The sequence below is a fragment of the Cellulomonas uda genome (genome assembly GCF_006538705.1).
Lineage (GTDB): Bacteria > Actinomycetota > Actinomycetes > Actinomycetales > Cellulomonadaceae > Cellulomonas > Cellulomonas uda.
In genome coordinates this window covers 1-57,671 of sequence record NZ_BJLP01000010.1, presented here as the reverse complement: position 1 = coordinate 57,671, position 57,671 = coordinate 1, and the positions used below count along the sequence as shown (strand labels likewise).

The following is a 57,671-nucleotide window of genomic DNA, read 5'->3' as shown; positions in this document are numbered from 1 at the left end:
GCGCGCGGTGCCCTCGAACACGTCCGAGTCGAAGCCCGCGGACTTGACCACCGCGCCGTCCGGCGCGAGCGAGCCCGACAGGATCGTGATGCCGCCCGTGCGATGGATCGGGTCGTCGAGCGCACGCAGGATCTTGCCGTCGGGGTCGGGCGGGTCGAGGTCGGCGAGGTTCTCGGCGACCGTGCGGCCCGTGACCGTCAGGCAGTCGCCGTGCAGCAGGCCCGCGTCCAGCAGCGCCTTCATGACCACCGGCACACCGCCCACGCGGTCGACGTCGTTCATGACGTACCGGCCGAACGGCTTGAGGTCGCCCAGGTGCGGGACGCGACGCGCGATGCGCGAGAAGTCGTCGAGGGTGAGGTCGACCTCGGCCTCGTGCGCGATCGCGAGCAGGTGCAGCACCGCGTTGGTCGAGCCGCCGAACGCCATGACGACCGCGATGGCGTTCTCGAACGCGTCCTTCGTCATGATCTGGCGCGCGGTGATCCCGCGGCGCAGCAGCTCGACGACCGCCTCCCCCGACCGCTGCGCGAACTGGTCGCGGCGCCGGTCCGCCGACGGCGGCGCGGCCGAGCCCGGCAGCGACATGCCCATCGCCTCGGCGACCGACGCCATCGTGTTGGCGGTGTACATCCCGCCGCACGCGCCCTCGCCCGGGCAGATCGCACGCTCGATGCGGTCGAGGTCCTCGCGGCTCATGAGACCGCGCGCGCACGCGCCGACGGCCTCGAACGCGTCGATGATCGTCACGTCCTTCTCGGTGCCGTCCGAGAGCTTGACCCAGCCCGGCATGATCGAGCCCGCGTACAGGAACACCGACGCGAGGTCGAGCCGCGCCGCGGCCATGAGCATGCCGGGCAGCGACTTGTCGCACCCCGCCAGGAGCACCGAGCCGTCGAGCCGCTCGGCCATCATCACCGTCTCGACCGAGTCGGCGATCACGTCGCGGCTCACGAGCGAGAAGTGCATGCCCTCGTGGCCCATCGAGATGCCGTCCGAGACCGAGATGGTGCCGAACTCGAGCGGGTAGCCGCCGCCGGCGTGCACGCCCGCCTTGACCGCCTTGGCGAGCCGGTCGAGCGAGAGGTTGCACGGCGTGATCTCGTTCCACGAGCTCGCGACGCCGATCTGCGGCTTCGCGAAGTCCTCGTCGCCCATGCCGACGGCGCGCAGCATGCCGCGCGCCGCCGTCGCCTCGATCCCGTCGGTGACCTGCCGCGACCGCGGCTTGACGTCGGGTGCATCCAGATCGGTCATGCGCCCACCGTAGGAGCGGAGCCCGCAGCGCGCTATGGGCAGGGCGCGCTACGGGCGGGGCGCGCTACGGGCGGGCGCGCTACGGGCGGGCGCCGAGCGCCGCGACCGCGACGTCCGGGTTGTCGCTGAACAGCCCGTCGACGCCAGCCCCGACGAACGCGCGCACCTCGGCCGCGAGGTCGCCCGTGCTCGCGGGGTCGTCGCCGCGACGCAGGTCCGTCGGCAGGAACGTGTTCTCGCGGCGGAACGTCCACGCGTGCACGGTCAGGTGCTCGCGGTGCGCGTCACGGACCACCGACGTGGGCCGCGCGAGCCTGCCGTCCGGCGTGCGCGGGATCACGCGGTCCTTGCACAGCCCGACGCCGTCGGCGTAGCGGGCGACCTCCCGCAGCCCGGTGCGCGTCACGAGGTCGGCGTACGTGCGCGGGTCGCCGGCCGCGACCAGGTCGTACGGCGCGCCCGAGCAGTCGACGAGCTGCACCAGCGGGACCTGCGTCCGGCGCGCGAGCCAGCGCAGGTTGCCCGTCTCGAAGCTCTGCACGACGACGGGCGCGTCGGGCCGGTCCAGCCCGGCCGCCCGCAGCGCGCTCAGCAGCCGACCCTCGAGCGGCAGGCCGATCGACGCGAAGTACGTCGGGTGCTTGGTCTCGGGGTACACCCCGACCTGCCGGCCCGCGCACGAGACCGACCGCCGCGCGAGGTCGAGCACCTCGTCGAGCGTCGGCACCTCGTAGCGCCCGTCGAACGCGGCGCTGCCGGGACGGAGCTGCGGAAGCCGCTCGACCGCGCGCAGCGAGCGCAGCTCGGCGAGCGTCAGATCCTCCGTGAACCACCCCGTGACCGAGCGGCCGTCGATCACCTTGGTGGTGCGGCGGTCGGCCAGCTCGGGCCGGTGGGCGACGTCCGTCGTCCCGCTGATCTCGTTCTCGTGCCGCGCGACGAGCACGCCGTCCTTCGTCGCGACGACGTCGGGCTCGATGTAGTCGGCGCACTGCCGGATGGCGAGCTCGTAGGACGCGAGCGTGTGCTCCGGGCGGTAGCCGCTCGCGCCGCGGTGACCGATGACCGTGACCGGGTGGCTGCGCACGCGCTCCCGCCGCAGCTCGACGATCGCGAGCTCGGTGTCGTCGGGCGTGCCGGGCCGGCGGGCGGCGTTGCCCGGGTAGTTGTTGTCGTTCGCGATCAGCAGCCGCCCGTCGCGCAGCTGCACGACCGTCTCGAACGACTGCACCGGCAGCGACCACGGGTCACCCGTGCCGTACCCGCCGTCCGCGTCGAGCCCGTGCGGGTTCGCGACGTCGAGCGCGTCGAGCACCAGCTCCTTCGCCAGGAACCCGTCCCGCTCTGCGCGGCGCAGGTCCACGCGGTAGACGCGCTTCGTCACGGCTGCCGCACCCTCGAAGTCGTCGCGCTCGACGACGAGCAGCTCGTGCGCGCTCGTCGCGAACGCGTCGCCCACGACGTTCGCGTCACGGTCGGTCTCGTACGACCAGGTGCGGCCTGTGTACCGACCGCGCTGCGTGTCGAACTGCGCGACCGTGCGCCGCCGCTGCAGCGGGTCGTCGACGAACGCGCCCTCGGTGATCGGGTAGAGGTAGCGACCGTCCGGCGAGCCGGCCATCGCCTCGAACCCGCGGCTCGCGGGCAGACGCGGCGTCTCGCCCGGCTCGAGGTCGGGGCTCTGGGGCGAGCGCACGCCCGGCATGGGCACGGGCGCGCTCAGGAGCCGGCCGGTGCGGTCGACGTGCAGCAGGAACGGCCCGAACTCCTCACCGATCCAGAACGAGCCGTCCCGGGCCTGCACGAGCGACTCGATGTCGAAGTCCGCGCCCGTCAGGTACCGCTGCGCGGTGTCGCCGTTGACGATCGGGAAGCCGATCCGGCGGTCGGGGTCACGCAGCTGAACGAACCCGTCGACCCGCACGTCGCCCGCACCTGCGCGCGCCGTCTCCCACCGCGGCGTGATGCGGTAGATCCGCAGCAGGAAGTCCGCCGAGTTCGCCTTGCTGCCGAACCCGTTGTCGGGCTGCGCCCAGAACGACCCGTCGCCGGCGTCCACCACGGCGGAGAAGCCGGGGATCACCTGTCCCGCGAACGGTCCGCGACGACCGTTGGCGGGCGTCGCCTGGGCACCCGAGGGCGGCCCGGGCTCGAGGTGGTCGGCCGACAGCGTGGCGTGCGCCACGAGCGTGGGCTCGGTGGTCCAGGTGACCGCCGACCGCGGGTCCCGGTCACCGAGGGCCGGCTCGTCGTGGTCGCCGCCCGTCGCGTGCGCGGGCGCGCTCACCAGGATCGACACGAGGGCCGTCGTGAGGACGGCGACGGTCGCGGCTCGGCGGCCCGCACGTCCGGGGGTCCGCATGCGTGAGGAGGTCATGACCCGAGCGAACCGGACGAAACCGACGCCTCGCGGACGCGCGGGCGAGCGGCCCGTGACGAGCACGTGAAGCCCGGCCGACCGGGCACCGGCCCCTTCCGTCGCGCGGCGGAGCGTGCAACTATAAGGCTCTGCTTATGAAAGGGGTTCGCCATGACCATCTCGGTCGATCCGATCGCCACCGCGGGGCTCGTCACGCGCGAGGTACGCACCGGTGAGCGTGCCGGTGCGCCGACGCGCGTCGCGGTCGCCCGCCGGACGTACGCCACCGACCCGGCCGACCTGTGGGACGCGCTCACCGACCCGCAGCGCATCCCCCGGTGGTTCCTGCCCGTCAGCGGTGACCTGCGCGTCGGCGGGCGCTACTCGCTCACGGGGAACGCGTCGGGCGTGGTCGAGCGGTGCGACGCGCCGCGGCTGCTCGCGCTCACGTGGGAGATGGGGCCGCAGGTCTCGTGGGTCGAGGTCGAGCTCACGCCGGTCGACGACGGCACCGGCGACCGGACGCGTCTCGAGCTCCGCCACGAGGCGCCCGTCGACCCCGAGTTCTGGACGCAGTACGGCCCGGGTGCGGTCGGTGTCGGGTGGGACCTCGCGCTGCTCGGTCTGGGCCTGCACCTGGACACGGGCGAGCCCGTCGACCCCGACGACGGCGCCGGGTACGCACTGACGGCCGACGGCAGGGCGTTCGTGCGAACGTCCGCCCAGGGATGGACCGCGGCCGCGGTCGCGGCGGGCGAGGACGCCCGGGACATGCAGGCGGCCGGGGAGCGGACCGTCACCTTCTACACCGTCGACCCCTCGCAGCCGTCCACGGAGGAGACACCGACCGGGGAGACGCCGACCGAGTGAACGCCCGCCCGCTCCCGGCCGAGGCGGCGCTCGACGCGCTCGGCCACCCGCTGCGCCGGGTGCTCCTGCGCCTCGTCGCGGCGCAGGAGCAGTCGGTCGGCGAGCTCGTGCGCCGCGTGCAGCCCGTGCGGCCCGTGTCGCAGCCCGCCGTGTCGCAGCACCTCGGTGTGCTCCGCGAGGCCGGCCTGCTGACCGTGCGGACCGAGGGCACGCGACGGATCTACGGGCTCGACCACGAGGGGCTCGCCGACGTGCGCGCGTGGCTCGACGAGCTCGTCGACCCGCTCGCACCGCTCGCCCAGCCGCTCGACGCGCTCGCGACCGAGGTCGCCCGGGGTCGACGTGCCCGGCGTGCGTCGCAGCCGGAGCGGGTCAGCCGCGGCGCAGGCGCGTGACGTCGCGGACGGCGCCGCGGTCGGCGGAGGTCGCCATCGCGGCGTACGCCTGGAGCGCCGGGGACACGTAGCGGTCGCGGTCCTTCGGCTGCCACGGGGTCTCCGAGGCCTCCATCTTGGCGCGGCGCTCCGCGAGCACCTCGTCGGGCACGTTGACGCGGATGAGGCGCGACTCGACGTCGATCTCGATCTCGTCGCCGTCCTCGACCAGGCCGATCGTGCCGCCGGCCGCGGCCTCGGGCGAGACGTGACCGACCGAGATGCCCGACGAGCCGCCCGAGAACCGGCCGTCCGTGATGAGCGCGCAGACCTTGCCCAGGCCGCGGCCCTTGATGAACGACGTCGGGTACAGCATCTCCTGCATGCCCGGGCCGCCCGCAGGGCCCTCGTACCGCACGACCACCACGTGGCCGGGCTGGACCTGCTTGGTGAGGATCTTCTCGACCGCCTCGTCCTGCGACTCGCACACCAGCGCGGTCCCGACGAAGTGGAAGACGTCGGGGTCGATGCCCGCGGTCTTGATGATCGCGCCGTCGTCGGCGAGGTTGCCGCGCAGCACCGCGAGCCCGCCCTCGACCGTGTACGCGTGGGCGACGTCGCGGATGCAGCCGTTCGCCTGGTCCGTGTCGAGCGACGCCCACACGTTCGTCGTCGAGAAGGCCTGCGTGGTCCGCACGCCGCCGGGGGCCGCGAGGAACAGCTCGCGCGCACGGTCCGTGGCCTTGCCGCCGCGGATGTCCCAGTCGTCGAGCCAGGCGCGCAGCGTCGGGGTGTGCACGCTCGTCACGTCGTGGTCCAGCAGGCCGCCGCGGTCGAGCTCGCCCAGCAGCGCGGGGATGCCGCCGGCGCGGTGCACGTCCTCCATGTGGAAGCTCGGGTGGTTCGGCGCGACCTTCGCCAGACACGGCACACGGCGCGAGATCGCGTCGATGTCCGCGAGCGTGAAGTCGACCTCCGCCTCCTGCGCGGCGGCGAGGATGTGCAGGACGGTGTTCGTCGAGCCGCCCATCGCGACGTCGAGCGCCATCGCGTTGCCGAACGCCGCCTTCGTCGCGATGCCGCGCGGCGCCGCGGTGTCGTCCTCGTCCTCGTAGTAGCGGCGGGCCAGGTCGACGATCGTGCGTCCGGCCTCCAGGAACAGGTCCCGACGAGCCGCGTGCGTCGCGAGGGTCGAGCCGTTGCCCGGCAGCGACAGGCCCAGGGCCTCGGTGAGGCAGTTCATCGAGTTCGCCGTGAACATGCCCGAGCACGACCCGCAGGTCGGGCAGGCGTTCTCCTCGACGGCGTCGAGCGCCTTGTCCGAGACGTTGTCGTCGGCCGAGTAGTTGATCGCGTTGATGAGGTTGAGCGGCGTGGCCGCCACACCGTCCGCCACGACGGCCTTGCCGGCCTCCATGGGCCCGCCGGACACGAAGATCACCGGGATGTTCAGCCGCAGCGCCGCGTTGAGCATGCCGGGCGTGATCTTGTCGCAGTTGGAGATGCACACGAGCGCGTCCGCGCAGTGCGCGTTGACCATGTACTCGACCGAGTCGGCGATCAGGTCGCGGCTGGGCAGCGAGTACAGCATCCCCGCGTGGCCCATCGCGATGCCGTCGTCCACGGCGATGGTGTTGAACTCCTTGGCCACGCCGCCGGCCTCGCGGATCGCGCCCGCGACCAGGTCGCCCATGTCCTTGAGGTGCACGTGCCCGGGGACGAACTGCGTGTACGAGTTCGCGATCGCGACGATCGGCTTGCCGAAGTCCTCGGAGCCCATGCCGGTCGCGCGCCACAGCGCGCGGGCACCGGCCATGTTGCGACCGTGGGTCGAGGTCCGAGAGCGCAGCGGACGGCTCATCGTGTTCACTCCTTCGTCACGCACCTCGGGTCAGCACCGGTCGATCGCGGCGGGGGCAGGTGCGCTGCCCGAGAGCCTACGTCCGTCCCACGGCGCGGATGCGCCCGCGTCCACGACTCGGCCCGCGCCCCCGGACGTGCGGAGGCCCCGCGCCCCCGCACCGCCCGTGGAGGAGTGGCGGTGCGGGGCGCGGGGCCGTGGAGGCTCGCGTCCCGGGAGGTCAGGGCGCGAGGACCTCCGTGGCCGTCCAGCGGTCGTCGTCGTCGACCGTGTGGACGGGCCCGACCAGGCGGACGCTGGTGGAGGCGGCACGTTCCGCACTCGTGCCGACCCACAGCTCCAGGTCGCCCGGCTCGACGATGCGGGCCAGGTCGCGGCCGCTGAACGCGACGCGCGTCGTCGGGACGTCGAACCGCACGACGACCGACTCCCCCGCCGGGACCGCCACACGGCGGAACCCGACGAGCTGCGCGACCGGACGCGTCACGCTCGCGACGACGTCGTGCGCGTACAGCTGCACGACCTCGTCACCGTCCCGGTCGCCCGTGTTGGTCACGCGGACCGCGACGCGTACGCGCCCGTCCGTCGCGACCTCGGCCGACTCGGCCGTGAGCTCGTCGTACGCGAACGTGGTGTACGACAGGCCGAAGCCGAACGGCCGCACAGGACGCGACGGCAGGTTGGTGACGTCGCCGTCGCCGCCCAGCGCCGGGTGCAGGTACGTGTACGGCTGCGACCCTGCCGCGCGCGGCAGGCTCACGGGGAGCCGACCGGACGGATTGACGCGGCCCGACAGGACGCCCGCGACCGCGGGACCGCCCTCCTCACCCGGGAAGAACGCCTGGACCACGGCGGCGCACCGCTCGACTGCCCAGCCGATCGCGTACGGCCGGCCCGTGAGCAGCACGAGCACGACGGGCGTGCCCGTGCCGAGGACGGCCTCGACGAGCTCGCGCTGCACACCCGGCAGCTCGAGGTCGTCCCGGTCGCAGCCCTCGCCGACGGTCCCGCGGCCGAACAGGCCCGCGCGGTCGCCGACGACGACCACCGCGACGTCCGCGCCGGACGCGGCCTCGACCGCGGCGGCGAAGCCCGACCGGTCGTCGGTGTCGACGTCGCAGCCCCGCTCGGCGACGACGTCGACGCCGACCAGCTCGGAGCGCAGCGACGCCAGGACGGTCGGGACCTCGATGCCCGTCTCCACCTCGGGGTGGTGCTCGAGCACGTGGTTGACGAACGAGTAGCACCCGAACATCGCCTCGTGCTGGTCGGCGTTGGGACCGACGACCGCGACGCGCGCCGGCGTCGGACGCGATCCGCCCAGCAGTGGCAGCACGCCGTCGTTCGCGACGAGCACGACCGACTCCTGCGCGAGCCGCGCGGCGACCTGCCGGTGCGCGGGCGAGTCGAGCTCGACACCCGCGGGGGGCTCGCCCTCGAACGTCGCGTCGAGCAGGCCGAGCTCCGCCTTCTGGAGCAGCGCCCGCGTCACGGCCCGGTCGACGAGCGCCTCGTCGACCTTCCCGGCGCGGATCGCCTCGGCCAGCGGCTCGAGGTACGCGTCACCCGTGGGCAGCTCGATGTCGACGCCCGCGGCGAGCGCGAGGCCCGCGGCCTCGCCCAGGCCGTCCGCCACGTGGTGGAGGATGTCGAGGAACGCGACGCCGAAGTAGTCCGCGACGACGACCCCGTCGAACCCCCACCGCCCGCGGAGCAGGTCGGTGAGCAGCGTCGGGTCGGCGGCCGTCGGGACACCGTCGATCTCGGTGTACGCGTGCATGACCGACCGCACGCCGCCGTCCCGGACCGCCATCTCGAACGGCACGAGCAGCACGTCGGCGATCTCCCGCGGACCCGCGTGCACGGGCCCGAAGTTGCGGCCCGACTGCGACGCCGAGTAGCCGACGAAGTGCTTGAGCGTCGCGTGCACGCCCGCGGCCTGCAGGCCACGCACGTACGACGTGCCGATCTCGCCGACGAGGTACGGGTCCTCCGCGATGCACTCCTCGACCCGGCCCCAGCGGGGGTCGCGGATCACGTCGAGCACCGGGGCGAGGCCCTGGTGCACGCCGAGCGCGCGCATCGAGCCGCCGATCAGGTCGGCCATGCGGCCCACCAGCTCGGGGTCGAACGAGGCGCCCCACGCGAGGGGCGTCGGGAACGTCGCCGCCTGCCAGGCCGACAGGCCCGTCAGGCACTCCTCGTGGACGAGCGCCGGGATCCCGACGTTCGCGACGAGCGCGCGCTGCCGGCGCCAGAGCCAGGCGGCACGCTCGGTCGGGTCGACCGGGCGCGTGCCGTAGACGCGCGTCAGGTGGCCGAGCCCGTGGCGCACGGCGTCGTCGAGACCGCCGTCACGCGTGAACTCGCCCTGGAGGGGTGCGACGACCTCGCCGTCGCCCTTCTCCCAGAACCCGACGATCTGCGCGAGCTTCTGCTCGAGCGTGAGCCGCTCGAGGATCCGTGCCACACGCTCCGCGTCCGAGACGAACGTCTCGGGCGCCGGGGGCGGGCCGGTCGTGGGCACAGGGGTAGCCATGGTGCTCTCCGTCATCGTGGCTCAGCCCTTGACCGCGCCCTGGAGGCCGCTGACGATCCGCTTCTGCATCGCGAGGAAGAAGATCAGCGCCGGGATCATCGCGACCGACGTGAACGCGAACACGCCCGCGATGTCGGTCGAGTGCTCCGCCGAGTAGTCGGCGACGCCCAGCGGCAGGGTCTTGTTGTCGGACTGCAGCAGCAGCAGCGGCAGCATGTACGCGTTCCACGAGCCGACGAACGCCAGCACGCCGGTCGTGATGAGGCCCGGCCCCGACAGCGGCAGCAGCACCCGCCAGAAGAACCCCAGCCGGCTCGCGCCGTCGAGCTGCGCGGCCTCCTCGAGCTCGTTCGGGATCGCCTGCAGGAACGGACGCAGGATCACGACCGTGAGCGGCAGCGCGTACGCCGCCTGCGGCAGGGCGATGCCCCACCACGTGTTCGACAGGCCGAGGTCGCGGATGAGGATGAACAGCGGGATGACACCGACCGTCGCGGGGAACAGCAGACCGGCGACGAACACCGTGAACAGGCCCTCACGGCCGCGGAACTGGTAGCGCGCGAGCGGGTACGCCGCCATGACGCCGCAGACCACGACGAGCGAGGTGGTGATCACCGCGATCGCCACGGAGTTGCCCGTGTACGTCCAGAACTGCGGGTTCTTGAAGACCCCGATGTAGTTGTCGAGGATCCACGGGTTCGGCATGCCCGACGGGTTGAGGATCAGGTCGCCGTTCTTGCGGAAGCCCGAGATCACGCCGTACAGCACGGGGCCGAGCGACAGGGCGATCACGATCAGCGCGATGAAGTAGATCAGCGGGCTTCCGCCGCGCATCGCGTTGGTCGACCGTCGACGGGACTTCTGGGCAGCGGCCGCGGCGGCACCCTTGGGTGCGGCGAGTGCGGTGCTCATCGGGAGACCTTCTTCCGACGGACGACCGTGACGGTGTTGTCGCGGTTCATGACGAAGCGCTGGTACGTCAGCGCCAGGACGAGCGCGACCACGAAGAGGATCACGGAGGCAGCGGCGGCGATGCCGTAGTTGGACCGCTGCGTGCCCTGCTGGATGAGGAACGTGGCCATCGTGCTGGTCGCGTTGGCGGGGCCGCCCCTGGTGAGGACCCAGACCATGTCGAACAGCTGCAGCGACCCGATCATCGACAGGAACGCCCACGTGCGCAGCGTCGGGCCGAGCATGGGCACCGTGATGCGGCGCTGGATCTGCCACCAGGAGGCGCCGTCGAGCTGCGCGGCCTCGTAGAGCTCCTCGGGCACGCCCTGCAGGCCCGCGAGGAAGAGGATGACCGCCATGCCGAGGTACTTCCAGGTCAGGACGACCACGAGCGCGGGAAGCGCGGTCTCGAGGGTCCCGAGGAAGCCTTGCTGCGGTCCGCTCAACCCGATCTTGTCGAGGATGGTGTCGAGGAGGCCCTCGTTCGGGACGAACATCTGGTACCAGATGACACCCGCGATGACCTCGGAGATCACGTACGGCACGAAGATCAGGGTCCGGATGGTGCCCTGGAACCGCATCTTGCGGTTGAGCAGCAGCGCGATCGCGAGGCCCAGCGGCAGCTGGATGGCGATCGAGGCCACCACGATGATCATGTTGTGCTGGAACGCCTCGATGAACTCGGGGTTGTCCAGGACTCGCCGGTAGTTGTCGAGACCGACGAACTTCTCGAAGTCGCCGAACCCCTTCCACTTGAAGAAGGAGATCTGCACCGCCCGAGCGATCGGGACGGCCACGAACAGCGTGAGGAGTGCGAGGGCGGGCGCCACGAAGAGCGTGATCTCGAGGCCCTTGCGGATGGATGCACCATTCCCGCGGCGTCCGCCCGGCCGGCCGGCCACCGGCCGCGCCGAAGCGCGACCGGTGACCGGAACCGTCGGGGTGGACGTCGCAGGCGAGGCGGGGGCGCCCAGGCGGGCGGTCGCTTCGTCTGCCACGTCGATCACTTCTCCAGGTCAGCCGCCGCCTGCGTGGCGTCGACGATGTCCTGCGGGCTGGCCTTACCGGCGAACAGGTCGACGATCTTGGCGTTCATGGCGTCGCCGATCGCCGGACCGAAGGCCGTGTCGAAGTACAGCTGGATGAACGGCGACGCGTCGCGGACCTCGAGGAGGCTCGCCAGCGCGGCGTCGGACACGTACTTCGATGCGCTCGCGTTGGTCGGAAGACCCATGTCGAGCTCCGCGAAGCCCTTCTGGACCTCGTCGGACAGCAGGTACGACGCGAAGTCGACCGCGACGTCGGGCGCGTCCTGCGACACGGCCCAGGCGTCACCGCCACCGAGCTGCGCGGCGGGGTCGCCCTCGCCACCCGTCACGGCCGGGAACGCGAACCACGCGAGGTTCTCGCCGATGCCGGCCTCACCGATCTCGTCGGTGATGCCCTGCATCACGCCGGGCTCCCAGTGACCCTGGAGCTCGATCGCGACCTTGCCCGTGGCGAGCAGGCCGGACGCGGACGTCGCGCCCTTCTGCGCGACCGTCGACAGGAAGCCGTCGTTGAACGGCTGCGCGTCGAGCAGCTCCTTGAGCGACTCGCCCGCACGCACGAAGCACGGGTCGGAGAAGTCGAGCGAGGAGACGGCCGAGGTCAGGACGTCCTGCTTGCACTGGCGCAGCGCGAAGTAGTACCAGTAGTGCGCCGCCGGCCAGCCGTCGCCCGCACCGACCGAGATCGGCGCGATGTTCTTCGCCTTGAGCTTGTCGATGGCGTCGTACATCTCGTCCCACGTCGTCGGCGGGGCCTCGATGCCCGCCTCGGCGAAGAGTGCCTTGTTGTACCAGAAGCCCACGACGCCGATCGAGAACGGCAGCGCGTACGTCTTGCCGTCGACCTGGAAGCCCGCGACGGTGCCGCCGAGCTTGGCGATCGTGTCCGCAGCCGGCTCGGACAGGTCCTTGGTCAGGCCCGCCTCGACGTGGTCGGCGAGCTCGCCGCCACCACGCTCCATGTAGATGTCGGGCATGTCGCCCGACTGCATGGCGGCCGCCAGCTTGTCGACCATGTCCTCGTGCTGCATGGCGTTCACCTTGATGGTGACGCCCTCGTGCGAGGCCTCGAAGTCCTTCGCGACCTTGTCGTAGTAGACCTTGCCGTCACCCGTGTTCGAGTTGTGCCACCACTCGAGCGTGACGGCCTCGCCCTTGGCGCCACCACCGGAGGTGGTGCCGTCACCGGACGGGGTGTCGCCCCCGCTGCTGCAAGCGGCAAGGAGAGCGATCGTCGTCGCGAGCGCGATACCGGCGCCCGCACGGCGCATGCGTGCCATGTCTGGTCCCTTCAGTCTTCGTTGACCCACCTGGACGACGACGAGAGTGCCAAAGTTTCGAGGCGGGTGTCAATCGTTATCGAAACCGATATCGACACCGTTATGAAACCGATGCCATATAGTCACCGCGTGGAGCACTCCGGTCGGGTCAAGATGTCCGACGTCGCCCGCCGAGCGGGCGTGTCGGTGGCGACCGTGTCGAAGGTCGTCAACGGTCGCTACGGGGTCGCGCAGGCCACCCTGGACCGGGTCCAGCAGGTCATCGCCGACCTCGGGTACGAGGCGAGCCTCGGTGCGTCCAGCCTGCGCTCGCACCGCACGCACGTCGTCGGGATCCTCGTCGCCGAGTTCGAGCCGTTCAGCACCGAGCTGCTCAAGGGCGCGTCGGAGGCCATCGGGTCGACCGAGTACGAGCTGCTCGCCTACTCCGGCGGCGGCCGGCGCACCGACGTCGGGTGGGAGCGGCGCTACCTGTCCCGCCTCGGCGGCACGCTCATCGACGGCGCGATCATCGTCACCCCCACGGTCGTCGACGCGCACAGCGTGATCCCGGTCGTCGCGATCGACCCGCACACGGGGCCCACCGGCCTGCCGACGGTCGACTCCGACAACTTCGCCGGCGCGGTCATGGCGGTCGAGCACCTCGTCGCGCTCGGGCACCGGCGCATCGGCCTCATGGGCGGACGCCCGGACCTGGAGTCCGCACGGCTGCGCGAGGCGGGGTTCCGCGCCGCGCTGCAGGCCGCGGGCCTGGAGGTCGACGAGTCGCTCGTCGTGAACGGCGGGTTCCGCCCCGAGACGGCGACGCAGCCCGCGCGTGAGCTGCTCGACCGGCCCGACCGCCCGACCGCGATCTTCGCCGCGAACGACCTCTCGGCCATCCGGACCATCGAGGTCGCGCGCGAGCTCGGGCTGCGCGTGCCCGACGACCTGTCGGTCATCGGGTTCGACAACGTCCCCGAGTCGGCGCTGTGCGAGCCGCCCCTCACGACGATCAGCCAGCCGCTGCGCGACATCGGCGCACGCGCCCTGCACCTGCTCATCGACCTGCTCGACGACAAGCACGACAAGGACGTCCCGACGCACCTGCAGCTGCCGACCGCGCTCGTCGAGCGCTCGTCCTGCCGCGCGCTGGCCTGACCCGGCACGGCCCGTCCGGCCCGCTAGAGGACCGTCGCGTCCTCGGCGTCCTCCTCACGCGAGCCCTCGCGGATGTGCCGCGTGACCCAGGGGGCGATCGCGAACATCCCACCCGCGAACACGAGCGCCACGGCGCCGATCCAGCCGAAGTAGGCGGTCGGGCCCACGTCGCTCGTCGCCTGCACCACCTGTGCGGTGATCGCGTTGCCCGCGCTCGTCGCGAGGAACCACAGGGCCATCGCCTGCCCGCGGAACGCCCGCGGCGCGAGCAGCGTCGTCGCCGCGAGACCCACGGGTGACAGGCACAGCTCGCCGACGGTCTGGATGACGTACACCAGCACCAGCACCCACCAGGGTGTGCGCCCGTCGCCCGCGATCGCGGACGCGCCAGCGAGGAACAGGAACGACAGCGCCGCGAACGTCAGACCGATCGCGAACTTCACGGCGGTCGGCGGCCGGTCCTCGAGCCGGACCCACAGCCACGCGAAGACGGGCGCGAGGACGATGATCGCGGCGGGGTTGACCGACTGGAAGAACGCCGGCGAGACCTCGACGCCGAGGATCGTGAGCTCCGTGCGGTCCCGTGCGTACTCGGACAGCGTGCTCGCGGCCTGCTCGAAGATCATCCAGAACAGCATCGCCGCGACGAACAGCGGGATGTACGCCCGCAGCCGCGTGCGCTCCGCGCGCGTGACCTTCGGCGAGCGGAACATCACCCAGAACGTGGCCACGGGCGCGGCGAGCGCGATGTACGACAGCGCGTCGATGAACGTCGTCGTCGTGAACCCGCCGGAGACCGCCGCCGCGACGCCGACCGCGACGAGGCAGCCCACCAGGACGGCACCCACGAGCCGCACGAGCGGCCCGCGGTCCGCCGCCGTGAGCGGGTTCGGCGCCTCGTCGCCGGCGCCGCCGAGCAGACCCCGCCCCGCGACGAAGAACACGAGCGCGATCGCCATGCCGACCGCCGCCACGGCGAACCCCGCGTGGTACCCGCCGATCTCCCGCGCGACGCCCACCAGGATCGGCGCGAGGAGCGAGCCGATGTTGATGCCCATGTAGAAGATCGAGAACGCCGAGTCGCGGCGCGGGTCGTCGCGCGAGTACAGCTCGCCGACCATGCTCGAGACGTTCGGCTTGAGCAGGCCCGTGCCGAGCGCCACCAGCACGATGCCGAGGTAGGAGAACCGCGAGTCGGGGACCGCGAGGCTCACGTGACCCGCCGCGATGACCACGCCGCCGTACAGCACCGAGCGCCGCGCGCCGATCACCCGGTCCGCGAGCCACCCGCCAATGACGGACAGCAGGTACACCGACGCGCCGTACACCGCGACGACCGCGTTGCCGAGGTCGTCCGCGAGCCCGAGGCCGTCGTTCGCGATCGTGTCGGTGAGGAAGTACAGCAGGATCGCGCGCATGCCGTAGTAGCTGAACCGCTCCCACAGCTCGGTGCCGAACAGCGTCATGAGCCCCAGCGGGTGCCCGAAGAACGCGCGGTCGCGCGGCACGACCCCGTGCGCCTCCCCGACGCGCACGGACCGTGCGTCCAGCCGCGCGTCCCCGGGTGCCGGGTCGCGGGGCTCCATGCGGCGACGCGGGTGGCCCGGCGGCTCGTCAGGTGCGCGCATGCCCCCATCGTCGTGGGGCTCCCGGCGCGCCACCAGTCGGAGGCGGCAGCGGTGTCAGCGGTCCGAGCCCAGCTGGCCCGCGCGGTACTCGTCCTCGAGCAGACCCATGTCGATCGCGTCGCACCACCGGTCGCCGTCGCGGTAGGCGTCGCGGCGGCGCCCCTCGACCCGGAAGCCGAGGTTCTCGTACAGCGACAGCGCGCGGGAGTTGACCGACAGCACGTCGAGGCCGACCCGGTGCAGCCCCAGCCCGTCGAACGCGAACCCGAGCACCAGCTCGATCGCCTCCGTGCCGTAGCCGCGGCCCCGGTACCCGGGGCGCATCACGAGCCGCAGGTTCGCGCTGCGGACGACGTCGTCGATGTCGTTCAGCACGATCTCGCCGAGGTACTCGTCCTGACCCGCCAGCGTGATCGCCAGGTCGACCCGGCCCGGCAGGTCCGCCACCGTCGCGCACCAGCGGTCGACGTCCTCGCGGGCGAACGTCGCCGTGGTCCCGGTCAGGCGCTTGCCCTCGGGGTCGGTGACCACCTCCCAGACCGCCGCGGCGTCCGCGGCGCGGATCGGTCGCAGCGTGAGCATCTCACCCTGCAGGGTCGGCTTCTCGCTGCTCGTCGTCTGCTCGGTCATGCGCGACGCCCCTCCCGGCTCGGTGAGGCGAGGCTATTGCACCGGTCCGCGCCACCGCACCGACCCGCCGAGGACCGCCCGGGAACGACGAGGCGGCGTCGCCGCGGAGCTCAGCCATGCTCCGCGGCGACGCCGCCGGTCCCGTCGGGTCAGCGCAGCGTCAGCAGCGCTCCCCTGCTCGTGACCGTGCCGGCCACGTTGTGGACCACGGCCCGGAACGTCGAGCCGTCACGCGACGCGGTCGCGTTGATCCGCAGCGTCGTCCTGGTGGCACCCGAGATGGCGAACCACTTCGTCGACCCCTTGGGCTGGACGTACCACTGCACCTTCGGCGCGGGGTACGCGGTGGCCGCCACGGTGAACGTCGCGACCGTGCCCGGTGCCGCCACCACCGACCTCGGCTGCGCCGTGATCGTCGGGGCGACCTTCGTGGCGGTGATCGTCGCCGCCTTCGTGGTGACCGTGCCCGCGCTGTTCTTGAACACCGCGCGGACCTGGACGCCGTCGACCGTCGGCGTGAGCGAGACGCTCACCGTGGTCTTGGTGGCACCGTTGATCTTCGTCCACGACGACGAGCCGGGGAGCTTGCGCTCCCACTGGACCGCCGGCGTCGGGTAGCCCGACGCCTGGGCCGTGACCTTGACCACCGAGCGCACCGGAGCCGTCACCGACTTCGGCTGCACCGTGACCTTCGGCGCCACGCGCTGCACCTTCAGCTGCGCGGTGCGCGTGATGGCCGTGCCGTGGCTGTTGGTGAACACGGCGCGGAAGCTCGCCCGGTCGTTGACCGCGACGGCCTTGACCGTGAGCGTGCTGCTCGTGCGACCGGACAGGTTCGCCCAGGTCGTCGAGCCCGGCAGCTTGCGCTGCCACTGCACCGTCGGCGTCGGGTTGCCCGTCGCCGCAGCCGTGAACGTCACCGTCGAGCCGAGCGTGCCCGTGGTGGTGACCGGGTGGGTCACCACGACCGGCGCCGTCTCGACCGGCGGCTCGGACGCGGCGACCAGCTTGGCGACGCCCCAGCGGGCCGTCGACTGGTAGCCCGTGCCCGTCGGGTCCGCCCAGTTGGTGATGGCGTGCCGGCTGCCGCCCGCGGCGTCGTTGACCTGGACGTCCAGGCCGTGGAACGTCCCGAGGCCGCCGTACTCGAGGAGGCTGATCGCCGCCTCGACCCGGTACCCGGTCGCCGTCGGCACGACGGCCGACTGCAGGCGGTTGCGCTGGAACGCCTCGTCGCCCGTGCCGAACGAGACCGCACCGGTCGCGTCGATCCGGATCTGCGTGTCGTCGTAGCGGTACGCGCCGTTCTTGAAGTTCCCGCCGTCCACGTAGATCTCGACGGAGTCCTTCGTCCACGGGTCGCTGCCCGACGTGTCGACCTCGGGGTCGGTCACGTCCGCCAGCAGGTACAGCGTGTTGTCCTTCCACAGCGTGCGGAAGGTGCCCTGCGCACCACCCGTGCCCAGCGTCGGCTTCTCGGTCGTGACCGAGCCCGCACCGGACCACACCGCGTCGACGTCGCCGTCGATCGTCGGGGCGGTCGCGGTCGCCGGCACCTCGGTGTACGACAGCGGCTCGACGAGCGTGACGCTGCCGAGCACGCCCGACGTGTTCCACGCCGACGTCGTGTCCTGGTCGACGACGCGCACGTCGAGCTCGACCACGTCGCCGCGGGCGGCGCCTGACAGCGGCACCGTGGCGACGACGGACCAGCCACCGGCACGCTCGACCGCACCCGACGAGCCGCGCGCGATCGTCGTCACGCCGTCCGGCGTCTCGAGCAGCACCGCGTCGCCCGAGTCCGCCGACGCGTCGTCGACGTCCACGTAGGCCAGCAGACCGTCCGGCGTCCAGCGCAGCTGGAACCGGCCGTTCTCGCCCACCGCGTGCAGCGGGAGACGACGCCACTCGTCGGAGCCGACCGCGTAGTCGCCCTCGGCGTCGGCCGCGAACGCGTTCGCGCTGCGGATCGCCGGCGGGAGCTCCTGGTCGGCCGCGCCGTAGTACGCGGGCTTGGCCTTGAAGTAGTCGTCGAACAGCAGCGGCTTGCCGTTGTTCGACGCCCGCCACGACCGTCCGTCGGTCAGGCCCCAGACCGTCACCGAGAACAGGTCGTCGGCGTGCGCCCGGAACGCGTCGAACGCGGCCTGGTAGTAGTACCCCTGGTCGACGGACTTCGCGGTGTCGGGCGAGCCGACGAACACGTCGAGCTCGGTCACGGCCTGCACGAGGTCGCGGCCGTCCGCCGTCTTCATGCCCTCGAAGTCGTCGATCGCGGCACCGAGCGTGCTGACCGGCGTCGACAGGGCGACGTGGAACTGGTGACCCACGCCGTCGATCGGGACGTCCCGCGCGATCAGGCGCTCGACGAGCGCCTTGTAGCGCGCCCGCTTGCCCGTCTGCTCGGTGTTGTAGTCGTTGATGAACAACGTGACGGGGTGCTCCTCGCCATCGGCCGCGTAGACGTCGTTGAACGCCTCGTCCGCGTACTCGAACGCCGAGTCCACGAAGCTCTCGCCGAGGATCTGGTACCAGGTGGAGCGGCGCATGCCGTCCTCGTAGGCGGTGCCGTCGTCGATCACCTCGTTGACGACGTCCCACGCCTTGAGCGGGTTGGTCGGCGAGCCGAACGGGCCGTACTGGTCCGAGATCGTCTCGGCGATCGCGAAGATGTGCTCACGCAGGCGCGCACGCATCGCGTCCGGCCCGAGCAGCGCACCCTCGTCGTCCCGGTAGAACCAGTCCGGCGTCTGGCTGTGCCACGCGAGCACGTGCCCGTACACCCGCAGCTCGTTCTCCTGCGCGTAGTCCAGGAGCGCCTTCGCCTCCGGGTGCATGCGGAACGTGTCCACACCCTCACCCGAGTACCAGGCCTCGACCTTCATGTAGTTCTCGGCCGTGAGCTGGTTGAAGTGCTTGAGCAGCAGCTCGGACGCCGAGCCGTTCATCTCGCGCGAGTCGACGGCCGCACCCATCGGGAACGTGACCGTGTCCTTGAGCGGCGTGAGGTCCTGGATCTCCGAGACCGGGGTCGACTTCACCGTGACGTCGTCGACGACGAACGTCGAGGTGTTGCCGGCCTCGCCCTGCGCCCACTTCGTCTCGAAGTAGATCTCCGCGGCGGTGTCGAACGCCGGCATCGTGAACGTGCCCGTCACGTTGACCCACTGGCTCGACGACAGACCCGTGAACTGGACCAGGTTCGAGAACGCGGCCGAGTCCTCACCCGTCACCGTGCGCGACGAGAGCGTCATGTCGCCCGGCGTGCCCTCGAACTTGACCCACGCCGAGACGTCGTACGACGCACCGGGCGTGGCCTTGTCCGTCACGTCGAACTGGATGCCCTGACCCTGCGAGACGCGGTCCGAGACCCGGACGGCGTACGTCGAGTCGTGCGCGACCTCGTCCTGCACGGCAACCGTCGGGGCACCCTTGCCGTCGTCGCGCGGGGACCAGCCCTGCGGCGTGCCGTCCTCGAAGTCCGTGTCGACGAGCGTGACGCCCTTGGGCGCCGCACCGCCGGCGGGCAGCGTGAACGTCCAGCCGTCCGCGAGCAGCTCGGCGACCACGGTCTTGACCGCGTTGACGCCCGCCGTGCGGTCGCCGCCACCGTCGTGCACCAGGACGATCTCGCCCGGGTTGGACGTGATGGCGTCGCGCAGCGCGGCCGTGAGCTTCGCCTCGTCGCCCGCGTTCTCGGCGCCGTCCCAGTCGAAGATCAGGTTGTCGACCGCGAGCGGCTGCATGCCGAGCGCGACCGCGACCTGGTTCGTCCGGCCCCAGTCGCCGTTGGGCGCACGGAAGTAGGGCACCTCGGCCTCGGGGTCGCCCAGCGCGTCCCGGATGATCGCCAGGTTCGCCTTGAGCTTGTCCGCGACCTGCGCCTTCGTCAGCGAGCCCATGCCGGCGTAGTCGGTGCTGTGGTTGCACAGCGTGTGGCCGTCGGCCACGATCCGCTTGAGCACGTCGGCACCGCCGGGCGCCTGCACGTTCTGGCCGATGACGCAGAACGTGGCCTTGACGTCGTTCTCCTCGAGGAAGTCGAGCAGCGCGGTCGTCGTGGCGCCGTTCGGGCCGTCGTCGAACGTGAGCGCGGACGTCTTCGTCGTGCCGCGCGCGGCCGAGACGGGCGCCTCGGACGGGTTCAGCGCACCGCCCGGCACGAAGGTCGGGTCGGTCTCGACGTAGTCGTCCCCGCTGCCGGCGGCACCGGTGACGCGCACGTCGTCGACGAGGAAGCCCGGGTGGACCGTGTCGATCGCGGACGCCTCGAAGTAGAGGATCACCGAGGTGAGGCCCGCGGGCCGCGTGTACGACCCGGAGATCTCGACCCACTCGTCGGCCGTCACGTCGGCGGCCGTGGCGACGGTCGCGTACGAGTCGTCACCGCCGCTGTTGGTCTGGGCCGTGACCTTGATGGTCGACGCGCCCTCGGTCCCGGCCGGGAGCTTGACCCAGGCGGAGAAGTCGGCGGACTGCCCCGCGACGAGCGTCGACGTCAGGTCGGCCTGCGTGCCCGCCCAGTCGGCGCTGCGGTTCGCGACCAGCAGGCTCTGCGCGCCGCCGTGGAACTCGGTCCCGGTGAGGGAGGTCACCGAGCCGCGGTCGCCCCAGGGCGACTTCGTCGACTCGAAGTCGTTGCTCAGCACGACGGTGGGCTCGCTCGCGGGGGTGGCGGCGGTCACGACGACGTCGTCGAGCTGGTAGGTGAACGCCAGCGCGGGGGTCGGCTCCGGGTAGGGCCCGGTGCCGAGGTACAGCTCGCTCTCGGCGCCCGTCGCGGGGATGGTGTAGGTCCCGGTGACGGTGGTCCACTCGTCGGTCAGGGTGGTGCTCGAGAGCCAGGTGTAGCTCGGCTTGGTGACCCAGCGGGCGCCGACGTTCGTGTCGCCCGCGACGATGCGGGCCTGCGCCGTCACGGTGACGACCGTGCCGGCCTCGAGGCCCTCGAGGAGGTCGGTGGGGGTCGAGACCCCGTCGAAGTTGGCGCCGCGGACGACCTGGTAGACCTTGTCGCCGTCGCCGAGGTCGACGAACGTGCCCGCCGCACCCGACTGCGTGAGGCCGCCGAGGGTCCCGTCGTCGAACGACGCGGTGAGCAGGGACGTCGTCCCGTCCGCCGCGCCGGCGGCGCTCGCGCCGACCGTCACGGCTGTCAGCGGTGCTGCCAGCAGGGCGAGCGTCGCGAGTCCCGCGACCCCTCGTCTGCTGTGCACCCGTGTTCCTGTAAGCATCGACGCTCCTTTGCGTGACGTGGTTCCGGTGGCCGTGAGGCTAACCCGGTGTTGCGACCGGAGGGAACTATCTTTCGGTAACGATTTCGATACCGTTCCACACCCGGTTGTCGCGCCCACCCGACATCTCGGACAGTCGCGCGCGGGGCGCCCGCTGGACGGACCCGCACCATCACCTGGAACAACACCCGAAGGGAGCAACCTCCGGGGAACGCGAAGACCCCGGTCGGCGGACAGCCGACCGGGGTCTTGACGCCCGGTGGTCCCGTTTTGAAAGAGTCGGGACCTAGAAAGTTTCGATCAGGACGAGACCCTCTCGAGGACCAGCTCGCGGACGCGTGCGGCATCCGCCTGACCACGCGTCGCCTTCATGACGGCACCGATGATCGCCCCGACCGGGCCCAGGTTGCCCGAGCGGATCTTGTCCGCGACGTCCGGCTGAGCCGCGAGCGCCGCGTCGATCGCCTCGAGGAGCGGACCGTCGTCGGAGACGACCTCGAGCCCCCGCGCCACGACGACCTGCTCCGGCCCGCCCTCACCCGCCAGGACGCCCTCGAGCACCTGCCGCGCGAGCTTGTCGTTGATCCGGCCCGCGTCTACCAGAGCCTGCAGCTCACCGATCTGCGCGGGCGTGATGGGCAGGTCGCCCAGCTCCACCTCACGCTCCTTCGCGGTGCGGGCCAGCTCGCCCATCCACCACTTGCGCGCCGCGGCCGGTGCGGCGCCCGCCGCGACGGTCGCCTCGATGAGCTCGACCGCCCCCGCGTTCACCACGTCGCGCATCTCCGCGTCCGCGAAGCCCCACTCGCCCTGCAGGCGACGACGACGCGCCGCCGGCAGCTCCGGCAGCGCGGCACGGATCTCCTCGACCCACGCCCGGTCCGGCGCGATCGGCACCAGGTCGGGCTCCGGGAAGTACCGGTAGTCCTCCGCGTCCGACTTCACGCGGCCGCTCGTCGTGACCCCCGTGTCCTCGTGCCAGTGCCGGGTCTCCTGGACGATCGCACCACCCGCGTCGAGCACCGCGGCCTGCCGCGAGATCTCGTAGCGGACCGCGCGCTCGACCGAGCGGAACGAGTTGACGTTCTTGGTCTCGGTCCGCGTGCCCAGAGGGCTGTCGGGAGTCGGGCGCAGCGAGACGTTCACGTCCGCGCGGACGTTGCCCCGCTCCATGCGCGCCTCGGAGACCTCCAGCGCGCGGAACAAGTCACGCAGGGTCTGCACGTACGCGCGCGCGACCTCCGGCGCCCGCTCGCCCGCACCCGTGATCGGGCGCGTCACGATCTCCACCAGCGGGATGCCCGCACGGTTGTAGTCGACGAGCGAGTACTCCGCCCCGTGGATGCGGCCCGTGGCGCCACCCACGTGCGTGTTCTTGCCCGCGTCCTCCTCCATGTGCGCGCGCTCGACCTCGACGCGGAACACCGTGCCGTCCTCGAGCTCGACGTCGACGTAGCCGTCGTACGCGATGGGCTCGTCGTACTGCGACGTCTGGAAGTTCTTCGGGACGTCCGGGTAGAAGTAGTTCTTGCGTGCGAACCGGCACGTCTGCGCGATCGAGCAGTTGAGCGCGAGCCCGATGCGGATCGCGTACTCCACCGCCGTGCCGTTGACCACCGGCAGGCTCCCCGGCAGGCCCAGCGACACGGGCGTGACCGACGTGTTCGGCTCCTCGCCGAAGCCGGCGGGCGCCGCGTCGAACATCTTCGTGCGCGTGCCCAGCTCGACGTGCACCTCGATGCCGATCACCGGGTCGAAGCGCGCCACCGCGTCGTCGTAGTCGACCAGGGCCGCGGTCGTGCCGCTCATCGCGCCACCTCCAGCTCCGGGGCCTGCGCCAGCAGCGGACCGCCCCACTCGTTCTCCAGCAGACGCTCCAGCGCGGCACCGACCCGGTACAGGCGGTCGTCCGCCTTCGCCGGCGCGAGCACCTGGAAGCCGACCGGAAGGCCGTCGTCCGACAGCCCCGCCGGCAGCGACAGGCCGGGGACGCCGGCGAGGTTCGCCGGGATCGTCGCGACGTCGTTCAGGTACATCGCCAGCGGGTCGTCGAGCTTCTCGCCCAGCTTGAACGCAGTCGTCGGCGCCGTGGGCGAGACGAGCACGTCCGCCTGCGCGAACGCGGCCGCGAAGTCACGCTGGATGAGCGTGCGGACCTTCTGCGCGCTGCCGTAGTAGGCGTCGTAGTAGCCGGCCGACAGCGCGTACGTGCCGAGGATGACGCGGCGCTTGACCTCGTCGCCGAAGCCCGCACCACGGGTCGCCGCCATGACGCGCTCCGCGGTGACCGGGCCCTGCGTGGGCTCGACCCGCAGACCGAACCGCATGCCGTCGAACTTCGCGAGGTTGCTCGACGCCTCCGCCGGCAGGATCAGGTAGTACGCCGCGAGCGCGTACTCGAAGTGCGGGCACGAGACCTCGACGACCTCGGCACCCGCGCGCTGCAGCAGCTCGAGCGACTCGTGGAACCGCGCGAGCACGCCCGGCTGGTACCCCTCGCCCTGCAGCTGGGTGATGACCCCGACGCGCACGCCCGACAGGTCCCCCGACGCGCCCTGGCGAGCCGCCGCGACGAGCGGCGGCAACGGCTCCGCGATCGACGTCGAGTCACGCGGGTCGTGGCCACCGATGAGCTCGTGGAGCAGCGCCGAGTCGAGCACCGTGCGCGTCACCGGGCCCGCCTGGTCCAGGCTGCTCGCGAGCGCGATCAGGCCGTACCGGGACACCGAGCCGTACGTCGGCTTGACTCCCACCGTGCCCGTGACCGCCGCGGGCTGGCGGATCGAGCCGCCCGTGTCCGTGCCGATCGCGAGCGGCGCCTCGTACGCGCCGACCGCCGCGGCGCTGCCGCCGCCCGAACCGCCCGGGATCCGCTCGAGGTCCCACGGGTTGTGCGTGTTGCCGTACGCCGAGTGCTCCGTCGACGAGCCCATCGCGAACTCGTCCATGTTCGTCTTGCCGAGGATCGGCAGCCCCGCGGACTTGATGCGCTCGACGAGCGTCGCGTCGTACGGCGGTACCCAGCCCTCGAGGATGCGCGAGCCGGCGGTCGTCGGGACACCGCGTGTCACCACGACGTCCTTGACCGCGATCGGCACGCCCGCCAGCGGGTGCAGGTCCTCGCCCGCCGCGCGGCGGGCGTCCACGTCGGCCGCCGTCGCGAGCGCGGCCTCGTCGGACACGTGCAGGAAGGCGTGCACAGCGCCGTCCACGGCAGCGATCCGGTCGAGGTGCGCGCGCGTCGCCTCCACCGACGAGACGTCGCCGGCCTGGAGGCGGTCCGCGAGCGCGGCCGCGGAGATCCGCGTCAGGTCCTCGCTCATGCGTCCTCCCCCAGGATCTGCGGCACCAGGAACTTGCCGTCCTCGCTGGCCGGCGCCGCGGCGAGCACCGCGGCGCGGTCCACCGGGGGCTCGGGCACGTCGGCACGGAACACGTTCGTCAGCGGCAGGGGGTGGCTGGTGGCCGGCACGTCCGGGGTGGCGATCTCGCTCACGCGCGCGACCGACTCGACGATGACGTCGAGCTCGCCCGCGAGCCGGTCGAGCTCGGCGGGCGACAGGTCGATCCGGGCCAGCCCTGCCACACGCGCGACCTCGTCGCGGGAGAGGGTGGACATGCCACGGAGTCTAGACGTGCGTCAGGTCCGGTCGACCGCCGCCTCGATCAGTGAGAGGAGCGCGAGCGCGTACGCGTCCTCCGCGTGCGGCGCGGTGAACACCTGCTCGGGCCGTCCCGCGAGCTCGACGAGCACCTGGAAGCTGCCGTCCGTCGCACGCGCGAGCGACCGGAACGTCCCGCCCAGCAGCTCGCGCAGCTGGTCCTCGCGCGGCAGCCACACCGCGTCCTGCAGCTCGACCGAGTCCAGCGCCCACTCCGTGGTGCCGTTGAACCCCAGGACCGTGCCCGTCGCGTAGTGGTGCGCCTCGATCGTCATCTCGCTCACCGTGAACACCTCGTCGACGCCGTCGACCAGCATCCCGAACCGGTCGCCCGAGGTCGGGTGCCAGTGCAGGCCGGTGGTCCGCAGCCGCAGGGCCAGGTCGCGTGAGATCACACGCCCAGTATCGGGCCGGGACCATCTGCCCGCGAGCACGCGGGGGCAGCGGGCGATCCTGACGGACGTGCGTGTCATCCCGGTGTACTACTACTCGTCCGCGAGCGGCCTCGTGCGGTCCTTCGCGCAGCGGCTCGAGCGGCCCGTGCACGACCTCGCGCAGCGTGAGGTCCGCCTGTCCGAGGCCGACGGGCCCTGGGTGCTGCTCACGCCGTCGTACAAGACCGGCAACGACGCGAACGACACCGTGCCCGAGGCCGTGCGGCGGTTCCTGCGCTCGGCGGCCAACCGCCGCCGGCTCGTCGGCGTGATCGGCTCGGGCAACCGGAACTTCGGCCGCTACTACCAGGACGCCGCGCGGCTCGTCGCCCGCGCGTCCGGCCGGCCCGTGCTGTTCGAGTTCGAGCTCGCGGGCACGCCGTGGGACGTCGAGGAGTGCCGGCGGCTGCTGGCCGACCTCGACGCCGCGCTCGACGCCTCCCGCGCCGACCGCCCGCTCGACGAGGGACCGGCGGGGACCGGTCGGCCCGAGGAGCGCTGAGCGCGGACCCCGGGCCGACCGGCGCCGATCAGGAGCGGGTGTCGGTGTGGTTGCCGCCCTGGTGGTTCAGCACGCCCGCGGCCACGCCTCCCGCGGCGCCCGAGAGCACCGCCGCGATGTCGATGCCCGTGAGCGACTTGACGACCTCCTGGCCCTCGCCGAGCACCTGGCCGACGGTCTTGGTGACCGCCGACGCGCCGTCGGTCGAGACCACGGTCAGCTGCTTGATCGCCGCGATCGGGTCGGACGCCGCGCGCACGATCTCCGGGAGCACGCCGATGACCTGCTGCGCGAGGATCGCCTCGCCCTGCTCGCGCAGCGCCTCGGCCTGCGCCTTGGTCGCCTCGGCGGCGGCCAGACCCTCGGCCTTCGCGGCGGCGGCCCGTGCGAGACCCAGGGCCTCGACCGCCTGCGCCTCGGCGAGCTGCCGGTCGCGCTCGGCGTTACCGGCACGGATGGTGGCCTGCGCGGCGGCCTCCGCGTCGTTCACCGCCGCGACCTTGTTCGCCTCGGCGATGCGCGTGCGCTTGAACGCGTCCGCCTCGGTCGCCGCGTTCGCGGCGTCACGCTCACCGGTCGCCTGCTGGACCGCGGCGTACGCGGCGGCCTCGGCCGGCTTGCGCACGTCGATGTCGAGCTGCTCCTCGGTGACCTTGGCCTTCTCGGCGAGCGCCTCACGCTCCTGGAGGGCGACCAGCTTGTCCTGCTCGGCGCGTGCGAGCCGGCCCGCGGCGTCCGCCTCCGCGTTCGCGCGGTCGGTCTCCGCCTTGATCGTCGCCTGCTTGAGCGCGAGGTCGCGCTGGCGCTCGGCGATGGCCTCGGCCGCGACGATCTTCGCGAACTCGGAGACCTGCTGCGCCTCGGCCTCCTTCACCTCGGCGACCTGCCGTGCACGGGCCGCCTCGGCGCGCCCGAGGTTCGCCAGGTAGTCCGAGCCCGGCGTGGAGATGTCCGAGATGTTGAGCAGGTCGACCTGCAGGCCCTGCTCCGCGAGGTCCGTCTTCGTCGAGGCGACCACCGCGTCCTGCAGCGACTTGCGGTCGGAGATGATCTGCTCGATCGTCATGTCGCCGATGATCGAGCGCAGCGAGCCCTCGAGGGACTCCTTGATGACGTCGGTGAGCGTCGCCTGCTGCGAGAGGAACCGCTGGGCCGCGCGTCGCACGCCCTCCTCGTCCCCGCGGACCTTGAAGTTGATCGAGGCCTTGATGGCGAGCTTGATCCGGTTCTTGTCGACGCCCTCGACCGTGATGCCGATCTGACGCTGCTCGAGCGAGATCGGGAAGCCCTGCTGGAGCACGGGCCAGACGAAGACGCGCCCGCCGACGACGACGCGCTGGCCGCCGTCGCCCGCGTTCTTGCCGGCGCCCCGGCCCACGATGACGAGGGCCTCGTTCGGCGGGACGCGCCGGATGCGCTTGGCGACGAGCGTGATGACCGCGACGAACGCGATGACGAGCGCGAGGACGGCGAGGACCGCCGAGCCGCTGCTGAGGAAGTCGGGCATGGTGTCCGGGTCGCCCCGGGCTCCTCTCTTCAGGCCCGCGGCCTGTGCCGCGGGGACGGGTGGTAGGGGTGGGCCGCGCGGCCCGGTGTCAGGCGCGCCGCACGCGGACGCGGGACCCGGAGACCCCGACGACGACGATGCGGGTCCCCGCCGGCAGCTCCTCGTCGGCCCACGCGAGCCGGCTCTCGAGGTCGCGCACGCCCTCGAGCCGGACCTCGCCGCCCTCGGGGCCCGTCGTCGAGGTCAGGACCCCGAAGGCCCCCTCCAGCGGCGGCGGCGGGGCGTCCTCGGACGCGGCGAGCTTGGTGATCACGGTCTGGGCGACGAGCCCGGCGACCACCGCGAACGCCGCCGCGATGACGTAGGCCCAGACGTCGGCGAGCTCGGCCGAGCGCGCGAGCACGCCGGACGCACCGAACACCACCGCGCCGATCCCCACCGCCAGGCCCGAGATGCCACCGTCGCCGATCTCGAAGGACTCGAAGATCTCGCCCACGACGAGCGACAGGACGAGCAGCAGGAGGCCGATGGCGCCGACCACGAAGAACACGGTCACGGGGGTGCTACCTCTTTCTCGCCGGGTCGGGCGGGTGCACGGGCGGATGAGCCGTCCTCTGCGGCGGGAGCGAGCGTCCCCGGCCGTGAGTAACGGAGCAGTATGTCAGAGACCAAGACTCGGTGTGGGCGGTTTCGGACCGCCTGTGCACAGGACGTCAGGTCAGCAGGAACCCGCGGGCACCGTGCCGTCGGCGGTGGGCCGTTCGAGGTAGCTGTACCCGTCCACCCGGACGAAGCCGAGGTCCGCGTACAGCGCGGCCGCGCCCGTGTTGTGCTCCTCGACCTGGAGGAACGCGTGCGACGCGCCGTGCTCGCGCGCCACCTCGAGCCCGCGCAGCGTGAGCAGCCGCCCGGTGCCTCGCCGGCGGTGCTCGGGCCGCACCGCGAGGCACGACAGCGCACCCCAGCGCCCGGCGCGTGCCACGCGGATGATGCCGACGAGCGCGTCGTCCTCGTACGCCGCCAGGTGCCACGCCTCGCCGCCCGTGAGGATCGCGCGGGCCAGCGCGCGCCGCGCACCGCCGTCGCGTGCGTCCGCGCCCTTGACGTCGAGGTGCAGGTCGAGCCACGCGTCGTCGGGCTCGCGTGCGAGCGACGTGCGCACGGCACCGCCCCCGGGCGTCGCCGTGAGACCGTCGAGCGGGCGCGCGAGCACCGCGGTGACCGCGCGCTCGGCCCACCCGCGGCCGTCGAGCTCGCCGCGCACCTCGTCCTGCAGGCCGTCGTGGCCGACGCGCATCACCGCGGGCAGACCGGCCGCCGCGTAGTGCGTCTCGACCTCGTCCACCGCGCTCGGGACGCCGCCGTCGGGGACCTGGAGCGCGACCGCGCTGTTCGCGCGCTTCGTCAGCCCGCCGGACAGACCCACCCACCACCCCTGGGTCGTCACGACGCGACGCAGCGGGGGCCAGCACGCCATCTCGACCTCGACCCCCGGCGCGAGCGCCGTCGGCACCTTCGCCCTGGACACCGTGCCCCTGGACACCGTGCCCCTGGACACCGTGGACGCGGGCGCGCCACCGTCCCGCGCGCTCACGCGACGGCCTCCGGTCCCCCGGCCAGCAGCCGCTCGAACCCGGCCTCGTCGAGGATCGTGAGGCCGAGCTCGCGCGCCTTGGTCTCCTTCGAGCCCGCGCTCTCCCCCACCACGACGAAGTCCGTCTTCTTCGAGACCGAGCCGGCGGCCTTCCCGCCGCGCACGAGGATCGCCTCCTTGGCCTCGTCGCGCGAGAACCGTTCGAGGCTGCCGGTCACGACGACCGTGAGCCCCTCGAGCGTGCGCTCGGTATCTGCCCCCGCCTCGTCCCGCATGAGGACGCCCGCGTCGCGCCACCGGTCGACGACCTGCGCGTGCCACGGCGTCGCGAACCAGTCCGTGAGCGACTGCGCGATGGTCGGGCCGACGCCCTCCACGCCCGCGAGACGTCCCGCGGCCGTCTCGGGGTCGCCCTCGACGACCTCGCGCAGCGCGGTCATCGAGCGGAACTCCTGCGCGAGCGCGCGTGCCGCCGTGGGTCCCACGTTCCGGATCGACAGCGCGACGAGCACGCGCCACAGCTCCTTCGTCTTGGCGAGGTCGAGCTGGTCGAGCAGCGTGCGCGCGGCCTCGGACGGCTCCCAGTCCGGCAGCTCACGGCCCTGCGCCTCGGCCGCGGTGCGCTGCGCGCGGCTCCACGTGAGTCGGCGGCGGAACGGGGTGCGCCGGCGCACGTTGCCGTCCTCGTCCTCGCGCGGCAGCCCCGTCTCCGGGTCCCGCACGACGACCTCGATCTCGGCGAGCCTCGCCAGGCTCGCCGCACGCACGCGTTCGCGCTCCTCGTCGGACGCGTCCGCCGCGTACCCCACGAGGTCGAAGAGGTCCGCCTCGGTGCGCAGCGGCGGCTCCCGCGGCACGTCGGGCTGCGTGAGCGCCGCGGCCGTGACCTCGCCGAGCGCCTCGATGTCGAGCGCGCCGCGCGAGCCGATGTGCTCGACGCGCCCGCGCACCTGCGCCGGGCAGGTCTCCGCGTTCGGGCAGCGCAGGTCAACGTCACCCTCGCGCATCGGGCGCAGCGGCGTGCCGCACTCGGGGCAGTCGGCGGGCATGTGCCACTCGACGCGCGGCACGGAGTCGTCGGGGGCCTGGGGCGCGGGCCCCACGACCTCGGGGATCACGTCGCCCGCCTTGCGCAGCACGACCATGTCGCCGACACGCACGCCCTTCGCCCGCACGACGTCCTGGTTGTGCAGCGTCGCCTGGCGCACGGTCGAGCCCGAGACGAACACGGGCTCCATCACGGCGAACGGCGTCGCGCGTCCGGTGCGGCCGATGCCCACCTCGATCGCGAGCAGGCGCGTGTTGACCTCCTCGGGCGGGTACTTGTAGGCGATGGCCCAGCGCGGTGCCCGGCTCGTCGCGCCGAGGCGGCGCTGCAGGCCGATCTCGTCGACCTTGAGCACGATGCCGTCGATCTCGTGCTCGACGTCGTGCCGGTGCTCGCTGTAATACGCGATCATCTCCCGCACACCGTCGAGCCCCTGGACCACGCGCGTGTGCGAGGACGTGGGCACTCCCCAGCCGGCCAGCAGGTCGTACACCTGGGACTGCCGCGTCAGGTCCGCGGGCCGGGTGCCGTCGGCCCAGCGCAACGCCCCGATCCCGTGCGCGTACATGCGCAGCGGACGCGACGCGGTCACGCGCGGGTCCTTCTGCCGCAGCGAGCCCGCCGCGGCGTTGCGGGGGTTCGCGAACGGCGCCTTGCCCGCCGCGACCTGCGCCTCGTTGAGCGCGGTGAACGCCTCGACCGGCAGGAACACCTCGCCGCGGATCTCGATGAGCTCCGGGTGGGTCGCCGGGTCGCCCGCGAGGACGTCGGGGATCGTCGTGATCGTGCGGACGTTCAGCGTGACGTCCTCACCGGTGCGCCCGTCGCCGCGCGTCGCCGCGCGCACCAGGCGGCCCTTCTCGTACAGCAGGGCGATCGCGAGGCCGTCGATCTTGAGCTCGCACAGGTAGTGCGGCGGCTCGTCGGTCTCCAGGTCCCGCTGGACGCGGTCCGCCCACGCGCGCACGTCCTCGTCGGAGAACGCGTTGTCGAGCGAGAGCATGCGCTCGACGTGGTCGACCGCGCCGAACTCGGTCGAGAACGTGCCGCCGACGAGCTGCGTCGGCGAGTCGGGCGTGCGCAGCCCCGGGTAGGTCTCCTCGAGCGCACCGAGCTCGCGCAGCCGCGCGTCGTACTCCGCGTCCGACGAGCTCGGCGCGTCCCGCACGTAGTAGGCGAACTGGTCCGCGCGGATCCGCTCGGCGAGCTCGTCCCAGCGGTGGCGTGCCTCGGGCGGGATCTCCTCGTTCTCTTGCGTCACCCGCCCATTGTGGCGGCGACCGCCGACACACGCCGAGCCCACGGCGCGCCTCGGCTCAGCGCGTCGCGCGCGCCCGCGACGCTCGCCGGCGCCCGGCGAGCAGCACGCTCGCGCAGGTCACCACGCCCACGACGGCCAGCGCCAGCCCGACCCAGAAGACCGGGACGGACGGCTGGGCGACCACGACGGTCTGCGGCGCGCCGTCGACCAGCCACGTGCAGGTCGCGCGCGGCGGCAGGTACGCGTTGTCGAGCGACGCGCCCTGGACCGAGCCGCTCACGGCCTCGAGGCACGGCACGTCCCCCGACTCGCTCGCGTCGAGCGACTGCGAGCCGAGCGTGATCAGCGTGGTCAGGAGCATGACGATGCCGACGAGCGCCGCGGCGCTCGCGACCAGCAGCACGAGCGGCCGCACGAGGGTCGCGCGCGTCGGTCGCGCGCCGCCCGCCGGGCTGCCGGTCCCACCGGCCGCGGGTCGGCCACCGTCGGTCGTCGCGCCGCGCGCGTCTGCCTGGTCCACGTCTCTCCTCGCCTCGCGCGCCGGTCGCGCCCGTGCAGCGTACGACGAACCGCCCGGGACCCGTGCGTGCGACCGCCCGGCCACGGCGCCTGCGCGGGTCAGCCGTGCACCGTCTCCGCGACCACGCGAGCGGCCCGCACGACGCCCGCGAGCGCACCGCGCGCCTCGTCGGGACCGCCCGTCGGCTCGGGCGCGAGCAGCACGACGTCGTCGAGGCCCGCCGCGGGCAGCCCGACCCGGCGCCACCGCTCCGTGACGGTGCGCGCCTGGCCCACCGCGTCCGGCCCCGCGCACTGCGACGAGCGCTGCGGCGGCACGTGCGCCCACAGCCGCAGGCCCGCCTCGACCGCCTCCGCGACGCGTTCCCAGCCCGGCTCGTCGAGCGCCGCCACCTCGAGCGCGACCGCGTCGGCACCGGCCGCACGGACGGTCGGGACGGTCGTCCACGCCGCGCCGCCGTGCACGACGACGCCGCCCGCGCCGCCCGACCGCGCGCCGTCGACCACCGTCCCCACCCGCTCGGCCGCGAGCGGTCCCGGCACCCGGCGCAGCCGCGCGTAGCCGGAGAACGACGGCAGGACTCCCGCGACGGCCTGCGCGAGCGACGGCTCGTGCACGAGCACGAGCGGCTCGGCGCCCGGCACGGCCCGTCGGACGGCGCCCAGGTGCTCCGCGACACCGGCCGCGAGCGAGTCGGCGAGGTCGCGCAGCGCGCCACCGTCCGCGACCGCGCGGTCGCCGCGCGCGAGGTACACCGTCGCCGCGAGCGTCACCGGGCCGAGCACGGGCACGACGAGCGGACCCGCGTAGCCGTGCCCGGCGACCGCGAGCGCGTCGAGGTCCTCGCGCGTCGCCGCGCGCGTGCGGGCGAGGTCGCCGCCCGGGCGGTCGGCGAGCCGCCAGCCGTGCGGTCCGAGCTCGGCGGGCAGGTCGACGAGCAGGCCGAGCGTGCGCGCGACGAGCGTGCCGGACGGGCCGCGCGCGGGCAGGTGGACCAGGAACGGCAGCCCGCGGACCTCGGGCGGGACGTCGACGAGGTCGCCGAGCACGGTCGTCTGGGCCTCGAGCACGTCCTCGCCGGGCCAGGCGCCCGGGCCGCTGACGCCGATCACGCGGTGGTCCGCACGACGGCCTGTGCAGGTGCCTGCGCAGTGGCCTGTGCGGTGCCTCCCACGCGCTCGGTCGAGGTGACCGTCGCCTGGCCGAGCACGCGCGTGCCGGCGTACACGACCAGGGACTGCCCCGGTGCGACCCCGCGCAGCGGCTCGTGCAGCCGCACCGCGACGCGGTCCACCTCGCCGTGGCGCGCGGGCGGCTCGACCGTCGCGGCCACGGGAGCGCCGTGCGCGCGCACCTGCACGCTCACGGGCCCGAGGCCGCCGCCGGCGCGCGCCGCGTCGTCGCGCCAGGCGTCGTACCGGTCGTCGTACCAGACCGCCCGGTCGGCCAGCACGCGGTCGACGACGAGCTCGTCGGCCGGTCCGACGACCACCCGGTTGGCCACGGGCTCGACGCGCAGCACGTAGCGCGGTCGTCCGTCGGCGGCGGGACGCCCGAGCGCGAGCCCACGGCGCTGCCCGACGGTGTAGGCGTACGCGCCGTCGTGCGTCCCGACGACCTCGCCGCGGGAGTCCACGACCTCGCCGGGCTGCGCGCCCAGCCGGTCGCGCAGGAAGCCCTGGGTGTCGCCGTCGGCGACGAAGCAGATGTCGTACGAGTCGGGCTTCGCCGAGACGGACAGCCCGCGCTCGGCAGCCTCGCGGCGGGTCTCGTCCTTGGACGAGACGTCGCCGAGCGGGAACAGCGACCGCGCGAGGCGGTCGGGCCCCATGACCGCGAGCACGTAGGACTGGTCCTTCGCGGCGTCGCGCGCGCGGTGCAGCTCACGCGTCCCGTCGGCGCGCTCGACGACGCGCGCGTAGTGCCCCGTGCACACGGCGTCGAACCCGAGCGCGAGAGCCTTGTCGAGCAGCGTCGCGAACTTGACGTGCTCGTTGCAGCGCACGCACGGGTTGGGGGTGCGACCCGCCGCGTACTCGGCCAGGAAGTCGGCGACGACCGTCTCCTCGAACCGCTGGGACAGGTCCCACACGTAGTACGGGATGCCGAGCACGTCGGCCGCGCGGCGCGCGTCCCCCGCGTCCTCGATCGAGCAGCACCCGCGTGAGCCGGTGCGGAGCTGGTCGCGTGTGCGGGACAGCGCCATGTGCACGCCGACGACCTCGTGCCCCGCGTCGACGGCGCGCGCGGCGGCGACCGCCGAGTCCACGCCCCCGGACAGGGCCGCGAGCACCCGCATCACGCCACCTGCTCGTCGTGCGTGCCCGCAGCGCGCGGGGCGGCGGACGACGAGGTCGCTCGCGACGAGCCCGACAGCCCGGCGGCCCGCGCGCGCTCGAGCACCGCCGGGAGTGCGGTGAGCAGCGCCGCGACGTCGTCGGACGTGGACGTCCGCCCGAGCGAGAACCGCAGCGCGCCCCGCGCGTCGTCCTCGTCGACACCCATCGCGAGCAGCACGTGCGACGGGCGCGGCACGCCCGCCTGGCACGCCGAGCCGGTCGACGCCTCGACGCCCGCGGAGTCGAGCAGGTACAGCAGCGAGTCGCCCTCGCAGCCGGGGAACGTCAGGTGCGCGTTGGCGGGCAGGCGCCGCGCCGGGTCGGCGGGGCCGCGCAGCACGGCGGTCGGGTCGATCGCCCGCACGCCCGCGACGAGCTCGTCGCGCAGGGCGGCGAGCCGCGGCGCCGCGCTCGCGCGCGTCGTCACGGCCTCCTCGACCGCAACCGCGAACGACGCGAGCAGCGCCGCGTCGAGCGTGCCCGAGCGCACGCCGCGCTCCTGGCCGCCGCCGTGCAGCACGGGCGTCAGCTCGAGCCCGCGGCGCGCGAGCAGCGCACCCGCACCGCCCGGCCCGCCCACCTTGTGCCCGGTCACCGTGAGCGCGTCGAGCCCGCTCGCGGCGAAGTCCACCGGGACCTGGCCGACGGCCTGCACCGCGTCGGCGTGCACCGGCACGCCGTACCGGCGCGCGAGCGCGACGACCTCGGCGAGCGGCTGGAGCGTGCCCACCTCGTTGTTCGCCCACATGACCGACAGCAGCGCCGCGTGCTCGGCGTTCGCCTCGAGCTCGGCGCGCAGCGCGTCGAGGTCGACGACGCCCTCGTGGTCGACGGGCAGCAGGACCAGCTCGGCGCCCGCGTGCTCGGCCATCCAGAACGCGGGGTCGAGCACGGCGTGGTGCTCGACCGCGGAGACCAGGATCCGGCGCCGCGACGCGTCCTGCGTGCGGCGCGCCCAGAACAGCCCCTTGATCGCGAGGTTGTCCGCCTCGGTGCCGCCGGACGTCCACAGCACCTCGCTGGGCCGCGCGCCCAGCGACGCGGCGAGACGCTCGCGCGCCTCCTCGACGACGCGCCGCGCGGCCCGGCCGGACGCGTGCAGCGACGACGGGTTCCCGGTGCGCGCGAGCTCCTCGGTCAGCACGCGAGCCGCCTGGGGCAGCATCGGCGTGGTCGCCGCGTGGTCGAGGTACGCGGTGGTGCGGGCAGCGGTCACCCCTGGAGTCTACGAACCCGTGCGTGCGACAGCGGTGCGTCCCCGGACGGGGGGCGCACCGTCCGGGCCGGACCTGGCAGGATGTCGGCCGTGAGCGCCGACGACGACGTCCTGGCCATGCCGCTCGCCTTCAGCGGGCAGCGGCTGGACTGGCGCGACCTCCCCCGTCACGTGCGCGCGCGCATCAGCGAGCTCGCCGGCGCCTCGGTGTCCGCCGAGACGGACGCCACGAGCGGCTTCTCCCCGGGGTTCGCGGCGGTCCTGGAGCTCGCGGACGGCCGTGACGTGTTCGTCAAGGCCGTCTCGCCCGACCAGAACCCCCACTCGCCGGAGCTCGCGCGCGCGGAGATCCGCAACGCGGCGGCGCTCCCGCCCGAGGTGCCCGCGCCGCGCCTGCTGTGGTCGGACGACGACGGCGAGTGGGTGGTCCTCGGCTTCGAGGTGGTGCACGGGCGCTCGCCCGAGCTGCCGTGGCGGCCGGACGACCTGGGCGAGGTGCTCGCGACGATCGGGCGGCTCGCGGACGCCGAGCCCGTCGTCGGCCACGCACTGCCCCGCACGGACGACCGGCTCGCCGACGACTTCCAGGGCTGGCGGCGCCTCGCCGCTGGACCCGGGTCCGACCTCGACGCGCTCGTGCGCGACGGCGGTGACCTGGGTCGGTGGGCGGTCGAGCACCTCGAGCGGCTGGTCCTGCTCGAGCAGGACTCGCTGCCCGCGTGCGCGGGCGACGCGCTGGTGCACGGCGACCTGCGCGCCGACAACGTGATGATCGACTACGACCGCGGCCGCGTGTGGCTCATCGACTGGCCGCACGCCTCGGTGGGCGCGCCGTGGCTGGACCTCGCGTTCATGCTGCCGAGCGTCGCGCTGCAGGGCGGCGGTGAGCCCGCGCGCATCTTCCGGGACCACCCGTTGTCGGTCGGGGTGTCGGACGACGAGCTGCGCGCGTGCCTCGCCGGGCTCGCGGGCTGGTTCGCGTGCTCGAGCGTGCAGCCCGCCCCGCCGGGGATCCCGAACCTGCGGGCGTTCCAGCGCGCGCAGGCGTACGCCACGCTCGACTGGCTGCGAGCGACCTGACGCGGTCCGGTCTCAGCCCTTGAGGCGGCGCAGCTCCGCGGTGAGCTGCGGGACCACGGTCGTGAGGTCGCCGACGATGCCGTAGTCCGCGATCTCGAAGATCGGCGCGTCCGGGTCGGAGTTGATCGCGACGATCGTGCCCGAGGCCTGCATGCCGCCGCGGTGGTGCACCGCGCCGGACACGCCCGCGCCGATGTACAGGCGGGGCGAGACGGTGATCCCGGTCTGGCCGATCTGCGCGTCGTGGCCGATCCAGCCCTCGTCGGTGGCGACGCGCGTGGCGCCGACTGCGGCACCCAGCACGTCGGCGAGCTCCTCGAGCGGCGTGAAGTCGCCCTCGGTCCCGCGCCCGCCGGTCACGACGATGGTCGCGCTGCCCAGGTCGGGACGGCCCGTCGCGGGACGCTCGGTCCGCTCGACCACGCGGACGCGCGAGGCGGACGGCGACGCGGTGAACGCGTGCTCGGTGACCTGCGGCTCGACGGGCGCCTCGGCGTCCGTCGCGACCACGCTGTTCGCCTTGACCAGGACGACCGCGAGCGGCGCGCGGACCGCGCATCGCGTGCTCCAGGTGCCGGCGAACACCGTCTTGCCGGCGACGAGCGTGCCGTCGACGCGCTCGAGCGTGTCGGCGTCGGTCACGACGCCCGCGCCCGTGGTCACCGCGAGGTGCGCCGCGACCTCCTTGTTCTCGAACGACGACGTCGCGAGCAGCGTCCGCGCCCCCGTGGCCTCGAGCAGCCCGGCGACGCCCTCGGCGAGCACCGCGGGCGCGTGCAGGTCGGCGTCGGAGGTGAGGCGGTAGACCTGCGTGACGCCGAGCGCGCCGAGCTCCGCGAGCGTCTGCGCGCCCGGCTCGGCACCGTCGACCGCCCACGCCGCTGTCACGGCGCCGCCCAGGCTGCGGGCGAGCGTGACGAGCTCACGCACGGGGGTGCGCAGCGCGCCGGCCGCGGTGTGGTCGAGCAGGACGAGGGTGTCGCTCACGGTGGTCCTCAGTTCTTGCCGGGCCACGCGCCGCGCGGGGCGGCTCGTGGCGGGTCACGCGGGAGAAGAAGGGTCAGACGAGCTGGTTCTCGACGAGGTAGGCCGCGAGCCTGACGCCCGCGTCCCCCGTGTCGTTGACGAGCACGCGGTCCTCGCGCGCGGGGCGCGGCGCGGCCTCGAGCACCTGCGTGCGGGAGCCGGCGTCGCCGACGAGCGTCGCGTCGAGACCGAGGTCGGCGAGCGTCAGGGTGGTGACCGGCTTCTTCTTGGCCGCCATGATCCCCTTGAAGTTGGGGTAGCGCGGCTCGTTGGCCTGGTCGGTGACGGACACGAGCGCGGGCAGGTCCGCCTCGAGCACCTCGCTCGCGTGGTCGAGGTTGCGGGTCACGCGCACGGTCGTGCCGGTGACCTCGAGGCTCGCCGCGAGCGGGAGGGCCGGCACGTCGAGCAACGCCGCGAGCGCGGTCGGCACCAGGGACGTGAGGCCGTCGAGCCCCGCCATGCCGGTCACGACGAGGTCGGCCCCGCCGACGTGCCGCACCGCGGCGGCGAGCACGCGCGCGGTGCCGAGCGCGTCGGAGCCCGCGATCGCGTCGTCGAGGACGTGCACGGCCTCGTCGGCGCCCATCTGCAGGCCCTTGCGCACGGCGTCCACCGCGTCGTCGGGGCCCACGGTCACGACGACGACCGAGCCCTCACCGCCGGCCTCGACGACGGCGAGCGCGGCCTCGAGCGCGTTCTCGTCGAGCTCGTTGAGCGTCCCGTCGCCGCCGTCGCGGGCGGTGCGACCGTCGACGAGCCGACGGTCCGACTGGATGTCCGGGACGTACTTCACGCAGACGACGATCTTCACGTCCGGAACGTTACCCGCCGCACGCCCCGACGCGTCCGGTGCTGCTCGCCTGCCGGACGCCCCGGTGCCGCCGGACGCCGGCTGTCATGGCCGCGACACCCGCCCGACACGGGCGTCGGACACAATGTGCGGCGTGAACCCGCGACCGACGACCCCTCGCCGCCCGGCGCGCCTGGGCGTGCACCCGGTGCGCGGCGGCATCGAGGTCGCCGTGCTCGCGACCCACGCGACCGGGGTCGAGGTGTGCCTGTTCGACGGCCACGGCGACGAGCCGCACACCACCGAGCGCCGGTACCCGCTCGACGGGCCCGTGCACGGGGTGTTCTCGGGCTTCGTGCCGGACGTGGCGCCCGGGACGCGCTACGGGCTGCGCGCGCACGGCGCGTGGGACCCGGTGCACGGGCTGCGGCACAACCCGGCCAAGCTGCTGGTCGACCCGTGGGCCCGCGGGCTCGAGGGCAGCCTGCGCTACGGCCCGCAGACGTACGGGCACGTCGTCGACGACGAGCTCCGCGGGGACGTGCACGGCCCGGCCGACCCGCGCGACTCCGCGGGGCACGTGCCGTACTCGGTGGTCGTGGACACCGCGGCGCTCCCGGGGCCGGACCCGGCCGCGAACCGCCCGTGGGTGCCGTGGGAGCGCACGGTCGTCTACGAGGCGCACGTGCGCGGGCTGACGATGCTGCACCCCGACGTGCCGCCGGAGCTGCGTGGCACGTACGCGGGTCTCGCGCACCCGGCCGTCGTCGACCACCTCGTCGGGCTCGGCGTCACCGCGGTCGAGCTGCTCCCGGTCCACGCCGCGGCGTCCGAGCCGCACCTGACGGCCCGCGGCCTGACGAACTACTGGGGCTACAGCACGCTCGGGTTCTTCGCGCCCGAGCCGCGCTACGCGACCGCCGCGGCGCGCGCGGCCGGCCCGGCCGCCGTGCTCGCGGAGCTGCGCGGCGCGGTGCACGCGCTGCACGAGGCGGGCCTCGAGGTGCTGCTCGACGTGGTCTACAACCACACGTGCGAGGGCGGCAACGCCGGTCAGCACGTGTCGTGGCGGGGCCTGGACAACACGCTGTACTACCGGCACGACGGCGGTGTGCCGGCGACTCTCGCGGACGTGACCGGGACGGGAAACACGCTCGACCTGCGGCGTACCGAGGTCGTGCGGATGACGCTCGACTCGCTGCGCTACTGGGCGGACGTGGTGGGTGTCGACGGCTTCCGGTTCGACCTGGCGGTGACGCTCGGCCGGGGTCCGGACGGCTTCACGCCGGACCACCCGCTCCTCGTCGGGGTGGCGACCGACCCGTCGCTGCACGGTCTCAAGCTCGTCGCCGAGCCGTGGGACGTCGGGCCCGGGGGGTGGCGCACGGGTCAGTTCGGGCTGCCGTGGGCGGAGTGGAACGACCGGTTCCGCAACGCCGTGCGCTCGTTCTGGCTCGCGGACCCGGCGCGCGCCGCGCACGGCCTGCCGGGGCACCGCGTGCGGGACCTCGCCACGCGGCTGTCGGGGTCCGTCGACCTGTTCGGCCACGGCGACCCGCCGCTGGTGCGCGGGCCCGAGGCGTCGGTCAACTTCGTCACCGCGCACGACGGGTTCACGCTCGCGGACCTGGTCGCGTACGACCACAAGCACAACCTCGCCAACGGTGAGGACAACCGCGACGGCACCGACGACAACCGCTCGTGGAACCACGGTGTCGAGGGGCCGGTCGAGCTCGACTCGCCCGCGGCCGCGCTCCTGCCGCTGCGCCGCCGTTCGATCCGCAACCTGCTCGCGACGCTCGTCGTGGCCGCGGGCACGCCCATGATCACGGCCGGCGACGAGCTGGGCCGCACCCAACGCGGCAACAACAACGCGTACTGCCAGGACACCGAGCTGGGGTGGGTCTCGTGGGACCTGTCCCCGTGGCGTGCGGACCTGCTCGCGACCGCGCGCTACCTGCTCGCGCTGCGCCGCGAGCACCGGGCGCTGCGCGCCACCCGGTTCTACTCGGGCCGGCCGCTGCGTCCGGGCGGACGGCCGGACCTCGCCTGGTACGCCGCCGACGGCACCCCCTTCGACCACGCCCGCTGGCACGACCCGTCGATCCGCACGCTGCAGATGGAGCGCGCGACGGATGACGACGCGCGCACGGCGGCCGACGTGGTGCTCGTCGTCGTGAACGGGGCGCTCCAGGAGGTCGACGTGACGCTCGCCGGCGGGCCCGGCGACCGCTGGCGCCTCGTGTGGGACTCCGTGTGGGACCACCCCGACGAGGCCCGCTCGTCGGCGATCGCGGGTGCGCTGCACGCGACGGCGGGCTCCGAGACGGTCCTCGAGCCGCTGAGCCTGCGGGTCTACGTGCTGGACCCCGAGCACCTGCCGCCGGTCCCCGCACCGACGTCCTGACCTGCGCCTCCTGACCTGCGCCTCCTGACCTGGGCCTCCTGACCTGGGCCTCCTGACCTGCGCCGCAGGGACCTCCGGCCCACCCGACCGGCGCACGCCCCCGCGATCCTGGAGGCATGGTCGCGGTGGTCGTGTTCGAGTCGATGTTCGGGTGCACGCGCGCGGTCGCGTCGGCGATCGCCGAGGGCATGACGTCCGCGGGCCTCGAGACGGTGGTCCTGCCGGTCGACGAGGCACTGGCCAACGACGACCTCGTCGCGCGCGCCCGCCTGCTCGTCGTGGGGGCACCCACGCACATGCGCGGCCTGAGCACGCCGCGCTCACGTGCGCTGGCCCGTGCGCGCGGCGCCGACGCGGAGCCAGGCCTGGGCGTGCACGACTGGCTCGACGCGCTGCCGGGGCTCCAGGGCCGTGCGGTCGCGGTGTTCGACACGCGCTCGTGGTCGCGGTTCGCGGGCTCCGCGGGGTCCCGCATCGAGAAGCTGCTCCACCGCCGCGGCGCGGAGCTGGTCGCACCCACGCAGGCGTTCGGCGTGGAGGGTGGTGACGGCGGGCGGGCGACGATCAGCCAGTCCCAGGTGGAGCTCGCCCGCGTGTGGGGCGCGTCGGTCGCCGCGCACGTCGTCGGCGCGTACGCCTGACCCCGGACGTCGCCCGCGCAACCCCTTCTGGACGGTCGTCCAGCCGGGTTACGCTCGCGGCATGCGAACCCACGACGTCGTGGTCGTCGGCGCCGGACTGGCCGGGCTCGTCGCGACAGCCGAGCTGACCCGCGCGCGCCGCCGCGTGCTCCTGCTGGACGCCGAGAACGCCGCGAGCCTCGGCGGGCAGGCGTTCTGGTCGTTCGGCGGGCTGTTCCTGGTGGACTCCCCCGAGCAGCGCCGCCTGGGCGTGCACGACAGCGCCGAGCTCGCGCTCGCGGACTGGTTCGGCTCGGCGCAGTTCGCCGACGACGGCTCCGACCGCTGGGGTCGCGCGTGGGCCGAGGGGTTCGTCGACTTCGCGGCGGGCGAGCTGCGCTCGTGGCTGCACGCGCAGGGCGTGCGGTGGTTCCCGCTCGTGCAGTGGGCGGAGCGCGGCGGGTACACCGCGGGCGGTCACGGCAACTCCGTGCCGCGGTTCCACGTCACGTGGGGCACGGGCCCCGGCATCCTCGAGCCGTTCGTGCGGGCGCTGCTCGACGCGCGTGCCGCGGGCCTGGTCGACGTGCGGTTCCGGCACCGCGTCACGGGCGTCGTCGTGACCGACGGGCGCGTCACGGGCGTACGCGGCGACGTGCTGCGCGACGACCACGTGGCGCGGGCGGTCCCCTCGTCGCGCGAGGTCACGGACACGTTCGAGCTCGACGCCGACGCGGTCGTCGTCGCGACCGGCGGCATCGGCGCGAACCACGACCTGGTGCGCGCGACGTGGCCCGCGGACGCGGGGCGCATGCCCGACCGCATGCTCTCGGGCGTCCCCGACCACGTCGACGGCTCGGGGATCGCGGCCGCCCGCGACGCGGGCGCGGCGGTCGTGCACTCGGACCGCATGTGGCACTACCCCGAGGGGATCACCAACCACTCGCCGGTGTGGACCGACCACGGCATCCGCATCCTGCCCGGACCGTCCTCGCTGTGGCTCGACGCCGACGGGCAGCGTCTGCCCGTGCCGCTGTTCCCGGGCTTCGACGCGCTCGGCGCGCTGCAGCACATCACGCGGCGCGGTGACGACCACTCGTGGTTCGTCCTCGACCGGACGATCCTCGGCTCGGAGTTCGCGCTGTCCGGCTCGGAGCAGAACCCGGACCTGACCGGCAAGGACGTCGCGCTGCTCCTGCAGCGCGTCAAGCCGGGCGCCGTGGGGCCCGTCGAGGCGTTCGCGCAGCGGTCGCCGGAGTTCCTGTGGGCGGACACGCCCGCCGAGCTCGCCGCGAAGATGAACGCGCTGTCCGGCGACGAGCGCATCGACGCCGCCGCGCTCGAGCGGACCATCGTCGAGCGGGACCGCCAGGTGACCTCGGGCCTCGGCAAGGACCTCCAGGTCGTCGCGACGAAGCAGGCGCGCGCCTACGTCGTCGACAAGCTCATCCGGGTCGCCAAGCCGCACCGCCTGCTCGACCCGGCGCACGGGCCGCTGCTCGCGGTGCGCCTGTCGGTGCTGACCCGCAAGACGCTCGGCGGGTTGCACACCGACCTCGAGGGGCGCGTGCTGCGGCCCGACGGCGAGGTCCTGCCCGGGCTGTGGGCCGTCGGCGAGGCGTCCGGCTTCGGCGGCGGCGGCGTGCACGGCCACCGCGCGCTCGAGGGCACGTTCCTGGGCGGGTGCCTGTTCACGGGCCGCACGGTCGGCCGCGCGCTCGCCGCGCAGGCCTGACGGTCCGGCCGGTCAGCGCAGGAGACCCGCCGCGAGCGCGGGTGCCAGTGCGGGCGTGAGCGGCAGGCGCGGGAGGAGCGTGGCCTGGACCGCGTGGTAGAGGTCCGCCTTGCCCGCCCACACCGTGCGCGAGACCGCGTTGTCGGGCCCGAGCTCGTGCCACCACGAGCCGCCCGCGCGGTCGACCACGTGCTCGTCGACGTAGTCCCACCACGTCGCGTACCAGTCCTCGAACCGCGCGTCCCCGGTGGCGGCGTGCAGCGCGGCCGCCGCGCCGATCGCCTCCGCGGCGACCCAGTGCATGCGCTCCCGCACCACGGGCGCACCCGACCAGTCGACGGTGTAGACGAACCCGGGCGCGCCGTCGACGGCCCAGCCCTGGGCGACGCCCGCGTCGAACAGCGCGACCGCGTCGTCGAGCATCCACGTCGGGGCCGCGGCCTGGCGCGCCTCGAGCGCGGCGCGTGCGTGCAGCGTCAGGCGCGCCCACTCGAACCAGTGCCCGACCGTCGCGCCGTACGGACGGAACGGGTGCGCGGGTGCGTCGGCGTTGTACTCGAGCAGCGGGTGCCACGCGGAGTCGAAGTGCTCCGGGATCCGCCACGCGTGCTCCCGCGCGAAGCCGTGCACGACGCGCTCGACGACGCGCACCGCGCGGTCGAGCCACACGCGCTCGCCCGTGACGTCGGCGGCCGCGAGGTACGCCTCGACGGTGTGCATGTTCGCGTTGACGCCGCGGTAGCCGTCCAGCTCGGTGAACGCGGTGTCCCACTCCTCGACGACCATGCCCGCCGCGTCGTCCCAGAACCAGCGCTCCTGGACCGCGAGCGCGGCCCCGAGCAGCTCGCGCGCACCGGGGCGCCCGGCGGCCGTCGCCGACGACGCCGCGAGCACGACGAAGGCGTGCGGGTAGGCGGCCTTGGCCGACGAGGCGGGTGTGCCGTCGCGCTCGACCTGCTCGAACCAGCCGCCGTGCACGCGGTCCGCGAGCGGGCCGGTGATCGCGGCGAGGCCGTGGTCGACCAGCCGCGCCGAGCCGGGGCGTCCGAGCAGGTGGCCCAGCGCGTACACGTGCGTCATGCGGCACGCGATCCACAGCTCCCACGGGCCGTCGACCGGCCGGCCCTCGTCGTCCTGCCGGGCGAACGCACCGCCGTCGCCGACGCGCTGCGCGGACGCGCGTCCGAACGCGAGCAGGCGGTCGGTCTCGGCCTCGAGCCACCGCGCGTGCGCGCCGTCCGCGAGCCAGCCCATGTGTTCCTCCGCAGGTCTCGGGGCCACGCACCGGGCGGACCGGCCGTCGTGTGCCCGACGGTCACAGCCTGCCGCACTTTGTTTGAGTACCGAACTTAACACCGGGGCGAGGCCCGACCGCCAGGGCCGTCGGGCCGGACCTCCAGGTCGTGGCGGCGTGGCGGGCGGACGAGGCGCGCCGTGTCGGCGCGCTGCAGATGCTGACCCCGCCCACGTCTCGGTAGGTTCGGAGGCGTGACGAGCTCCCCCGCCGGTCCGCGCCGCCGTCCCGCGAAGACCCCCGCCCGCACGAGCCCCGCGTCGTCGTCCGCCACCCCCCGGTCGACGGCCCCTGCCACGACTGCAGCAGCACCCGAGCCGGCGCCGGCCCCCGCCGCCGTCCCCGTCGCGCAGGTCGTCGTCGGCCCGCCGATCGGCCGGATCCCGGTGGTCGACGTCTTCCCGGTCGCCGAGGCGGGCCGGTTCCCGGCCAAGGCCGTGGTGGGCGAGGCGTTCCCGGTGCGCGCCACGGTGTTCCGCGAGGGGCACGACGCGGTCGCCGCGACCGCGGTGCTGCTCGACCCGGACGGTCGCGTGCACCAGTGCGCGCCGATGGTCGACGTCGCCCCCGGCCTCGACCGGTACGAGGCGCGCCTGCAGCCGGACCGCACGGGGCTGTGGTCGTTCCGCGTCGAGGGCTGGTCGGACCCGTACGCGACGTGGGCGCACGACGCGTCGATCAAGGTCGAGGCCGGCATCGACGTCGAGCTCATGCTCGCGGAGGGCGCCCGGCTGCTCGCGCGCGCGGCGGACCGCGCCGGCGAGGACGCGATGAGCGAGCACGGCGCCCAGACGCTGCGTGAGGCCGTCGCGGCCCTGCGGGACACGCACCGCTTCCCCGGCGAGCGGCTCGCGTGGGCGCTGTCGCCCCACGTGCGCGAGGCGCTCGCGCGCGAGCCCCTGCGCGACCAGGTGAGCGCGTCGCCCGAGTACCCCCTGGTGGTGGACCGCCCGCTCGCGCTGTACGGGTCCTGGTACGAGCTGTTCCCGCGCTCGCACGGCGCGGTGTGGGACGACCGCGCGCAGGAGTGGCGCTCGGGGACGCTGCGCACCGCGGCCGAGCAGATCCCGCGCATCGCCGCGATGGGCTTCGACGTGGTCTACCTGACGCCGGTGCACCCCATCGGCGTGACGAACCGCAAGGGCCGCAACAACTCGCTGGGCGCGCTGCCGGGAGACCCCGGCTCGCCCTACGCGATCGGCTCGAAGGACGGCGGGCACGACGCGATCGAGCCGACGCTCGGGACGTTCGACGACTTCGACGCGTTCGTCGCCCGTGCGCGCGAGCACGGCATGGAGGTCGCGCTCGACATCGCGTTGCAGTGCTCGCCGGACCACCCGTGGGTCGCCGAGCACCCGGAGTGGTTCACGACGCGCGTCGACGGGTCGATCGCGTACGCGGAGAACCCGCCGAAGAAGTACCAGGACATCTACCCGCTGAACTTCGACAACGACCCCGCGGGGCTGTACGCCGAGGTCCGACGCGTGCTGCAGGTGTGGATCGACCACGGCGTGACGCTGTTCCGGGTGGACAACCCGCACACGAAGCCGCTCGACTTCTGGCAGTGGCTGCTCGCCGACGTGGCGAAGGACCACCCGGACGTCATCTTCCTGTCCGAGGCGTTCACGCGGCCCGCGATGATGCAGACGCTCGCGAAGGTGGGGTTCCACCAGTCGTACACGTACTTCACGTGGCGGCACACGAAGTCCGAGGTGAGCGAGTACCTCGCGGAGGTCTCGGGCGACCAGGGCGCGTGGATGCGCCCGGCGTTCTGGCCGACGACGCACGACATCCTGCCGCCCTACCTGCAGGGCGCGGGCGGGCAGACGTGGGCGGTGCGCGCGGTCCTGGCGGCGTTCGGCTCGCCGACCTGGGGCATCTACTCGGGCTACGAGCTGCTCGAGAACGTGCCGCGGCCGGGTGCGGACGAGCAGATCGACAACGAGAAGTACGAGCTCAAGCCGCGCGACTGGTCGCTCGCGGACCACCTGGGCATCGCCGACCTGCTCGCCCGGCTGAACCAGATCCGACGCGAGCACCCGGCGCTGCAGCAGCTGCGCAACCTGCGCGTGCACCCGACGTCCGACGACGCGACGGTCGCGTTCTCCCGGCACCTCGCGGCGGAGCACTCGCCGACGGGCCGCGCGTCGACCGTCGTCGTCGTGGTGTCGCTCGACCCGTGGAACGTGCGCGAGGGCATGGTCGACCTCGACCTCGCGGCGTTCGGCCTCCCGCCGCACGGTCCGGTCGCCGCGCACGACGTGCTGCGTGACGAGCACTACGAGTGGGGCCCTCAGGTGTACGTGCGGATCGACCCGGCGGAGCGCCCCGCGCACGTCGTCGTGCTGGAGCACGCGTGAGGCCCGCGACGAGCGCGGGCGGCGAGCACGCCGCGCAGCCGCCCGCGGCGCACCTGCCGCGCGTACGCGAGCCCGCACCGACCACGTCGCAGATCCGGCTGCCGGCGGGCCGCCAGCCCGCGGTCCCGCCCGTCGGCGAGGAGGGGCTGCTCGACGACCCCGACTGGTACCGGACCGCGGTGTTCTACGAGGTGATGCTCCGCAGCTTCTCCGACTCGACCGGGAGCGGCACGGGTGACCTGCGCGGGCTGATCAACCGGCTCGACTACCTCCAGTGGCTGGGTGTCGACTGCCTGTGGCTGCCGCCGTTCTACCCGAGCCCCATGCGGGACGGCGGGTACGACGTCGCGGACTACACCGCGGTGGCGAGCCAGTACGGCACGCTGGAGGAGTTCGCCGAGCTCGTGCGCGAGGCGCACCGGCGCGGCATGCGCGTCGTCGTCGACCTCGTGATGAACCACACGAGCGACGCGCACCCGTGGTTCCAGGCGTCCAGGAGCGACCCGGAGGGCCCGTACGGGGACTTCTACGTGTGGTCCGACGACAACACGCGCTACCCCGACGCGCGCATCATCTTCGTCGACACCGAGACGTCCAACTGGACGTTCGACCCCGTGCGCCGGCAGTACTTCTGGCACCGGTTCTTCAGCCACCAGCCCGACCTGAACTTCGAGAACCCGCGGGTGCGCGAGGCGATGCTCGACGTCGCGCGGTTCTGGCTGGGGCTCGGCATCGACGGCTTCCGGCTGGACGCCGTGCCGTACCTCTTCGAGGCCGAGGGCACCAACTGCGAGAACCTGCCCGAGACCCACGCGTTCCTGCGCACGGTGCGCGCGATGATCGACGAGGAGTTCCCGGGCCGGATCATGCTGGCCGAGGCGAACCAGTGGCCCGAGGACGTCGTGCACTACTTCGGCACCGAGGAGGAGCCGGAGTGCCACATGTGCTTCCACTTCCCGGTGATGCCGCGGATCTACTACGCGATGCGTGACCAGCGGGCGACGTCGATCGTCGACATCCTCGCGGACACGCCGCCGATCCCCGACAACGGCGCCCAGTGGAGCACGTTCCTGCGCAACCACGACGAGCTCACGCTCGAGATGGTCTCGACCGAGGAACGCGCGTCGATGTACGGCTGGTTCGCACCCGACTCGCGGATGCGCGCCAACGTCGGGATCCGCCGCCGCCTGGCGCCGCTGCTCGACAACTCGCGCAAGGAGATCGAGCTCGCGCACGCGCTGCTGCTGAGCCTGCCCGGCAGCCCGTGCCTGTACTACGGCGACGAGATCGGCATGGGCGACAACATCTGGCTCCCGGACCGCGACGCGGTGCGCACGCCGATGCAGTGGACGCCGGACCGCAACGCGGGCTTCTCGGTGGCCGATCCGGGCAAGCTCAACCTCCCGTTGGTGCAGTCGCTCGTGTACCACTACGGGCACACCAACGTGGAGGCGCAGCTCGCGCAGCCGACGAGCCTGCTGCACTGGGTCCGCGGCATGCTCACGGTGCGCAAGCAGCACCCCGCGATGGGGCTGGGCGACTTCCGGGTCGTCGCGAACGACAACGACTCGGTGCTGACGTTCACGAGGACGTCGGCGCAGGAGACCGTGCTGGTGGTCGCCAACCTCGCGGCCACGGCGCGCTCGACGACCGTCACGCTGCCGGGCCACGCGAACGCCGAGCTGCACGACGTGTTCGGCGGCGCGTCGTTCGGGACGCTCGACCCGAGCGGCTCGGCCCGGTTCACGCTCGGCTCGCGCGAGTTCTTCTGGCTCAGCGTGACGCCCGGCCCGGCCTGGACGCTCTGACGTGCTGACCGCACAGGCCCCGACGCCCGCCGACCAGCGGCTGCTCGCGACGATCGCCGCGGACCTGCCAGGGCGGCGGTGGTTCCCCGTCAAGGGCGCGTCCGCCGACCTCACCGTGCACGCGGTGGTCCCGCTGGTGGACCCGCAGGGCGCGGCGGACGTGCGGGTGCTCCTGGTCGCGGCGCGCACGGCGGGCACCGGGTCGCTCCTGCAGGTCCCGCTGGTCGTCGTGGCCGGCGACGACGAGGCGGGCGCGCCGCTGGGCGACGGTCGCACGGTGCTCGACGGCGCGGCGCACCCGGCGTTCCTGCGCGCGTGGTTCGCGGTCGCCGACGGCCCGGGTGGCGCACCGGCGCACGTGGACCTCACGCACGTGCAGGCGATCACGGGCGAGCAGTCCAACTCGTCCGTCGTGCTCGGCGCACCGGACGACCCGGGCCGCGCGATCCTCAAGGTCGTCCGGACGCTCCAGCACGGCGAGAACCCGGACGTCGAGGTGCCGCGCGCGCTGGTCGAGCAGGGGTACACCGGTGTGCCGGCTCCGCTCGCGTGGCTGCGCGCGCGGTGGCCGGACGTCGCGACCGGCGAGGTGGGTGCGGGGTACCTCGGGGTCGCGGCGGCGTTCGTCGCGGGGGCGCGCGACGGGTTCGAGCTCGCGTGCGAGCTCGCGGGCAGCGGCTCGCCGTTCGCGGCGCACGCGCACGCCCTGGGTGAGGCCACGGCGCGCATGCACGCGGCGCTCGCGAGCGCGTTCCCGACCGTCGCGGACCCGGACGGTCCCGACCGGCTCGCGCGCGCGCTCCTCGACCGGTACGCGTGGGCCCGGGCCGCGACGCCCGCGGTGGAGCCGTACCACGCGGGCGTCGTCCGCACGGCGGACGAGGTGCGCGCCCTGCGCTCGACGCCCCCGCGCCAGCGGGTGCACGGCGACCTGCACCTGGGGCAGGTGCTGCACGGCCCCCACGGCTGGCTGGTGCTCGACTTCGAGGGTGAGCCGCTCGCGCCGCTCGAGGCGCGCACGCGCCCGGACCTCGCGGTGCGGGACGTGGCCGGGCTGCTGCGCTCGTTCGACTACGCCGCCGCGGTGGGCGGCGCGACCGGCGACGCCGCGCAGCGCTGGGTCACGGCGGCGCGTGAGGCGCTGCTCGCGGGGTACGCGCAGGCGTCGCCGCCGTCGTCGCTCGAGCCGGGGGACGCCGCGCTCCTGACCCGGGCGCTCGAGCTCGACAAGACGCTGTACGAGGCGGTGTACGAGGCGCGCAACCGTCCGACCTGGCTGCCCATCCCGCTGGCGGGCCTGGACCGGCTCGCGGGCTGACGGTCCCCCGCCCGTCAGGCCGGGGCCACGACCTCGGCGGGCTCGAGCACCATGCGCGTGCCGCGCCGCCGGGGAGCGAGCTCGGCCTGCAGCACGAGCGCGGCCGCGCCGAGCGCGGCGGCCTCGGGTGCGTGGGACGAGATCGCGACGCGCACCCCGTGGCTGCCGCGTGCGAAGAACGACCGCGAGAGCCGCTCCTGGATCACGGGCAGGTAGAGCGAGCCGGCGATCGCGAACGACGGCCCGGTGAGGACCACGTGCGCGAGGTCGAGCACGTTCGCGAGGGTCTGCGCCGCGACCGCGAGGTACTGCGCGGAACGCTCGAGCAGCGCCATGGCGTCGGCCTCGCCGCGTGCGGCGGCGCGGGCGATCTGCGCGAAGTCCTCGGACACGCCGCGGCCGGCGAGCTCGAAGCCCTGCTCGCGCGCCTGCGCGACGACGGCCGCGGGCCCGGCGAGCGCCTCGACGCAGCCCGCGCTGCCGCACCAGCACACCGGGCCGTCGAGCGCGACGCAGATGTGCCCCACCTCGCCCGCGTTGGAGCTGGTCCCGCGGTACACCGTGCCGTCGACGAGGATGCCCGCGCCGATCCCGGTGCCCATGTAGAGCGCGGCGAACGCGCTGCCCGTGGGCACGCCGCCGGACCAGTACTCGCCGATCGCGGCGGCGGTCGCGTCGTTGTCGAGCAGCACGGGCAGCCCGACGGCCTCCTCGAGCGCGGCGGCGAGCGGGAACTCGGTCCAGGCCTGCATGACGGGCGGGGTGAGCGTCATGCCGGTGGACGCGGCGATGGGCCCGGGTGAGACGACGCCGAGGCCGAGGATGCGCTCGGGGGCGACGCCCGTGCGCGCGACGGTCGCGCGGATCTCGGCGGCGATGCGCGCGACGACCTCGCGGGGGTCGTCGGACCCGGCGCCGGGGCGCCGCCAGCGGGCGACGACGGACCCGCCGAGGTTGGCGATCACGTAGGTGATGCCCGCGTGGTCGAGGTGCACGCCGACGGCGAACCGCGCGTAGGGGTCGAGCTCGAGCAGCATGCGTGGCTTGCCGCCGGTCGACTCGGCGCGCCCGACCTCGACGACGAGGCCGTCGTCGATGAGGCGGCGCACGACCGTCGAGACGGTGGCCCCCGTGAGCCCGGAGACCCGGGTGAGCTCGACGCGCGAGACGGTGCCCGCGGCGCGGATCAGGTCGAGGATCGCGGACCTGCTGCTCGCGTGCGCGGCGCCGATGCCCTCCTGGGTGCTGCTCACGACCCTCCTGTCGTCGCCCGGCTCACGGCCGGGTCCGCGGCCCATGGTAACGATCCGGCCACCACCGTCCGGGACCGCACCCGGCGCGTTGACTTACTTTGTTCACCGGTCTAAGAATGTCACCCGGAGCGGGGTCGGAAGGTCCCGTTTGGGCGACGATGCCCTCCACCCACGGCCGGCACGCCGACGTGCCGGGACGACGAGAGGATCACCGATGTTCCCTCACCACCGACGGCGCCGGCTGCTGGGCCTCGCGGCCGCGAGCACCGTCCTGGCCCTCACCGCGGCGTGCTCCGGGGGCTCCGACGACCCCCCCGGCGACTCGACGCCCGACGCGGACGCGACCCCCTCCGGCGCCATCACGGTGCTCACCTGGCGCACGGACCTCGTCGAGGACGGCACGTTCGACGAGTACGTCACGCAGTTCAAGGCGAAGTACCCCGACGTCACGGACGTGAAGATCGAGGGCATCACCGACTACGAGGGCGAGGTGAAGACGCGCATGAACACCGACAGCTACGGCGACGTGCTCGCGATCCCCGGCTCGGTGACCCCCGACCAGCTGGGCGACTTCTTCGAGCCCCTCGGCGACTTCGACGAGCTGTCGAAGGAGTACCGCTGGATCGCCGACAAGACGTTCGAGGGGAGGTCCTACGGCATCCCGGTCGTGGGCAACGTCCAGGGCATCGTCTACAACACGAAGGTCTGGGAGGCGGCCGGCGTCACCGACTTCCCGACGACGACGCAGGAGTTCCTCGCCGACTTGCAGGCGATCAAGGACAAGGGCATCAAGGTCGCGCCGCTGTACACCAACTACAAGGACAGCTGGCCGCTGACGCAGTGGGACGGCGCGCGCGGCGCGGTCACCGCGAACCCGGACTACGTCAACGAGATGACGCAGACCGACACGCCGTGGACCGACGAGTCCGACTCGGGGGTGATCGACGGGCTGATCTACGACGTCGTCGCCCAGGGCCTGACGGAGGCGGACCCGACGACCACCAACTGGGAGCAGTCCAAGCAGCTCCTCGGCACGGGCGAGGTCGCGACCATGGTGCTCGGCTCGTGGGCGATCCCGCAGATGCAGGCCGCGGCGGAGGCCGCCGGGGCGAGCGCCGACGACATCGGCTACATGCCGTTCCCCGCGCAGGTCGACGGGAAGTTCCACGCGGTGGCGGGCGGTGACTACAACCTCGGCATCAACGTGCACTCGAAGAACAAGGTCACGGCCCGCGCCTGGATCGACTGGTTCAACCACGAGTCGGGCTTCTCGGAGTCGCAGGTGGGCCTGTCGCCCATGATCGACGGGACGGTGCCCGCGGCCCTCCAGGACTTCGTCGACGAGGTCGAGCTCATCACCATGAACCCGGCGCCGGAGGGCAAGGAGTCGCTCTTCGCGGACATCGACACGGCGTCCGGCATCGTGACGACCGACCCGAAGTACCGCCAGAAGATCGTCGACGACGCCCGCTCGGGCGCACGCACCAAGCAGCAGGTGTTCGACGACCTCAACGCCGCGTGGGCCGAGGGCCGCGCGGAGGCCGGCGCCTGAGGACCCGCCCCGTGACCACCGCTGACACGGGCCTGCAGGGCCCGACGACGGCGGCCGCCGTAGCCGGCCGCGCCCCCGGGAGCTCCTCCCCGGGCGGCGCGGCCGCGCCCGGGCGGCGCCGGCGCCGCCGGTCGACGCCCTACCTGTTCCTGCTCGTACCGGTGGCGCTGCTCCTGCTGCTGACGTACGTCCCGGTCGTGAACATGGTCTGGTACTCGTTCACCGACTGGGACGGGCTCGACAAGACCAAGGAGCTCGTCGGGTTCGACAACTACACCGAGGTGTTCACGGACCCCGAGAACCTGCACGTGTTCTACGTGTCCCTGTACTACTTCGCGGCGTCGTTCGTGCAGATGGTGCTCGCGCTGTACTTCGCGACGATCCTGTCGTTCCGGATCCGGTTCAAGAACCTGTGGAAGGGCATCCTGTTCTTCCCGTACCTCATCAACGGCGTCGCGATCGGCCTGATCTTCCTCAACTTCCTGCGCCCCGAGGGCGGGCTCGACACGGTGCTGATGTCGCTCGGCCTGGAGTCGCTCGTCCACCAGTGGACGGGTGACCCGGACATCGCGAACGCGACGCTCGCGAGCGTGTCGGTGTGGCGGTACATGGGGCTGAACTTCGTGATGTTCCTGGGCGCCATCCAGTCGATCAACGCCGAGGTCTACGAGGCCGCGGAGATCGACGGCGCGAGCCGCTGGCACGAGTTCTGGTACATCATCCTGCCGTCCATCCGGCCGATCGTCGGCCTGTCCCTGATCCTCGCGATCTCGGGCTCGCTGTCCGTGTTCGAGATCCCGAAGGTGATGACCGACGGCGGCAACGGCACGGAGACGTTCGTGATGCGCACGGTGTGGATGGCGTTCAACCGCAACATGGTGGGCCTCGCGTCCGCGATGGCGGTCGTCCTGCTGCTCGTCGTGCTGGTCGTCACGTGGGTCCAGCGCAAGGTGCTCCCCGACGACGAGGTGGACCTCACATGACCCGTACCCTCACCGCCGGCCTCGCGAGCACCGCGAAGTACGTGTCCCTGGTGCTCGCGGCCCTCGTGATGCTCCTGCCGCTCGTGCTGATCGTCATGGGCTCGTTCAAGACCAACCAGGAGTTCCTCGCGACCGGCCCGTTCACGGCCCCCGAGAGCTGGACCGACCTGTCCAACTACGCGACCGCGTTCACACGCGGCGGCATGGCCCGCGGCTTCGTCAACACCGTGCTGATCTTCGCGGTGGCGATCGTCGGGACCATCCTCATCGGCGCGGCGACCGCGTACGCGCTCGACCGGTTCCGGTTCGTCGGCCGCCGCGGCGTGCTCAACCTGTTCCTGCTCGCGACGCTCGTCCCGGGCGTGACCACGCAGGTCGCGACGTTCCAGATCATCAACTGGCTCGGCCTCTACGACAGCCAGGCCGCGCTGATCCTGCTGTTCATGGGCACGGACATCATCTCGATCTACATCTTCCTGCAGTTCGTGCGGAGCATCCCGCGCTCGCTCGACGAGGCCGCGACGATCGACGGCGCGGGCCACCTGCGCATCTTCTTCCGGATCATCCTGCCCAACCTCAAGCCGGCGATCGCGACGGTCGTCATCATCAAGGGGATCGGGATCTACAACGAGTTCTTCCTGCCGTTCCTGTACATCACCGACCCCGAGAAGCGCCCCATCTCGACCGCACTGTTCGCGTTCAAGGGACCATTCGGCTCGCAGTGGGAGGTCATCTGCGCGGGCGTCGTCATCACGATCGTGCCGATCCTCGTCCTGTTCCTGTTCCTGCAGCGGTTCATCTACAACGGCTTCACCTCGGGAGCGACCAAGTAGCCCGCGACGACGAGACCTGGACCCGCTCACCGCGTACCACCCGGAGCACACTCATGACCTTCACCGACCTCGCCGACGGCTGGCTGCTGACCGCCACGGCGGGCACGCCCGGCGACCTCGACCCGGCGCTGGCGGCCGCCCTGGCCGCGGGCGTCCCCGCCGCCGTCCCCGGCACCAGCCACACGGCGCTGCTCGACGCGGGCCTGATCCCGGACCCGTACCTCGACCGGAACGAGGAGGCGCTCGCGTGGATGCGGCACGTCGACTGGCGCTACGAGCGCCCGCTCGACGAGCCCGCGGCCGCGCACGACGAGCGCGTCGACCTCGCGTTCGACGGCATCGACACGGTCGCGACGACCTCGCTCGTCGTCGCGGGCGACGCCCACGTGCTCGGCCGCACCGCCAACCAGCACCGCTCCTACCGGTTCGACGTGCGCGCGCTGGTCGGCCGCGCCGGCACGACGCTGCGGGTCGACCTCGCCTCGGCCCTGCACCACGCCGAGGCCGAGGAGGCCCGCCTGGGGCACCGACCCCTCGCGTACCCGCAGCCGTTCAACATGGTGCGCAAGATGGCGTGCTCGTTCGGCTGGGACTGGGGGCCGGACCTGCAGACCGCGGGCCTGTGGCGGCCCGTGCGCGTCGAGCGGTGGCGCGTCGCGCGGCTCGCGCAGGTGCGGCCGGTGGTCACGCTCGCCGCGGACGGCACCGGCCGGGCCGAGCTGCACGTCACGGTCGAACGCTCCGGGCTGCCCGGCGGCGACGCGCCGCTGACGGTGCGGGCGCAGGTCGCGGACGTCGTCGTCACCACACCGGTCGCGCCCGGGGAGAGCACGGCGACGCTCGTCGTCGAGGTCCCCAATGCGCCCGTCTGGTGGCCCGTGGGCCACGGCGACCAGCCGCTCGTCGACGCGAGCGTCACCCTCACGACGGCCGACCACGGCGAGCTCGGCCGCTGGCACCGGCGGCTGGGCTTCCGGGACGTGCGGCTCGACCGCGGCCGCGACGAGCACGGCACGCGGTTCACGCTCGTCGTGAACGGCCGTCCGGTGTTCGTGCGCGGCGCGAACTGGATCCCCGACGACCACCTGCTCACGCGCATCACGCGCGAGCGACTCGAGCGCCGCGTGGACCAGGCGCTCGGTGCGCACCTCAACCTGCTGCGGGTGTGGGGCGGCGGCATCTACGAGTCGGACGACTTCTACGACGTGTGCGACGAGCGTGGCGTGCTCGTCTGGCAGGACTTCCTGCTCGCGTGCGCGGCGTACCCGGAGGAGTCCCCGCTGCTCGAGGAGATCGAGGCCGAGGCGCGCGAGAACGTCGTGCGCCTCGCGTCGCACGCGAGCCTCGTGCTGTGGAACGGCGGCAACGAGAACCTCTGGGGGCACGAGGACTGGGGCTGGAAGGACGAGCTCGGCGGCCGCACGTGGGGCCTGCGGTACGCCACGGAGCTGTTCCCGGCGCTCGTCGCCGAGCTCGACCCGGCACGTCCGTACGCGGACAACAGCCCGTACTCCCCCGGCTTCGCGCCCGACGTGGTGCACCCGTGCGACCCGGACCACGGCACGCACCACCAGTGGGAGGTGTGGAACCGCGTCGACTACACGCACTACCGCGACGACGTGCCGCGGTTCTGCTCGGAGTTCGGCTTCCAGGGCCCGCCCACGTGGGCGACGCTCGAGCGCGCGGTGCGCGACGAGCACGGCGCGCTCGTCGTCGACAAGGAGCACCCCACGTTCCTGGCGCACCAGAAGGCGGAGGACGGCAACGGCAAGCTCGACCGCGGCCTCGCGCCGCACCTGGGCGTCCCCGACGCGTTCGCGGACTGGCACTGGGCGACGCAGCTCAACCAGGCGCGCGCGGTCGCGTACGCCACGACGCACCACCGCTCGTGGTGGCCGCGCACCGCCGGGTCGGTCGTGTGGCAGCTCAACGACTGCTGGCCCGTGACGTCGTGGGCCGCCGTCGACGGCGACGAGCGCGTCAAGCCGCTGTGGTGGGCGCTGCGGCACGCCAACGCGCCGCGTCTGCTCACCGTGCAGGAGCGCGACGGCGCCCCCGTGGTCGCGGTGGTCAACGACACGGCGGACGCGTGGACCGGGCGGCTGGCGGTCTCGCGGCAGACGTTCGACGGCGACGAGCGCGCGTCCGCGACCCTCGCGGTCGACGTGCCGCCGCGCGAGGTGCGCATCCTGCCGCTGCCCGACGACGCCGCGCGCCCGCAGGACGTCGCGCGTGAGGCGCTCGTCGTGCGGCTCGACGACGCGTCGAGCGTGCACCTGCTCGCCGAGGACGTGGCGCTCGACCTCGACCCCGACCCGCTGTCCGCGAGCGCCACGCCCGTGCCCGGCGGGTACGCGGTCACGGTCACCGCGCGCTCGCTCGCGCGCGACGTGACGGTGCTCGTGGACCGGCTCGACCCGGCGGCGACGGTCGACGACGCGCTCGTCGACCTCCCCGCGGGCGCGAGCGTCACGTTCCACGTCCGCACGGACGCGGTGCTCGACCCCGACGCGCTGACCTCGCCGCCCGTGCTGCGCAGCGCCAACGACGTCGTCGTCCGCGCGGCCCGTCCGGCGGTGGCGTCCGGTGCCCCCGCCGCCGGACGCTGAGGGCCGGCACGGCGCCGCCGGCCCCGGTCGGGCCGGTGCCCGCCGCTAGGCTCTCGACCGTGACGCACGCGGACGCCGTCGGGCTCGTGCTGGCGCGGCCTGCGCGCCTGCTCGGCATCGAGCCGTTCTTCGCCGAGCTCATCTCGGGCATCGAGGAACGGCTGTCGACGGAGGGCCGTTCGCTGCTGCTGCACGTCGTGCCGGACCACGAGGCGGAGATCGCCGCGTACCGACGCTGGGCGTCGGGCGGGGTGGACGCGGTCGTCGTCGTCAACGTGGCGCTCGTCGACCAGCGCCTCGAGGTGCTCGCCGAGCTGGGCATCCCGACGGTGGTCGTCGGTGGGCCGACGCGCGACCTGCCGTTCTCCCACGTGTGGATCGACAACGCGCGCGCGATGCGTGACGCCGTCGCGCACCTCGCGGCCCTCGGGCACGAGCGGCTCGCGCGCGTGTCCGGTCCCGCGACGCTCGCCCACACGCAGGCGCGCACCGACGCCTTCGTCGCGGAGTGCGAGCGGCTCGGCGTGCAGGGGGTCGTGGTCGAGGGCGACTACCTCGAGGAGTCCGGTACGCGCGCTACGCGCTCGCTGCTGGGCCGCGGCTCCCCGCCGTCGGCGATCGTGTACGACAACGACGTGATGGCCGTCGCCGGCCTCCAGGTCGCGGGCGAGATGGGCGTACCGGTCCCCGAGCGGCTCTCGCTGCTCGCGTGGGACGACTCCGCGCTGTGCCGGCTCGCGCACCC

Annotated in this window: 42 protein-coding genes (1 of these 42 running past the window's edge); 16 read left to right on the top strand and 26 right to left on the bottom strand. The window is 73.4% G+C overall.

What is annotated here, in order from left to right:
• Both ilvD (CUD01_RS04415) and CUD01_RS04410 read right to left on the bottom strand, forming a co-directional pair.
• Nucleotides 1-1,257: the 5' portion of a dihydroxy-acid dehydratase gene (ilvD, locus tag CUD01_RS04415; protein ID WP_141319035.1), read on the bottom strand. 447 nt of this gene lie to the left of the window's left edge; 1,257 of the gene's 1,704 nt are visible here — the first part of the coding sequence; it begins with the start codon at nt 1,255-1,257; its stop codon lies off the left edge, out of view.
• Nucleotides 1,258-1,336: 79 nt separating this feature from the next.
• Nucleotides 1,337-3,634, bottom strand: coding sequence for an esterase-like activity of phytase family protein (locus CUD01_RS04410; protein WP_243861104.1), 2,298 nt, complete (start codon nt 3,632-3,634; stop codon nt 1,337-1,339).
• 153 nt (nt 3,635-3,787) lie between these two features.
• Here CUD01_RS04410 and CUD01_RS04405 point away from each other — a divergent pair, with 153 nt between their 5' ends.
• Nucleotides 3,788-4,486: an SRPBCC family protein gene (locus CUD01_RS04405; protein WP_141319033.1), complete on the top strand. Its 699-nt coding sequence runs from the start codon at nt 3,788-3,790 to the stop codon at nt 4,484-4,486.
• A complete protein-coding gene (locus CUD01_RS04400; protein WP_166772087.1) occupies nt 4,483-4,881 on the top strand; it encodes an ArsR/SmtB family transcription factor in 399 nt (132 codons plus the stop codon). Before CUD01_RS04405 ends, CUD01_RS04400 begins: the two co-directional genes overlap by 4 nt.
• Here CUD01_RS04400 and ilvD (CUD01_RS04395) read toward each other — a convergent pair.
• The 5 genes from ilvD (CUD01_RS04395) to CUD01_RS04375 form a co-directional block, all read right to left on the bottom strand.
• On the bottom strand, nt 4,859-6,721 hold the full coding sequence (gene ilvD, locus CUD01_RS04395; RefSeq protein ID WP_141319029.1) for a dihydroxy-acid dehydratase: 1,863 nt from the start codon (nt 6,719-6,721) through the stop codon (nt 4,859-4,861). The two genes, CUD01_RS04400 and ilvD (CUD01_RS04395), sit on opposite strands and share 23 nt — an antisense overlap.
• Nucleotides 6,722-6,941: 220 nt before the next feature.
• Nucleotides 6,942-9,260 (bottom strand): beta-xylosidase/alpha-l-arabinosidase, encoded by a 2,319-nt coding sequence (locus tag CUD01_RS04390; protein ID WP_198303509.1) that lies wholly within the window; start codon nt 9,258-9,260, stop codon nt 6,942-6,944.
• Between the two features lie 21 nt (nt 9,261-9,281).
• On the bottom strand, nt 9,282-10,172 hold the full coding sequence (locus CUD01_RS04385) for a carbohydrate ABC transporter permease (protein ID WP_094179487.1): 891 nt from the start codon (nt 10,170-10,172) through the stop codon (nt 9,282-9,284).
• Nucleotides 10,169-11,209: a carbohydrate ABC transporter permease gene (locus CUD01_RS04380; RefSeq protein ID WP_094182046.1), complete on the bottom strand. Its 1,041-nt coding sequence runs from the start codon at nt 11,207-11,209 to the stop codon at nt 10,169-10,171. Before CUD01_RS04380 ends, CUD01_RS04385 begins: the two co-directional genes overlap by 4 nt.
• Nucleotides 11,210-11,214: 5 nt before the next feature.
• On the bottom strand, nt 11,215-12,540 hold the full coding sequence (locus tag CUD01_RS04375; protein WP_141319027.1) for an ABC transporter substrate-binding protein: 1,326 nt from the start codon (nt 12,538-12,540) through the stop codon (nt 11,215-11,217).
• Nucleotides 12,541-12,693: 153 nt separating this feature from the next.
• Here CUD01_RS04375 and CUD01_RS04370 point away from each other — a divergent pair, with 153 nt between their 5' ends.
• The gene (locus CUD01_RS04370) at nt 12,694-13,680 is read left to right on the top strand and encodes a LacI family DNA-binding transcriptional regulator (protein ID WP_141319067.1); all 987 of its coding nucleotides are present in this window, start codon (nt 12,694-12,696) and stop codon (nt 13,678-13,680) included.
• Nucleotides 13,681-13,703: 23 nt separating this feature from the next.
• On the opposite strand, the gene CUD01_RS04365 is transcribed toward CUD01_RS04370, so the two are convergent.
• The 7 genes from CUD01_RS04365 to CUD01_RS04335 form a co-directional block, all read right to left on the bottom strand.
• Nucleotides 13,704-15,308, bottom strand: coding sequence for a peptide MFS transporter (locus tag CUD01_RS04365; protein WP_243861103.1), 1,605 nt, complete (start codon nt 15,306-15,308; stop codon nt 13,704-13,706).
• A gap of 54 nt (nt 15,309-15,362) precedes the next feature.
• On the bottom strand, nt 15,363-15,938 hold the full coding sequence (locus CUD01_RS04360; RefSeq protein ID WP_141319025.1) for a GNAT family N-acetyltransferase: 576 nt from the start codon (nt 15,936-15,938) through the stop codon (nt 15,363-15,365).
• A 149-nt stretch (nt 15,939-16,087) separates the two neighbouring features.
• Nucleotides 16,088-21,172 carry an endo-1,4-beta-xylanase gene (locus tag CUD01_RS04355; protein ID WP_141319023.1) on the bottom strand — a complete coding sequence of 1,695 codons (5,085 nt, stop codon included), beginning with the start codon at nt 21,170-21,172 and terminating at the stop codon, nt 16,088-16,090.
• Between the two features lie 300 nt (nt 21,173-21,472).
• Nucleotides 21,473-22,981, bottom strand: a complete 1,509-nt coding sequence (gatB, locus tag CUD01_RS04350) for an Asp-tRNA(Asn)/Glu-tRNA(Gln) amidotransferase subunit GatB (protein WP_141319021.1) — start codon at nt 22,979-22,981, stop codon at nt 21,473-21,475.
• Nucleotides 22,978-24,495, bottom strand: a complete 1,518-nt coding sequence (gatA, locus tag CUD01_RS04345) for an Asp-tRNA(Asn)/Glu-tRNA(Gln) amidotransferase subunit GatA (protein ID WP_094179481.1) — start codon at nt 24,493-24,495, stop codon at nt 22,978-22,980. Before gatA ends, gatB begins: the two co-directional genes overlap by 4 nt.
• Nucleotides 24,492-24,791, bottom strand: a complete 300-nt coding sequence (gene gatC / locus CUD01_RS04340) for an Asp-tRNA(Asn)/Glu-tRNA(Gln) amidotransferase subunit GatC (RefSeq protein WP_094179480.1) — start codon at nt 24,789-24,791, stop codon at nt 24,492-24,494. Before gatC ends, gatA begins: the two co-directional genes overlap by 4 nt.
• Before the next feature lie 21 nt (nt 24,792-24,812).
• Nucleotides 24,813-25,229, bottom strand: a complete 417-nt coding sequence (locus CUD01_RS04335) for a pilus assembly protein CpaE (protein ID WP_141319019.1) — start codon at nt 25,227-25,229, stop codon at nt 24,813-24,815.
• Nucleotides 25,230-25,296: 67 nt separating this feature from the next.
• Here CUD01_RS04335 and nrdI point away from each other — a divergent pair, with 67 nt between their 5' ends.
• Nucleotides 25,297-25,770 (top strand): class Ib ribonucleoside-diphosphate reductase assembly flavoprotein NrdI, encoded by a 474-nt coding sequence (gene nrdI / locus CUD01_RS04330; protein WP_094179478.1) that lies wholly within the window; start codon nt 25,297-25,299, stop codon nt 25,768-25,770.
• 28 nt (nt 25,771-25,798) lie between these two features.
• On the opposite strand, the gene CUD01_RS04325 is transcribed toward nrdI, so the two are convergent.
• From CUD01_RS04325 to CUD01_RS04290, 8 genes are all read right to left on the bottom strand, one after another.
• The gene (locus CUD01_RS04325; RefSeq protein ID WP_141319017.1) at nt 25,799-27,277 is read right to left on the bottom strand and encodes an SPFH domain-containing protein; all 1,479 of its coding nucleotides are present in this window, start codon (nt 27,275-27,277) and stop codon (nt 25,799-25,801) included.
• A gap of 88 nt (nt 27,278-27,365) precedes the next feature.
• Nucleotides 27,366-27,833: an NfeD C-terminal domain-containing protein gene (locus CUD01_RS04320; protein WP_141319015.1), complete on the bottom strand. Its 468-nt coding sequence runs from the start codon at nt 27,831-27,833 to the stop codon at nt 27,366-27,368.
• A 162-nt stretch (nt 27,834-27,995) separates the two neighbouring features.
• A complete protein-coding gene (locus tag CUD01_RS04315) occupies nt 27,996-28,805 on the bottom strand; it encodes a GNAT family N-acetyltransferase (protein WP_141319013.1) in 810 nt (269 codons plus the stop codon).
• Nucleotides 28,806-28,867: 62 nt separating this feature from the next.
• Nucleotides 28,868-31,180 carry an NAD-dependent DNA ligase LigA gene (ligA, locus tag CUD01_RS04310; protein ID WP_141319011.1) on the bottom strand — a complete coding sequence of 771 codons (2,313 nt, stop codon included), beginning with the start codon at nt 31,178-31,180 and terminating at the stop codon, nt 28,868-28,870.
• Nucleotides 31,181-31,235: 55 nt separating this feature from the next.
• Nucleotides 31,236-31,700, bottom strand: a complete 465-nt coding sequence (locus CUD01_RS04305; RefSeq protein WP_141319009.1) for a hypothetical protein — start codon at nt 31,698-31,700, stop codon at nt 31,236-31,238.
• 98 nt (nt 31,701-31,798) lie between these two features.
• Complete coding sequence (locus CUD01_RS04300) at nt 31,799-32,812, bottom strand: uroporphyrinogen decarboxylase/cobalamine-independent methonine synthase family protein (protein WP_141319007.1); 1,014 nt, start codon at nt 32,810-32,812, stop codon at nt 31,799-31,801.
• Nucleotides 32,809-33,999, bottom strand: a complete 1,191-nt coding sequence (gene mnmA / locus CUD01_RS04295; protein ID WP_141319005.1) for a tRNA 2-thiouridine(34) synthase MnmA — start codon at nt 33,997-33,999, stop codon at nt 32,809-32,811. Before mnmA ends, CUD01_RS04300 begins: the two co-directional genes overlap by 4 nt.
• Entirely contained in the window at nt 33,999-35,255 is a 1,257-nt protein-coding gene (locus CUD01_RS04290; protein WP_268533901.1) for a cysteine desulfurase family protein, read from the bottom strand. The genes mnmA and CUD01_RS04290 overlap by 1 nt, the downstream gene beginning before the upstream one ends.
• A gap of 90 nt (nt 35,256-35,345) precedes the next feature.
• Between CUD01_RS04290 and CUD01_RS04285 the strand changes: the two genes are divergently transcribed.
• Nucleotides 35,346-36,335: a phosphotransferase family protein gene (locus CUD01_RS04285; RefSeq protein WP_371860752.1), complete on the top strand. Its 990-nt coding sequence runs from the start codon at nt 35,346-35,348 to the stop codon at nt 36,333-36,335.
• A gap of 12 nt (nt 36,336-36,347) precedes the next feature.
• On the opposite strand, the gene CUD01_RS04280 is transcribed toward CUD01_RS04285, so the two are convergent.
• A complete protein-coding gene (locus CUD01_RS04280) occupies nt 36,348-37,322 on the bottom strand; it encodes an electron transfer flavoprotein subunit alpha/FixB family protein (protein WP_141319001.1) in 975 nt (324 codons plus the stop codon).
• A 73-nt stretch (nt 37,323-37,395) separates the two neighbouring features.
• The gene (locus CUD01_RS04275; RefSeq protein WP_141318998.1) at nt 37,396-38,175 is read right to left on the bottom strand and encodes an electron transfer flavoprotein subunit beta/FixA family protein; all 780 of its coding nucleotides are present in this window, start codon (nt 38,173-38,175) and stop codon (nt 37,396-37,398) included.
• A gap of 124 nt (nt 38,176-38,299) precedes the next feature.
• Here CUD01_RS04275 and glgX point away from each other — a divergent pair, with 124 nt between their 5' ends.
• From glgX to CUD01_RS04260, 3 genes are all read left to right on the top strand, one after another.
• On the top strand, nt 38,300-40,561 hold the full coding sequence (gene glgX, locus CUD01_RS04270) for a glycogen debranching protein GlgX (protein ID WP_141319061.1): 2,262 nt from the start codon (nt 38,300-38,302) through the stop codon (nt 40,559-40,561).
• Between the two features lie 116 nt (nt 40,562-40,677).
• Nucleotides 40,678-41,202: a flavodoxin domain-containing protein gene (locus CUD01_RS04265; protein WP_094179467.1), complete on the top strand. Its 525-nt coding sequence runs from the start codon at nt 40,678-40,680 to the stop codon at nt 41,200-41,202.
• A 61-nt stretch (nt 41,203-41,263) separates the two neighbouring features.
• A complete protein-coding gene (locus CUD01_RS04260) occupies nt 41,264-42,916 on the top strand; it encodes an FAD-binding dehydrogenase (RefSeq protein ID WP_141318996.1) in 1,653 nt (550 codons plus the stop codon).
• Between the two features lie 12 nt (nt 42,917-42,928).
• Here the strand turns inward: CUD01_RS04260 and CUD01_RS04255 are convergent, their stop codons facing one another.
• Nucleotides 42,929-44,170, bottom strand: coding sequence for an AGE family epimerase/isomerase (locus tag CUD01_RS04255; protein ID WP_141318994.1), 1,242 nt, complete (start codon nt 44,168-44,170; stop codon nt 42,929-42,931).
• A 234-nt stretch (nt 44,171-44,404) separates the two neighbouring features.
• On the opposite strand from CUD01_RS04255, the gene CUD01_RS04250 reads away from it, so the two are divergent.
• The 3 genes from CUD01_RS04250 to CUD01_RS04240 are packed head-to-tail and all read left to right on the top strand — an operon-like array spanning nt 44,405 to nt 49,696.
• Entirely contained in the window at nt 44,405-46,570 is a 2,166-nt protein-coding gene (locus tag CUD01_RS04250; protein WP_141318992.1) for an alpha-1,4-glucan--maltose-1-phosphate maltosyltransferase, read from the top strand.
• Nucleotides 46,571-46,623: 53 nt separating this feature from the next.
• Entirely contained in the window at nt 46,624-48,378 is a 1,755-nt protein-coding gene (treS, locus tag CUD01_RS04245; protein ID WP_141319059.1) for a maltose alpha-D-glucosyltransferase, read from the top strand.
• Nucleotide 48,379: 1 nt separating this feature from the next.
• Nucleotides 48,380-49,696, top strand: coding sequence for a maltokinase N-terminal cap-like domain-containing protein (locus CUD01_RS04240; RefSeq protein WP_141318990.1), 1,317 nt, complete (start codon nt 48,380-48,382; stop codon nt 49,694-49,696).
• Between the two features lie 14 nt (nt 49,697-49,710).
• On the opposite strand, the gene CUD01_RS04235 is transcribed toward CUD01_RS04240, so the two are convergent.
• On the bottom strand, nt 49,711-50,949 hold the full coding sequence (locus CUD01_RS04235; protein WP_094179463.1) for an ROK family transcriptional regulator: 1,239 nt from the start codon (nt 50,947-50,949) through the stop codon (nt 49,711-49,713).
• Nucleotides 50,950-51,163: 214 nt separating this feature from the next.
• On the opposite strand from CUD01_RS04235, the gene CUD01_RS04230 reads away from it, so the two are divergent.
• From CUD01_RS04230 to CUD01_RS04210, 5 genes are all read left to right on the top strand, one after another.
• Nucleotides 51,164-52,501 carry an ABC transporter substrate-binding protein gene (locus tag CUD01_RS04230; protein WP_141318988.1) on the top strand — a complete coding sequence of 446 codons (1,338 nt, stop codon included), beginning with the start codon at nt 51,164-51,166 and terminating at the stop codon, nt 52,499-52,501.
• Between the two features lie 11 nt (nt 52,502-52,512).
• Entirely contained in the window at nt 52,513-53,484 is a 972-nt protein-coding gene (locus tag CUD01_RS04225; RefSeq protein ID WP_094182040.1) for a carbohydrate ABC transporter permease, read from the top strand.
• A complete protein-coding gene (locus tag CUD01_RS04220; RefSeq protein WP_141318986.1) occupies nt 53,481-54,317 on the top strand; it encodes a carbohydrate ABC transporter permease in 837 nt (278 codons plus the stop codon). Before CUD01_RS04225 ends, CUD01_RS04220 begins: the two co-directional genes overlap by 4 nt.
• Before the next feature lie 53 nt (nt 54,318-54,370).
• Nucleotides 54,371-56,926: a glycosyl hydrolase 2 galactose-binding domain-containing protein gene (locus CUD01_RS04215; protein ID WP_141318984.1), complete on the top strand. Its 2,556-nt coding sequence runs from the start codon at nt 54,371-54,373 to the stop codon at nt 56,924-56,926.
• Between the two features lie 59 nt (nt 56,927-56,985).
• Nucleotides 56,986-57,671 (top strand): LacI family DNA-binding transcriptional regulator (locus CUD01_RS04210; RefSeq protein ID WP_244937651.1); only part of this gene is annotated, 686 nt, incomplete at its 3' end.

Excerpts from the sequence above, each read along its gene's own strand:
- CUD01_RS04410 (WP_243861104.1), bottom strand. The coding sequence starts at position 3,634 with ATGACCTCCTCACGCATGCGGACCCCCGGACGTGCGGGCCGCCGAGCC.
- CUD01_RS04405 (WP_141319033.1), top strand. The coding sequence starts at position 3,788 with ATGACCATCTCGGTCGATCCGATCGCCACCGCGGGGCTCGTCACGCGC.
- ilvD (WP_141319029.1), bottom strand. The coding sequence starts at position 6,721 with ATGAGCCGTCCGCTGCGCTCTCGGACCTCGACCCACGGTCGCAACATG.
- CUD01_RS04390 (WP_198303509.1), bottom strand. The coding sequence starts at position 9,260 with ATGGCTACCCCTGTGCCCACGACCGGCCCGCCCCCGGCGCCCGAGACG.
- CUD01_RS04385 (WP_094179487.1), bottom strand. The coding sequence starts at position 10,172 with ATGAGCACCGCACTCGCCGCACCCAAGGGTGCCGCCGCGGCCGCTGCC.
- CUD01_RS04375 (WP_141319027.1), bottom strand. The coding sequence starts at position 12,540 with ATGGCACGCATGCGCCGTGCGGGCGCCGGTATCGCGCTCGCGACGACG.
- CUD01_RS04370 (WP_141319067.1), top strand. The coding sequence starts at position 12,694 with ATGTCCGACGTCGCCCGCCGAGCGGGCGTGTCGGTGGCGACCGTGTCG.
- CUD01_RS04365 (WP_243861103.1), bottom strand. The coding sequence starts at position 15,308 with ATGCGCGCACCTGACGAGCCGCCGGGCCACCCGCGTCGCCGCATGGAG.
- CUD01_RS04360 (WP_141319025.1), bottom strand. The coding sequence starts at position 15,938 with ATGACCGAGCAGACGACGAGCAGCGAGAAGCCGACCCTGCAGGGTGAG.
- CUD01_RS04355 (WP_141319023.1), bottom strand. The coding sequence starts at position 21,172 with ATGCTTACAGGAACACGGGTGCACAGCAGACGAGGGGTCGCGGGACTC.
- gatB (WP_141319021.1), bottom strand. The coding sequence starts at position 22,981 with ATGAGCGGCACGACCGCGGCCCTGGTCGACTACGACGACGCGGTGGCG.
- gatA (WP_094179481.1), bottom strand. The coding sequence starts at position 24,495 with ATGAGCGAGGACCTGACGCGGATCTCCGCGGCCGCGCTCGCGGACCGC.
- gatC (WP_094179480.1), bottom strand. The coding sequence starts at position 24,791 with ATGTCCACCCTCTCCCGCGACGAGGTCGCGCGTGTGGCAGGGCTGGCC.
- CUD01_RS04325 (WP_141319017.1), bottom strand. The coding sequence starts at position 27,277 with ATGCCCGACTTCCTCAGCAGCGGCTCGGCGGTCCTCGCCGTCCTCGCG.
- mnmA (WP_141319005.1), bottom strand. The coding sequence starts at position 33,999 with ATGCGGGTGCTCGCGGCCCTGTCCGGGGGCGTGGACTCGGCGGTCGCC.
- glgX (WP_141319061.1), top strand. The coding sequence starts at position 38,300 with ATGTGCGGCGTGAACCCGCGACCGACGACCCCTCGCCGCCCGGCGCGC.
- CUD01_RS04265 (WP_094179467.1), top strand. The coding sequence starts at position 40,678 with ATGGTCGCGGTGGTCGTGTTCGAGTCGATGTTCGGGTGCACGCGCGCG.
- CUD01_RS04260 (WP_141318996.1), top strand. The coding sequence starts at position 41,264 with ATGCGAACCCACGACGTCGTGGTCGTCGGCGCCGGACTGGCCGGGCTC.
- CUD01_RS04255 (WP_141318994.1), bottom strand. The coding sequence starts at position 44,170 with ATGGGCTGGCTCGCGGACGGCGCGCACGCGCGGTGGCTCGAGGCCGAG.
- CUD01_RS04230 (WP_141318988.1), top strand. The coding sequence starts at position 51,164 with ATGTTCCCTCACCACCGACGGCGCCGGCTGCTGGGCCTCGCGGCCGCG.
- CUD01_RS04220 (WP_141318986.1), top strand. The coding sequence starts at position 53,481 with ATGACCCGTACCCTCACCGCCGGCCTCGCGAGCACCGCGAAGTACGTG.
- CUD01_RS04215 (WP_141318984.1), top strand. The coding sequence starts at position 54,371 with ATGACCTTCACCGACCTCGCCGACGGCTGGCTGCTGACCGCCACGGCG.